The organism is Aeromonas sp. S2(2024) (genome assembly GCF_041402505.1).
Taxonomy (GTDB): domain Bacteria; phylum Pseudomonadota; class Gammaproteobacteria; order Enterobacterales; family Aeromonadaceae; genus Aeromonas; species Aeromonas media.
The window spans coordinates 56,176-113,846 of the sequence record NZ_JBGLRL010000001.1 but is presented as its reverse complement, the minus strand read 5'-3'; the positions used below and the strand labels follow the sequence as shown (position 1 = coordinate 113,846).

Below are 57,671 nucleotides of genomic sequence, written 5' to 3'. Positions count from 1 at the left end.
TCATTGTTATGCTCCAGCTTGTGGTGTGGCGCCACTCTACGTATCCCCTCCTCTGCTGTCGGTTAGCAGACCTGCAAAGCCATATAAAAACATTGAAACCTTAAGCACCATTCAGCCCCTCAGTGCCCCCCTCCCCCGCCGAAAACTGAACGTGACCTGCATCACACTATTTACTTAGCCTGCGAAATAAATATAATGCTTAGCAAGCTAAGTAAATAAGGAACCCGTCATGGGAAAGGATCTGGAAATGCTGCGCGAGCTCTCCCTCGCCGAACAACTGGGGCGACTGCACCGGTTGTGGCGCACCGTGGCCGACCTCGAGCTGGCCCCCCTGGGACTCACCCACCCCCGCTGGACCGCGCTGTGGAAGCTGAGCCGCCTCGGTGGCCACCTCAGCCAGAAGACCCTGGCTGAGGCGCTGGAGATAGAGCTGCCCTCCCTGATGCGCACACTGGGCCAGCTGGAAGAGCAAGGCCTTATCGAACGCCACTGCTGCAGTCAGGACAAACGCGCCCGCATCGTCACCCTGACCCCGGCCGGCAAGGCGCTGCTCGACAAGATCGAGGATCGCATCATCGCCGTGCGCCGGGAGTTGCTCGCTGGCATCAGCCAGCAGGAGCTGACGCAGTTTGAAGAGATAGTGCACCGCATATCCGCCAACGCCCTCGGCAAGATCGGTGCCCAGCATGAAGAGAGAGAATGAGATGACCCCGGATCAACAATTCAAGCGCTGGATCAAATGGGCCATCGCCTGCTTCACTCTGGTGTTTGGCTACTTCCTGCTGGCCGACATCAAGATGCCCCTCACCCCCCAGGCCATGGCCACCCGGGTCGTCACCAGGATGGCGCCCCAGGTCAGCGGCAAGGTGACCGAGGTCGCGGTAGCGAACAACCAGCATGTCAAGCAGGGGGATCTGCTGTTCGTGCTGGATCCGGCCCCCTTCGAGCTCGCGGTCGAGCAGGCCAGACTCGCCCTTGATCAGGCCGAGCAACAGAATCGCCAGCTGGATGCGACCCTCAATGCCTATGAGGCTGAGTACAGCTCCCTGCAGACCCAGGCGGCCCAGAAGCAGCGGGAAGCCGAGCGCATCGACGCCCTCTATCGCCGCCACATGGTGTCGGAGCAGCAGAAAGACGACGCCGACAGCGCCGCCCGCACCGCCCGTGCCAATCTGCTGGCCAGCCAGGCCCGGGTGGAGCAGGCTCGCGTCAACCGGGGCCTGCCCGGTGACGACAACCTGCTGCTGCGCCAGGCGCGCAACCGCCTGGCCCAGGCCGAGCTCAACCTCACCTATAGCCAGATCCATGCAAGCCAGGATGGCATCATCACCAACCTGCAGCTCAAGCCGGGCAGCGTGGCCACGGCAGGCTCTCCCCTGCTGGCCCTGGTCTCCGAGCAGGTGGACGTGATCGCCGATTTTCGCGAGAAGAGCCTGCGCCACATCACCCCGGAAAGCCGGGCGCTGGTCGCCTTCGATGGCGAGCCAGGCCGCCTCTACCCGGCCCGGGTCGCCAGCCTGGATGCCGGGGTCAGTGCCGGCCAGTTCGATGCCAACGGTCTCCTGGCCAATCCCGTCGAATCCGATCGCTGGGTGCGCGATGCCCAACGGCTGCGCCTGCACCTGACCCTGGAGCAACTGCCCGCCCATCTGCCGGCCGGGGCTCGCGCCACCGTCCAGCTGCTGCCGGACAACGCCCTGACCGGGCTGCTGGCCCGCGGCCAGATCCGCCTGCTCAGCCTGCTGCACTACATCTATTGAGATGACGACCATGAACCTGTGGCACAGACCCCTTACCGCCAACGAGCTGCGCCAGTGCCTGCGCATCGCCTTTGGCTGCACCCTGGGATTTGTGCTGTGCAAGATCTTCGGCTGGAGCAACGGGGTCTTCTTCACCGTCACCCCGGTGCTGCTGCTGGGGATGATCCCCGTGATGAACGGCCACGCCGCACGCCAGCTCATCGCCTCCGCCGCCATGTGCGGGCTGGAAGTCGGGCTGCTTGGCGGCCTGTTCGGCGGTCATCCCGGCCTGATGCTGCCCATCGTCTTCCTGCTGTTTCTCTACCGCTTTGCCGCCATGTCCCGGGGCAGCCTCTTCCTGTTCGGCGCCAATGGCGTGCTCAGCCTCAGCATCATGCTGCACTTTGCCAGCTATCCCGAGACCGATCTGAACGATCTCATCTTCAGCAACCTCTGGGCCAGCGTCCTGTCGGTGCTCATCGCCTACCTGATGACGGCGCTGATCCCGGATGTGGAGGCGCGGCCCGCCCCCACCCCCTCTCCCAAGGCACCGCACCGGATGCGTCACGAGGCGCTGCTCGGCGCCAGCATTGCCACCCTGTCGTTCCTGGTGTTCCAGCTGTTCGATCTGCGGGACTCCATGTCCGCCCAGGCAACCACCCTGCTGGTGCTCTTCCCCATGCACTGGGACGGGGCCCTGAGCTACGCCCGCAAGCGCGCCATGGGCACCCTGCTGGGGGTAAGTTTCGGCATACTGGGGCAACTGGTGCTCTATGACTGGTCCGGCTTGCTCTTGCTGGTGACCCCGCTGCTCTGGTTGGGAGCCATGCTGTTCAGCCATGCCCATGTGAAGGAGGCGAGCGGCTCCGGCGTTGGCTTCGGTGCCCTCACCACCCTCGGCATCCTGTTTGGCCAGTACCTGACGCCCGGCAACGATCTGGTGTTCAGCGCCCTGTACCGGGTCAGCAGCATACTGTTTGCCATCGTCGCCACCCTGCTGGCCTGCTACCTCATCCACCGCCTGCTCAACCGCTTCGAGGCGACCCGCTTCGGCCATTGATATCTCTTTTCTGTAGCCCAAGGACGGCACCCTTTCGCCCCGCTCGCCTGGCGGGGCGTTTTTTTGCCCGCTGACTGTGCAGGGTGACGGACGCATCCCGACGCAAGAGGGGGACACCGAGGTTGCAGTTGCCTCTCAGCCTGTTAGGCTCAAGGCCATATGACACCGATCAAAGGATGCGACATGAAACAGGCCAAGCTCTTTCTACTGGGGATAGGCACCCTGACCCTGCTCGGCGGCTGCGATCTGGGGGCCGGCAAGCTGGGGGTGACAGGGGGCGATCCCGTCACCTACCTGTGCGAACAGAACCAGAAGGTGCAGGTGCGCTACTTCTCCCTCTCGGACGAGAGCCTGAACTTCGTCAAGCTTGCCCTGCCCGATGGCAAGGATTACACCCTGCCCCAGGCGGTCTCCGCCTCCGGCGCCCGCTACACCGACGATCACGAGGTGGTCTGGTGGAACAAGGGGAAGGAAGGCTTCGTGGAGATGCGCGATGACGCCGGGGAGTGGCAGAGCCGCTACAACGACTGCAAGGAACAATAAGCCCCGCAGGCAACAGCGCCCGCGCACAGTGACAAAGACCCCGGCCAAGGCCGGGGTCTTTGTCATCTCACTTCGACGTCATATCTGACCACCACCCGCACCGGGATGGCTTGTGGATTCTGCTCGGACACCCGATAACGCACCTGCGCCAGTCCAGAGATGGCGATGAGATCCAGCACGCCGGGTGGCTCGGATGACAGGACCTCGGGACTGAACAGATCGCCATTGGAATCGATGAGGTAGCGAAGCGTCACACAACCCTTCACCGGCCTCTCTTTGGGCAGTCCACCGACCGGATTGAAGTCGCCTATCTGCTCCACCTGAACCCAGTATCTGGGCAGGTCTTCCCAAACGATATCCACCGGAGGCTGATTCAGCTTCGCGGTGGGGCTGGCACATCCCCCCAACAGGGCCAGGGTGGCCCACAGCAACAACAGTTTCAAACGCACTGACACTCCCTCTTCGTCAAACCGCTCGGCTCCTTGAACGGCCAGCCAGTGTCAGACAGTGTCAGACAGTGAGGCTCATTCGGGAAGTCCCCATCTGGCGAGACACTCTCGCGGGCAATAAAAAGGCCAACCCTGGGGTTGGCCTTGTTCGCACGGGGATGGCTCAGGCGCGCTTGTCGCTGACCACCAGCCAGAGCGCGTGGACCATGCCGGGCAGGCCGCCGAGCAGGGTCAGCACTATGTTGATGAAGAAGTGCAGGCTTAAGCCCACCTGGATAAAGGCACAGACCGGCGGCAGGAAGATGGCCAGCAGGATCTTGAGCAAATTGTTCATCTCATGGTTCCTCATGAAAGATGTCTCGTGATTCGGATGGGCTAACCATAAACATCCCTGGCCTCAACTGCAAACCACAGCGGACAGCTTCCGCGCCTTTCTCGCCCGGGATTGAGCCAGGGTTCAGCTGACGAAGGCCCGCGTCCCCACGTCATCCTGGGATCTACGGGTTGTGGCGATGATCATGCCAGCCGTTGGCAAGGGATCAGTCCCTTGTGCTCCCGCTCCCGCCAGGCGTTGAGATCGTGAATGATCTGGTTGCTGCTGCCGCGCCAGAGCAGGCCGGGATCTGCCAGCTCTTTTTCAAACTTGCCATCCACCAGCACATCCAGCAGGGCGATCAGCTCGCGCTGGGCCGGGCTGAGCTCGCCGAGCAGGTAGCCGGTCCAGCACCAGATGTCCTTGCCCGGGCACTCGGCACGCACCCGCCGTACCAGCGCCAGCACCTGAGGTACGTTGGCGGGGTGGAGCGGATCGCCGCCCGAGAGCGACAGCCCCCGGCGCTTGATGCGGCTGTCATTGAGATCCTGGATGATGCGATCGCTCATCGCCGCATCGAACGGCTTGCCGCCATCGAGCCGCCAGGTGCTCTGGTTGTAGCAACCCGGGCACTGGTGCTCGCAACCCGACACGAACAGGGTGGCGCGGGTACCGGGGCCGTTTATGACATCGACCGGATAGTATTGGTGATAATGCATCGCTTGTTTCCTGCCTCCTTCATAGGGGTGCAAACGGTCGCCATCCCATGAAAATGGCCCCTTGCAACAGGGGCCAGCGCTTCATCGTTACCGCACTTACATATGCTTGACGCGACGTTTCACCTCTTCCTGCTTGCCCGCATTGAAGGGGCGCGCATCCGGGCTGCCGAGGTAGCCGCACACCCGGCGGGTCACTGACACCTTGGCGGGATCGTGGTTGCCGCAGCGCGGGCAGGTGAAGCCCTTGGAGGTACATTCGAACTCGCCGGTGAAGCCGCAGTCGTAGCACTCGTCGATGGGGGTGTTGGTGCCGTAGTAGGGCACCTTGTCATAGCTGTAGTCCCAGACGTTTTCGAGCGCTTCCAGGTTGTGCTGGATGTTGGGGTACTCGCCATAGCAGATGAAGCCGCCGCTGGCGATGGGCGGATAGGGCGCCTCGAAGTCCAGCTTGTCATAGGGGTTCACCTGCTTCTCCACGTCCAGGTGGAAGCTGTTGGTGTAGTACCCCTTGTCGGTCACCCCGGCCACCACGCCAAACTCCTTGGCATCGATGCGGCAGAAACGGGTGCAGAGGTTCTCGCTCGGAGTGGAGTAGAGGCTGAAGCCGTAACCTGTCTCCTCCTTCCACTCGTCGGTGGCCGCCTTGAGCCGCGCGATGATGGCGATGGCCTTCTGGCGCAGCACCTCGCTGTCAAACAGATGGGCATCGGTGCCGAACAGGGCGTTGATGGTCTCGTGCACCCCGATGTAACCCAGGGAAATGGAGGCACGGCCATGTTTGAAGATCTCGCTGACGTTGTCGTCCGCCTTGAGGCGCACCCCGCAGGCTCCTTCCATGTAGAGGATGGGGGCGACCCGCGCCTTGACGCCATCCAGTCGCTCGATGCGGTACATCAGCGCCGTCTTGGCCACCCGCAGGGCGGCATCCAGCTTGTCCCAGAAGTCCGCCTCGTCGCGGGATCTCAGGGCGATGCGCGGCAGGTTGAGGCTCACGACCCCCAGGTTGTTACGCCCTTCATGGATCAGTTCACCATTCTCTTCATAAGCGCCGAGGAAGGAACGACAGCCCATGGGAGTCTTGAAGGAGCCGGTCACCTTCACGACCTGGTCATGGTTGAGGATGTCCGGGTACATCCGCTTGGAGGCGCACTCCAGGGCCAGCTGCTTGATGTCGTAGTTGGGATCCCCCGGCTTGTGATTGAGGCCATCCTTGATGGCGAACACCAGTTTCGGGAACACGGCGGTCTTCTTGTTCTTGCCAAGGCCAGCGATGCGGTTGCCGAGGATGGCACGTTGGATCATTCGCGACTCCCAGCTATCCCCCAGGCCAAAGCCGAAGGTGACGAAGGGGGTCTGACCGTTGGCGGTGTGCAGGGTGTTCACCTCGTACTCCAGGGACTGGAAGGCGTCGTGACACTCCTTCTCGGTGCGGGCCATGGCGTAGGCATCCACGTCGCCGATGCCCCACTCCTCGGCCACTTCCCGATGCTTGTGCCAGCTGATGGTCACATAGGGAGCCAGCACCTCATCGATGCGGTTGATGGTGGTGCCGCCATAGATGTGGCTCGCCACCTGGGCAATGATCTGGGCGGTGACCGCAGTGGCGGTGCTGATGGATTTGGGGGTGTCGATCTCCGCATTGCCCATCTTGAAGCCATGGGTCAGCATCCCCTGCAGATCGATCAGCATGCAGTTGAACATGGGGAAGAAAGGGGAGTAGTCGAGATCGTGGAAGTGCAGATCGCCGCTCTCGTGGGCCTGCACCACCTCGCGGGGCAGCATGTGGCTGATGGCGTAGTGCTTGGCGACGATACCCGCCAGCAGGTCGCGCTGGGTCGGGATCACCTTGGAGTCCTTGTTGGCGTTCTCGTTGAGCAGGGCCGCATTGGTCTGCTCCACCAGGCCCCGGATCTCCTGGGCCAGTCGGCCACGGGCCTCGCGGGCCTGATCCCGGTCGTGACGGTACTCGATGTAGGCGCGGGCGATGGCCTTGTCGTCGGACGCCATCAGGTGGTTCTCGACCCGGTTCTGGATCTCGTGGATGTCCACCTCGCCTCGCCCCTCCAGCTCCTGGCTGACGGCACCGGCGATGCGCTCGGCCAGCATAGGGTTGGCCTGATTGACCGCTTCCGCCGCCCGGCTTACCGCCTCGGCAATCAGCTGGCCATTGAATGGTGCACGACATCCATCGCGTTTGATCACTACCGGTTTCATCGATTTTCCCCGCGTTAAAGGCCTGGCTCTCGCCCTCGGCTCACCCTTGTTGAGTCCCCTTCACCGCACCAGTCCCCGGCGCAAATAAATTCAGCCGAGGCGTGAGAAACCCGGGCTGACACTGAGAGGGTGACGACTTATGCACAGCTTGATAACACTATATATGGGTGTTTTTTTTATGATAACCCCTATATGTGGGGTGTATTAGGCACCAAAGCGGTACCTCGTTTCTTGATCCAGAACAGGTTTTGGGAGGGGTGGTGCAGTTCACAACCAGCGCCAAAAGAGGCTTATTCAACGCATCCCAGACGGGGAGCGGGCTGGCGCACCATACGACCGGCTGGAAAAAGATTTCCCCTCCGACAGTAATTGACCGGGACAGGCCTGCACCAAGATGGACATAATGAGTGACGACTCTTTTCTTGTCCGATGGGAATCGACATGAACAAGCCTGTATTGCGGTGGCTGCTACTGCTGCTGTGTACCCTGCCGCTGCGGCTGTGGGGGGCCGAGATCCTGGTGATCAGCAGCTATCACCCCGACTACCTGTGGGATCGGAGCTACAACGCCAGCCTGGAGGCCCATTTGGGCAGCAACCACCGCATCAGCCACTTCTACATGGATACCAAGCGTCGCTCTCCCGATGACTTCGACCAGATTGCCGAGCAGACGCTCGCTTTCTACCGGCAGACCAAGCCGGATCTGGTGGTGCTCGGCGACGACAATGCCATCAATTACCTGGCCAGAGAGATCGCCACCCTCGGCACCTCGGTGGTGTTTCTCGGCATGAACGAGAATCCGCGCCACAAGGGGCTGGTCGGCCATCCCAAGATCACCGGCGTGCTGGAACGCCCCCTGCTCAAACGCAACATCAACGAGATGAGCCAACTGATGGGGGGGCTCGACAAGGCGCTGGTACTGTTTGATTCCAGCAACGTGTCGCTCACCGCCATCGAGGACGAGTTCAAGACCCAGACCGAGTTCCGCGTCGGCCAGACCCTGGTCAACAGCCAGTTGATCGGCGACTACGGCCTGTGGCAGGAGGCCGTGCTCAACGCCAAACAGAATGGCTATCAGGCCATCTTCATCGGCCTCTACCACACCCTCATCGACGAGCAGGGCAGGCATGTGGACGAACAGCAGGTACTGGCGTGGGCCAGTGCCCACAGCCCGGTGCCGCTGTTCTGCTTCTGGGAGTTTTCGGTGGGCAAGGGCCGCGCCATCGGTGGTCTGGTGCTCGATGGCCGCGATCAGGGGGCCAAGGCGGCCGAACTGGTCAATGCCATACTGGCGGGGGCCCAACCCAAGACCCTGGCTCCGCGTGCCGCCCTGCGCGGAGAGTATGTCTTCAGCGAAAGCGAGTTGGCCCGCTGGCGGCTCACCCTGCCCGACAAGTGGCGCTACAGGACCCTTTGGCGCGACTGACCCAGTCAGGCCCTCATAACAAAGAACCCGGCCATGCCGGGTTCTTTGTTTCTCGTTCTGTGTTGGCGACTCAGCCCTGCAACGCCTGTTGCAGCTCTTCTTCACTCCAGACTGTGATACCGAGCTCCTGCGCCTTGGCGAGCTTGGAGCCTGCCGCCTCCCCCGCTACCAGCACATCGGTCTTGGCCGACACCGAGCCCGCCACCTTGGCCCCCAGGGCCTGCAGCGCCGCCTTGGCATCGTTGCGGGACAGGGTGGTGAGGGTACCGGTCAGCACGAAGGTCTTGCCGGCGAAGGGCTGATCGCTTGCCTCCTTCTTCTCGATGGCCGGCCAGTGGATGCCGGCGGCCAGCAGGGCCTCCAGCACCTCGATGTTGTGGGGCTGGCGCAGGAAGTAGTAGACGTGCTTGGCCACTATGTCCCCCACATCGGCCACTTCTAGCAACTGCTCCACCGAGGCGGCGCGCAGGGCATCCAGAGTGAGGAAATGGTTGGCGAGGTTCAGCGCCGTCGCCTCCCCCACCTCGCGAATGCCCAAGGCAAACAGGAAGCGCGGCAAGGTGGTGCTGCGGGCCTTGTCGATGGCGGACACCAGATTGAGGGCGGATTTTTGCCCCATCCGCTCGAGACCGGCCAGCTGGATGGCGTTGAGGCTGAACAGATCCGCCGGGGTCTTCACCAGCCCCTTGTCCACCAGCTGCTCCACTATCTTGTCACCCAGGCCGTCCACATCCATGGCGCGGCGAGCGGCGAAGTGCTTGATCGCCTCCTTGCGCTGAGCCTCGCAGAAGAGGCCGCCGGAGCAGCGGGTCACCGCCTCCCCTTCCAGTCGCTCCACCGCAGAGCCGCACACAGGGCACTGGGTGGGGAAGAGGATCTCGCGGGCATCAGCGGGGCGCTGCGCCTCCACCACGGCCACTATCTGCGGGATCACATCCCCCGCCCGGCGCACTATCACGGTGTCGCCGATCATGACGCCAAGGCGCGCTATCTCGTCCGCATTGTGCAGAGTGGCGTTGGAGACGGTGACGCCGCCGACGAACACCGGTTTGAGCTTGGCCACCGGGGTGACGGCGCCGGTACGGCCGACCTGGAACTCGACGTTCTCGAGCAGGGTCATCTCCTCCTCGGCCGGGAACTTGTGGGCCGTGGCCCAGCGCGGGGCCCGGGCCACGAAACCGAGCTCCTGTTGCAGTGCTATGTCGTCCACCTTGTAGACCACGCCGTCGATCTCGTAGGGCAGCTCGCTGCGGCGGGCCAGGATGTCGTCGTGGAAGGCCTGACAACCGGCAGCGCCCTCCTTGAGCTTCACCTCGGGGCTGAGCGGCAGCCCCCAGGCTTTGAGCTGGTTGAGGCGAGCGAAGTGGGAGTTCCCCAGCTCGTCGCCGCCTATGCCAACCCCGTAGGCGTAGAAGCTCAGGGGACGGCTGGCGGTGATGCGGGAATCGAGCTGGCGCAGACTGCCGGCAGCGGCGTTGCGCGGGTTGACGAACACCTTCTCCCCTGCCGCCTGCGCCTTGGTATTCATCGCCTCGAAACCGGCCTTGGGCATGAAGACCTCCCCCCTCACCTCTAAACGGGCGGGCCAGCCCGAGCCCCGCAGGACGAGCGGAATGGCCTTGATGGTGCGTACATTCTCGGTGATCTCCTCCCCCGTGGCGCCATCGCCCCGGGTGGCCGCCTGCACCAGCTGACCGTCCACATAGAGCAGGCTGACCGCCAGACCATCCAGCTTGGGCTCACAGCAGAAGGTGAAGTTCAGCTCGCGCTTGAGGCGATCGCGCATGCGCTGCTCGAAGGCCTGCAGCTCTTCGTCACTGAAGACGTTGTCCAGGCTCAGCATGGGGATCTCGTGGCGCACCTGGCTGAAGGCCGAGAGTGGCTGGCCGCCGACCCGCACGCTCGGGGAGGCCGGGGTTTTCAGCTCGGGGTGGTCGACCTCGAGCGCAATCAACTCGCGCATCAGGCGATCGTATTCGGCGTCCGGCACCGTGGGGTTATCCAGCACATAGTACTGATGGCCGTATTCAACCAGCAGCTCACACAATTGACGGTGGCGGGAGAGGATGTCGCTCATGAAGAAGTCTCGAAGTGTGATGGAACAATCAGTCTGGGGCAGAAATGAAAATGCGGCACCGGGGTACCGCACTTTTCATGGCTGAGGCCAAATGGCGCATCAGTCGCGGCTGGCCTCGTAGGCCGCCAGCTCATGGCGATAACGGGCAATGTCGTCGTCGCTGAGCGGGCTGCGCGAGGCATCGGTCAGCATGGCATCGAGATCGCTCGCCAGCTGATCCGCCGCCTGCAGCATGTGCTCGAACGCAAAGGCCGCATTGCTGCGCAGGGGCAGCTGCATGAAGAGGGACACACCCGGAGTGCTGAACTGCTCCATGCGATAGGGATTGAAGGTACCCGGCTTGACCATGTTGATCATGGAGAAGAGCACTTCACCCTTGCCGTTGAGATCCTCGTGACGGTGGAAAATATCCATCTCGCCAAACTTGAAGCCCAGCGCCAGCAGGGAGGAGAGCAGGGTCGCCCCTTGCAGATCGTGACCAGGACGGGCCATCAGGTTGATGACATAGACATCCTGCCAGATCTTCTCGACCGGCGGCTGCTCCTGGACGGGCTCTGCCACCTGGACCGGCTCTTCGTAGGCGGGCTCGTCATCATAATCGGGCTCTTCATACGCAGGCGCGGGCTGGGCATAGCGGGCTTGCTGCTGCGGCGCGGGCTCGCGGGCACCGAAGGTCGGCGCCTGGGCGTAGGCCGGCTCCACCAGCGGCTCGTCGTCCAGTGGCTGCATCATGGGTTCGCGCTGGGGGCGGGAGCGGTGCACCGGGGTGCGGCGGATCACCTGGGCAGGCTTGCGTACCGGCGCGGCAGGCACCTCTTCGACAGGCTCGGCGCTCGGCTCCTCATACTCGTCTTCTTCTTCATAGACGGGGGGCGGCGTCACCGGACGGGGGGCTGGCTTGCGCACCACGGGCGGCGGCAGATCGTCATCCTCGTCCTCATCGAAGGCGGGCACGGTGGCGGCACGGCGGGGTTCCGGCTGATGGGCCTCGTCGCTGCGCAGCTTGGGCTCGGCACGACGGCCACCGCTGACCACGCGCACCTGACCGATGCCATCGCTGTCAAACGCATCGCTGTCACGATCCCGTGACTTGGATTCCATCCGACCCAGGGGTTTTTCCTTGATCGGTGCCTGACGGTTCTTTCTGTTGCTCCACAACCCGTGAATGAGCAATGCCGCGATGGCAATACCGCCCAGGGCAACCAAGATGTAACGCAATTCCTGCATTAGCTGCTTCTCTTTCTAGTTTTGCTCAGCCAAAGCGACGGCTTCACCGATGTCAACCGACACGATGCGAGAAACCCCGGGCTCTTGCATCGTGACGCCTATCAGCTGCTCGGCCATCTCCATGGAGACCTTATTATGACTGATGTAAACGAACTGTACTGTGCTCGACATCTCTTTGACAAGAGAACAGAAGCGACCCACGTTCACTTCATCGAGCGGTGCATCCACCTCATCCAGCAGACAGAAGGGAGCTGGATTGAGTCTGAAGATGGCAAAAACCAGCGCAAGGGCGGTTAGCGCCTTCTCCCCCCCGGAAAGCAGGGCAATGGTAGCATTCTTCTTGCCCGGAGGTCTTGCCATGATGCTCACCCCGGCTTCCAAAAGATCGTCCGAGGTCAGCTCAAGCCAGGCACTGCCCCCCCCGAACACTTTCGGGAACAGGGATTTTAAATCTTCATTGACCTTATCGAAAGTGTCGCGGAAGCGTATTTGTGTTTCTTTATCAATTCTTTTAATGGCTTGGCTCAGGGTTTCGAGCGCCTGCTCCAGATCCTGGCACTGATTTTCCAGGTAGCTTGCCCGGGTTTTCGCCTCTTCATACTCCTCCAGCGCCGCCAGGTTGATGGCGCCAAGTGCCTCCACTTGTGTCTCCAGTGTCTGGATCTCCTGGCGTAGCTTGCCGCGATCGGCGGCGATGAGCACGGCCTGATCGAGATCCACCAGACGCACGCCCAGCTCTTCGAACTGCTCGTGCAGCCCTTGTCGCCGGGTGAGGTTGCGCTCCCGCTCCAGTCTGAGCTGGGCGAGCTTCTCCTGCAGGGTCACCAACTGTTTGTGGTCGGCGCTTCTGGCCTGCTCCAGCTCGGCCAACTGACGCTCCAGCTCGGCGAGCCGCTGATGACAGGCCAGCTGCTGCGCCTCCAGGTTGCGTTGCTCCGCCAGCAGGGGCGAGATGTCCTGCGCCGCCTGAGCGTCCGGCCCTTTGAGCTCGGCCAGTTCCAGCCCGAGCCGGGCCAGCTCCTGCTCGCGCAGGGCGATGAGCTGCGCCAGATTTTGCTGCGCCAGTTGCCAGCGCTGGCAGCTTGCCTGTTGCTGCTCCCGGCGCGCACGCGCCTCCTCCAACGCCCGCTCGGCACTGGCGACTCTTTCCTGGGCCAGCAAGAGTGCCTCCGCAAGCGGCTCCCCCTGCTCCTGCAGCTCGGCAAGGTGCGCCTCTTCCAGCTCGAGCTGCTGCTGGGCCGCGGCCAGCCGCTGCGCCTCCTCGGCCTGTTCCTTGTCCAGCCGGATCAGCTCTTCCCCAAGCTGGCCTAGACGCAGCAGCCGCTCCTGACGCTGGCCCTGCTGCAGGCTCCAGGCTTCCCGCAGTTGCTGCCATCGCAGCTCCTGCTCGCGCAGGGTGCGCTGGTTCGCCTCAAGGGCGCTGTGCAAATGGGCGCGGTCGGCATCTGCGGCCTTCAACTGGGCATCCAGCTGAACCAGGGCCTGCTCCCCAGCGGCCAGTTCGGTGTGTAACCGCTCACGTTCACCGAGCAGCGCCAGGGTGCCGAGGGCGCCGCCCTGGCCGAGATCGGCCCAGTTCGGGCCAAACCAGTCCCCCGCCGGGGTCAGCACAGACTCACCGGCCAGGAGGGATGACTGGCGGGCCAGGGCCGCCTCCCTGTCATCGGCCAGCCAGATGACGTTGAGGAAGGCGGGGATGTGATCCCCCTCGATCCGGGCCGCCAGGGTACCGGGCACCGCAGGGTGAGCCGGGCCAATCCAGAGTCCGCCCTGCTCGAGGTTGCACTGGTCCCCCGGCTCGGCGGTGAGCCAGCGCCCGAGCACCTTGTCCAGCCCCTGGGCCCACTCGGGGGCGACCTGCAGCCGATCCGCCAGGGTGGCGCCCAGCATCTGCTCCCCCAGCATCTGATTAAGAGTGGTGAGGCGGGCCCCGAGCTCGCGTAGCAGGCCGCCCTGCCGATCTCGCCGTTCTTTGAGGGCCTCGTGGCTGGCCACGCCGGCCTGCCACGCCTGTTCCAACGCCTCGTGGCGGGCACGAGAGAGTGCCAGCTCATCCGACAGGGCATCCAGCGCGGGCTGCAGGCTCTCACCTTCCCCGCCGAGGGGACCGGCCTGTTCATCCTCCAGCTTGAGTCGCGCCAGCCGTGTCTTGGCTTGCAACTCCTGCAGGCCGCTTCGCTGGGCGCGGGTCTGGTTGAGCCTGCCCTGTGCCTGGCCGAGCTGCTGCTGCCACTGCTGCTGGCGTTGGCGGGCCAGCTCCAGCCGCTCACCTGCCGCGAGGCGAACAGCCTGCTGATCGGCAAGTAACTGCTCACACTGCTCGAGGCGCGCCGACTCCACCTCTCCCTGGAGGGTGCCCTCGGTCAGCTGCTCCTGCTGGCTCACCAGCTCCCCCCTGATGGTCTCGATGCGCTCGCCCAGGGCCTGACGCCGTGCCTGCCAGTCACGACCGAGTTCGGTCTGGTGAAGCTGCTGCTGTTCGAGGCGGGCGATGGCCTGGCCGCCAAGGAAGATCTGCTGCTGACGGCTCGCCTGCTCGGCCTGAGCCTCCTGACGGGCTACCGATAGTGTGACGTGGCGCCCTTCGTCCGCGGTGCGCTTGGCATCGAGCGCCGCCAGCGCCTGCTCTGCCTGGGTCAGCTCGCTCTTGGCCTCGCCGAGGCGAGTCTCCAGCGCCCACAGCTCGGAGCCGATGAGCTCGGCCCTTGCGGTACGACTGCGGCTCTTGAGCTGCTTGTAGCGCTCGGCGGTTTCGGCCTGGGATTTGAGGTGCTCGAGACGGGAACCCAGCTCGCCACGGATGTCGCCGAGGCGCTCCAGGTTCTCCTGGGTGTGGCGGATGCGCTGCTCTGTCTCCCGGCGCCGCTCCTTGTAGCGGGAGACGCCGGCAGCCTCCTCCATGAAGAGCTTGAGGTCCGCCGGGCGCGACTCCACCAGCCGGCTGACGGTGCCCTGCTCTATGATGGCGTAGCTGCGCGGGCCCAGGCCGGTGCCGAGGAAGAGATCGGTCACGTCCTTGCGACGGCACTTCTGGCCGTTGATCTGGTAGTGGTTGGAGCCGTCACGCAGCACCTCGCGGCGCACCGAGATCTCGGTATAACGGCCAAATTCACCGGGCACCCGGTTGTGGGGATTGTCGAACACCAGCTCCACCGAGGCGCGGCCATGGGGGCTGCGGTTGATGGAGCCGTTGAAGATGACATCCGTCATGTTCTCGCCGCGCAGGTGGCGGGCTGAGCTCTCCCCCAGCACCCAGCGCACGGCGTCGATGACGTTGGATTTGCCACAGCCGTTGGGGCCCACCACGGCGGTCATGTCGGCCGACAGTTCGATGCGGGTCGGCTCGACGAACGACTTGAAGCCGGCGAGTTTGATCAGTTTCAGACGCATGGCGACCCGTGTCAGTGGCGAAATGAAGAGGCGGCGGGCGGGCGCTCAGCCCACGAATATCATCCGACGTCCGGCCTGACTGGACGGGATATCGGGAATAGTTCGCGACTTTACCAGATCCGAACCCGGCCTTGTTGGGACTACGTAGGCAGCCAGCACACCCATATCATCCGACGTCCGGCCTGACCTGGCGGGATATCGGGAATAGTTCGCGACTTTACCAAATTGGAGGCTTGTTTGTAATATGCTGGCACCCTACCCATTCATTGATGGATCTCAGATGAGCCAATCCCCTCACATGGTCAAAGATTCGGTCAGCGGTGCAGACTACTTCCTGCGCGGCTTCTCCCTCATTCGCCAGCCGGGCATCCGCACTTTCGTGCTGATCCCCCTGCTGGTCAACTTCGTGCTGTTCGCCGGTGCCTTCTATGCCCTGCTGCTGCAACTCGACGGCCTGTTCGCCTGGCTGCATCAGCAGATCCCGAGCTGGCTCTCCTGGCTCGACTACCTGCTGTGGCCCATCGCCCTCATCACCATACTGGTGGTGTTCTCATTCATCTTCAGCTCGGTGATCAACTGGATAGCCGCCCCCTTCAACGGCCTGCTGGCGGAGAAGGTGGAGCAGATCCTCACCGGCGAGGCGGTGAGCGACACCGGCATGCTGGACGTGGTCAAGGACGTGCCGCGCACCTTCAGCCGCGAGTGGACCAAGCTGAAGTACTACCTGCCCAAGGCCATCGGCTGCCTGATCCTGTTCCTCATTCCGGTGGTGGGCCAGACCCTGGCACCTGTGCTCTGGTTCCTGTTCAGCGCCTGGATGATGGCGATCCAGTATGTGGACTACCCGTTCGACAACCACAAGATCGACTTCATCACCATGCGCGATGCCTTGAAGCAGCGCCGCGGCAAGTGCCTGAGCTTCGGTGCCCTGGTCACCCTCTTCTCCGCCATTCCCGTGGTCAATCTGTTCGTGATGCCGGTCGCCATCTGTGGCGCCACCGCCATGTGGGTGGATCAGTATCGCAACGAGCAGCTTCGCCGCTGAGCCGCGCAGACATAACCAAAAACGGGGGCACAGGCCCCCTTTTCATTACTTAATCTAATGCAAACATGAGAGTACTTGTCGTGCCAGACCAGGCTTGTTAGGATGCGGGCCTTTCTCGCACCCTGGGATAACTCATGTTACATGCACTCTTCTTGCTCGGCCTGGTGGCCGAAGGGATGACTGGCGCGCTGGCGGCGGGCCGGCGGCGGATGGATCTGTTTGGTGTCGTCATCATCGCCTCGGCGACGGCCATAGGGGGAGGTACCATCCGGGATGTGCTGCTGGGGCACTACCCCCTGCTCTGGGTGGAGCACCCCGAATATGTGCTGCTGGTGGCGGGGGCAGCCATGGCAGGCGTCATCTCGGCCCCGCTGATGCGTTATCTCGGCAAGCTGTTCCTGGCGCTCGATGCCCTGGGGCTGGTGGTGTTCTCCATCTTTGGCGCCGCCCGAGCGCTCGAGATGGGCCACGGGGCCGGCATCGCCTGCATCATGGCGGTGGTGACCGGGGTGTTTGGCGGCGTGCTGCGGGACTTGCTGTGCCAGCGCATCCCGCTGGTGTTCAAGCGCGAGCTCTACGCCGCCGTCTCCCTGGTGACAGCCGCTCTCTACTGCTTCGCACTGGATCAGGGCCTACCCAATGACTGGGCCGCCTTCGGGGCCATCGGCATCGGCTTCGTGCTGCGGCTGCTGGCGGTGCGCTTCAAGTGGGGACTCCCCACCTTCAATTACCAGTACGCCACCCACTGAGCGCGCCAGTTTCTGGCCAGATTGGCTGGATTGCACACAACAAAAAAGCGCCGGATGGCGCTTTTTTGTTGCTGATGGCAGTGAAAAAACTGACTCAGTTGATCCCTTCCGAACTGAAGAAGGTGGCCTTGTCGGCGATGAAACGGATCTTGATGTTCTTGCCCTCACCACCCCAGACGCAGCTGGTGGTGCCGAGCGCATCGCCGCAGCGCTCCGCCTTGCCAAGGATGGCGCTCGCCTCGGCATAGGTGATCCCCATCTTCAGCTTGTCGTAGTTTTCCCGGTTCAGCTTGCTGCACCCGGTCAGCAGCAGGGCGATCAGGCCCCCGATCAGAATCTGCTTCATCTGTCTCTCCTCTGGATAGAGCCCAGAGCCTAGCAGCTCGGAGCCCTCCTGTGCCAACCCGTTACCAGCTGCGCACCGGGCCGGTGTCGAGGTGGACGAAGTTGTCGGAGGGGTAGTAACCCACGCCGCCGACCTTGAGGTTCAGAGCCGCCTTACGCAAGTGCGCCAGCTGCACGCCGGGGATGCGCACATCCACCGCCTGCCCCAGGGTGTGGTAGCTGTGTTTGGCGACGCCACGGCTGCGCTGGCGCTTCTGGCGATTGGTGGCCGGGGAGCGATACCCCGAGATGAGCTGGATCTCCCCCTTGCGGCCCAGCTTGTGCTGCAGCAGGAAGAGCTGATCGAACAGCTTCCTGTCGATGTTGAACACCTCGTTGCGGCGATAGTCTCGGAAGATATGGTTGAGCTCCGCCAGACCATCGTTCAGATAACGGCCATTCTCCCAATAGCTGGCGTTGACCCGCTCTCCGGTATTGAGGTTGAAGAAGCTGAGTTCACGCCCTGTGGTACTGCGGCTCGCCACGGCCGGGAACGACAGCAGGCTGGCCCCCATCAGGCAACCGGCCCCCAGCAGCAGACGGCGTCGGCTTATCTCTTGTTCCAGCATCCGTTGTCCGTCCATTCCAGAGTGAAGTAACAGTGGTGAATGAATATGATACAGAGGCCGAAACTACCCGCCCGTAAAAGTCATGTCAAACCGCAAAGGCCCATGAAAAAGCCCGGCACTGGCCGGGCTTTTCACTCTGTGGCGGGGATCACAGCAAGCGGCTCTGAAAGCTCACTCGATCGAATCCGTAAATATCATTGCGCAGTTGCTGGCGCCCCTCTTCATCGATCCAGCTGCTCCAGTAGACGGTGAACACCGGGATAGGGGTAGTCAACGGCAACCACTTGGTCTGGGTCTCTTTCAGGATGCTGGCGACCTTGTCCGGCTGATAGCGGGAGTCCGCGAGCAGCAGCTCGGCCAGATCGTCCGCATGCTCGACCCGGATGCAACCGGAGCTGAAGGCACGTGCCCCCTGCTCGAACAGAGCCCTGCGCGGCGTCGAATGCAGGTAGATGGCATCGTTGTTCGGCAGGTAGAACTTGTAGCGCCCCAGGGCATTGTGATCCCCCGGCTTTTGCCGCAACCGATAAGGGAAGCCCGATGCCAGTGCATGGTGCCAGCCATCTTCGCTGAACTGCACCGGATTGCCCTCGCCGTCGATCACCTCGAACTGTTCGCGATCCAGATAGGCGGGATCCCGTCCCAGCTTGGGCAGAATGTCCTTGCTCAGAATGGAACGCGGCACATGCCAGGCGGGATTGAGCACGATGGAGCGGATCTCGCTGGCAAGGATGGGGGTGGCCCGCTGCTCCTTGCCGACGATGACCCGACTGGTAAAGACCTCGCTGCCGGACTCCACCACGCTCAGGCGGTAATCCGGGATGTTGACCAGCACGTAGCGGCCGGCGAGGTGATCCACCAGATCACGACGCCACAGGTTGCGCAGCAGCAGGCTGGCACGCACTTGCGGCCCGGTATTGAGCCAGGAGCGGGTCTGACGGCCGATGATGCCGTCGGCGGTCAGGCCATGGCGGCGCTGGAACTGCTTGATGGCCTGTTCTGTCTCGGCGTCATAGGTGGCATCCTGGTGGTTCGGGGCACCGTCCCCCAGCTCGTTGAGGATGGAGCGGATCTGGCCAAGCTCGGTAGCGCTCTCCCCGGCTCGCAGGGTCGGCATGTCCAGGGTCGGCCAATGCTTGGCCATGGGCATGGCCAGCAGCTTGCGCACTTCATCGCGTACGGCCTCATATTCGGCGACCTGGGGCCTGAGCTGTTTGACCTGATCCAGCAGGTTGTCACCCAGGGGCTCATGGGCCAGGGGCTTGGTCAGGTCCAACTTGAGGGTCTGCATCTGCTCGCGGGCGACCAGGTCCATGGCGCGCCAGGCTTGCTGGAAACGCGCCAGCTTGCCGAAGGCTTCGTCGTAGAGGGCGCCGCGCCGATCGGCCGGGGTCTTCTGCAACTGCTGCCAGAGCCGATAGAAATCCGGGTGCAACTGGGCAAGCACCGCCTCCTGCAGTTGCAGCTCCAGCTCATGGCGTGCCTGTTCTGCGGTACTGTTCTGATACCAGTCATGCTGGATGCTGGGACTGGCCACCACCATCTGTTCTGTGCTGGCATGGACCATGCCAGCCGGCCAGCAGCCCAGCCAGATAAGGTTTGCCAATGCCAACCAATACTTCTTACCCATGCTTCTTACCACGCTTGCCTCAAATCGGTTCACTTCGGCCTGTCAGGCGCAACGGTCAGGTGCCCATGATGCGGGAATGGCGGCGACTTTGCTAGCGGGCGGAGGTGTAGCGTCGCCAGATGAGCGCATGCTCCCCGCTCTTGCCAACGGCCATGATCGCCTGATTGAATCGCTGCACGAATTCGCTCGATATCGTCTTTTTGCTCAACATGAAAGAGGTCGGCGTCTCGTAGATCCCCATCACATGGGGGACCACCTCCTCCGACAGCCCCTCTTTCTTCAGACCCCAGGGAGTGGCCAAACTATCCCCGAGAAATCCGTCTATCCGACCCAGCACCAGTTTGCGGTAATTCTGCACGTCATTGACTGCGCTCACCTGATCAGGGTAACGGCGCAGCAGTTCGGAGATCTCGGCGCCATAGTAGTAGTCCCGGGTGATCCCCAGCCGGTGGCCCTGAGCCAGCCAGCTCCCCAGATCCGTTTCATCGTCGGTACCGGCCTTGCGCACCCAGAGCGCCGTCCTCCCCGGATTGTAGGCGGTGGAGAACCAGGCATAGCGCGCCCTGTCCTCAGTGAAGTAGGCCTCCATGGCGATGTCCTGCCGCCCCAGTTCCAGCTCGTGCAGCCCCCGCTTCCAGGGACGCTCTACATAGATGAGACGGCATCCCAGCCGGGCCGAGACGGCGTTGAGATAGTCGACCGCGAAGCCGCGCAGCCGCTGTTTGTCGCCATCCTGCTGGTAATAGTGGTAAGGGGGCCAGTCATCGAAACCGACGCGCAGCGGGGAAGGACAGAGCGGTTGAGCCAACAGCGAGTGAAGGGGCAAACAACAGAGCACACACAGGAAGAGCAGTCTCATGGGTCATCCTTGACGGCGGGACGGGTCATCTTAATTCTGTCAAACGAAAATGGCGACAGATCCTGCCACAGCGATGCACTATATCAGCCATTTGCCTGATAAGGCCATGGGCAGGACAGGGCGCAGGTCGCACTGGATGCCCGCCACAAAAGCCGGATGCGCACGACACCAAAGCCCCTTGGTACGCAGGGGGATTGGGGGTTAATATGTGAGCAAATTTATTTTTGTGATCCACTATGCTTTTTTTGCAATTGGATTAGCATATGCGCGAATCCAGCCTACCTATCCGTCGGGCATCGAGTGAGTAATATGACCTACAAAAAGTTCGGTTTTCTGGCTGCCATCCTGGCATTGAGCGGTTTTTACCTTTACACCCTCTACCTGGCCGCTCACCCCAACGTGAGCCTGGCTTACAAACTCTATTACCTGGAAGGCAAGACCCGCTTCTGGGAACACAACTCCAGCATGACTTACCAGCCGGGCAACGAACTCAACCTGACCAAACCGAGCCGCTTCCTCTCGAGCGAAGGCTGGGCCAAGAAGCCGAGCGAGCAAGGCACCGAGCTGAGCGGTCAGGGTGGACTCTATTTCGTGCTGCCCAAGCAGCAGGCTCAACCTGAGCAGCTCACCATCCAGGCCAGGATCAACAGTCCACAAGCCGGCACCCTGCTCAAGGTGGCGCTCGGCCATGATTTCACCACCACGGTCAAGCTGGCCAAGGCGGGCATCAACGAGATCCGGCTCAACCTGCCGGGCGACTCCCTGACGGCCGATCCCAAGCATCCCAACTTCCTTGCGCTCTCCGCTCCGACACCGCTCAACGTCCAGTCGGTACGCCTGACCGTCGCGCAGTGAAGCTGAAGATCCCAGCATCAGTAGTCTTATAAAATAATTCTTTCAATAAGGAAGTTCCCATGTCGCATGCCGATTTTCGACTCTCTCTGGTCGTGCCCGTTTACAACGAGGAAGAGAGCATAGACGCCTTCATCAGCGCGATAGATGCCGAACTGGCTCCCCTCAAAGACCGGCTTGAAATCGTGTTCGTCAATGACGGCAGCCGCGACCGCACCCGTGAAGTGGTCGAACAGGCCATTACCCGCGATCCCCGCGTGACCCTGGTCAACCTGGCCCGCAACTTCGGCAAGGAAGCGGCCATGACCGCAGGCCTGCATCAGGCCAAGGGCGATGCCATGGTCCCCATGGACGTGGATCTGCAAGATCCCCCCGCCCTCATCCTGGAATTCGTCAAGCTGTGGCAGACCGGCGACTACGACACCGTCTACGGCATCCGGGTGGATCGCAGCGCCGACACCCCGATGAAACGCCTCACCGCCGGCGGCTTCTACCGCTTCTTCAACGCCCTATCCACCAGCACCAAGCTGCCGGAGAACGCCGGTGACTTCCGACTCATCGATCGCAAGGTGGTCGAGGCTCTCAAGCAACTGCCCGAGCGCAACCGCTTCATGAAGGGGCTGTTCGCCTGGGCCGGTTTCCGTGCCGTCGGCGTGCCCTACGAGCGCCCCGCCCGCCACGCCGGCGAGACCAAGTTCAACTACTGGAAGCTGTGGAACTTCGCCCTCGACGGCCTGATGAGCTTCTCCAGCTGGCCGCTGCGGGTGTGGAGCTACGTCGGGGTCGGCGTCTCCTTCATCGCCTTCCTCTATATCCTCAAGATCATCACCCAGGTGCTGTTCTTCGGCATCGACGTGCCGGGTTACGCCTCCCTGATGTCGGTGATGCTGTTCCTCGGCGGCATTCAGCTGCTGTCGCTCGGCATCATAGGCGAGTACATAGGCCGCATGTTCGTGGAAGTGAAGCAGCGCCCCGTCTACCTCATCGAGGGAGTCTACGGCCAGTATGCTCGGCAGGATGCGGGCAAGCAGCCGGATGCGGCGGCAACCCAGAGTGAAAAGGCGCAGGATGCGGACAAGCAGGAGCCGGCGTCCCAATGATCTCCCGTGAGGAATTCTGGCGGCTGGTTCGCTTCGGTTTTGTCGGCGGGGGGGCGACCCTCGTCGATCTGGGCACCTCCATCGCCCTGTTTCACACCTGGCCCGCCATCTCTGAGCACCTGGTCACGACCCTGGCCTTTGCCATCGCGTTCTGGTTCTCGTTTTTCGGCCATCGCTACATCACCTTCCAGAAGCAGGGTGCCGCCAGCAAGTTTCTGCTGGTGGCCCTCTTCTCCCTGGCGGTGCGTAACCTGATCCTGAGCGGCCTGCTGTTTGCGGGCCTCTCCGGACTGCTGCCGGTGGTGATTGCCACCCTGACCGTTACCGTACTCACCTACATACTCTCTCGCGTCTGGGTTTTTGCCTGATGAATGACATGACCAATACCCCTCCCCTCGCCGGGGATGCACTCCCCTATCGCCCGTCACTGCGCATCAGCAGCCGCGACTGGCTGATGATCATCGCCGCCTTCGTGCTGAGCCGGGTGGCCCTGTATGGCATGGGCTATTTCGGCGTCCAGCTCTACGGCGCCCCCGACATAGGTCCGCTGCAAGCCTATTGCCAGTTCGACTGTGTCTGGTTCCAGCGCATCATCGAGAACGGCTACGACCTCTACCCACGCTGGCTGAGCAAGGGCAACGCGGCGAACTGGGCCTTCATGCCGCTCTATCCCATGCTTGCTGGCGGACTCTCCAGCCTGCTCAACATCGAGAGCCTGATCGGCCTGATGCTGGTGGCCAACATCGCCTTCTTCATCAGCCTGCCGCTGATGCTGCTGGTGCTGCGCCAGCTCAAGCTGGGGGATGAGACCGCCCGTTTCGGGGTCTGGCTGCTGGCCTTCTCCCCCTTCTCCGCCTACTTCGTCTCCGGCTACACCGAGCCCATGTTCATGGCGCTGATGCTGGGGATGTTCCTGTTCGCCTACCGCGAGCAGTGGCTGATGGTGGCCTTCCTCGGGATATTCATCTCCGGGACCCGCAACCTGGGGGTCATGATGGTGTTCCCCGTGCTGATCCTGGCGCTGCAGGCCTATGGCTGGCGCGAATTCTTCCGCTTCACCGAGCGGGCTTTCAAGGTGGTGTTCACCCTCTGGCTCATCCCCCTCGGCCTCTTCTCCTACATGGTCTACCTCTATCACCTGACCGGGGATGCGCTCGCCTTCAAGCACATCCAGGTCGCCTGGGGTCGCTACATGGACAGCCCCCTGGACTGGTGGCTGAGCGGCTTCGAGCTGGGCGGTCGCAAGGCCTACCTCTCCATCATGGTGATCTTCGGCTGGTGCCTGAACGGCTACCTGTTCAGCCAGAAGCGCTGGGCCGAGGCGACCCTGATGTTCATCTGCTGCACCATACCGCTGATGACCGGGCTCAACGCCATGCCGCGCTACATGTTCGGCCTCTACCCGACCCTGCTGGCCATCATCTTGCTGGCCCATCGCTGGCCGTCCATCCGCCCTGCGGTGCTCTGCATCAGCGGCATGGTCGCCTCCTTCATCGCGGTGGCCTTCGTCAACTTCAAGTTCTTTACCGTCTGACGAACGATCCCCCGCAGGCGAACAGCCCCACCTGAACATGCCGGTCCATCGACCGGCATTTTTTATGGCGCCGCGCTCCGGGCAGCAGGGCGGCCATCACACTTTGCCGGGCTTGAAAACGTAACCATTTGAACTGACCTCACAAATCGGCATTTTGCCGGTCCAAGCCCACCCGCTGGGCCCCTAGAATGAGTGCCTCAACGGAACCCGATCTCCTCACTCAGCTCAAGGAATGGCCTATGCGTCCCTCGCCTCGTTTCGATCTCCGCCCATCCTCCCTGTGGCTCGCCCTGCTGGCCACACCGCTGTTCGTCGGTCAGGCGCAGGCAGCCCCCGAGGTGCATCTCCACGTGGATGGCAAACCGGTGGCCGAGGCGCTGACGCTGGACAAGGGCACCGTCACCCTGACCCACAGGCTGGACAAGGGGAGCCACCAGATCCGCATCGCCGATGCGGGCAACAGCTGCGGCACCAGCTTCGGGCCGACCGAGGCCAGGCCGCTCCCCTTCGGCACAGCCCAACCCATGGACAAGTGCAGCAAGGGGGCGAGCTTCACCCTGAGGGTGATGCTGGCCGGGGACTACGAGTTCACCTTCAACCCCGATACCCCCAGCCTCAAGGTGCTGCGGGCGACCAAGAAGAGCGAGTTCAAGCGCCAACCCCCCGAAGAGCCCTGCATCCAGTGGGATGGCGGCCCTGTCACCGTATCGCTGCAAGGGGTCTGGCCCAATGGTACCCGGCTGCGGGATGCCTACTCGGGACAGGAAGCCGTGGTCAAGGGCGGCAAGCTGACCCTGACACCGAGCAAGGAGAGCGGCGGCCTGCTGCTGCTCGAGCCGGTCAAGACGGCCAAACCCGCGCCCTTCAGCTGGGAGCAGGCGAGCGTCTATTTCCTGCTGACCGACCGCTTCCACAACGGCGATCCCGCCAATGACCACAGCTTCGGCCGCCAGAAAGATGGTCAGGACGAGGTCGCCACCTGGCATGGCGGCGACTTCAAGGGGTTGACCGAGAAGCTCGACTACATCAAGTCCCTCGGCATGAACGCCATCTGGATCACCCCCATGGTGGAGCAGGTGCACGGCTTCATCGGCGGTGGCGAACAGGGCAACTTCCCCTTCTACGCCTACCACGGCTACTGGGCGCTGGACTTCACCAAGATTGACCCCAACTACGGCGACGAGGAGAGCCTGAAGACCCTGGTGGACGAGGCCCACAAACGCGGCATGCGGATCATCCTGGACGTGGTGATGAACCACGCCGGCTACGCCACCCTGGCGGATCTGCAGGATCTGGGGCTCACCGATCTCACCCAGAACACCGGCAAATTGCCGACCCGCTGGAACGAGTGGCGCCCGAACGGTGGCCTCAACTGGCATGGCTACAACCAGTTTATCGACTATCAATCAAGCGATTGGAGCAGCAAATGGTGGGGCCCTGACTGGGTGCGCGCCGGTCTGCCCGGCTACCCGCAGCCCGGCACCGACGATGTCACCGGCTCGGTGGCGGGGCTGCCGGACTTCCTGACCGAGTCAACCAAGCCGGTGGGGCTGCCGCCGCTGCTGGCGGCGAAAAAAGACACCAAAGCCAGGGCCCTGCCCAACGCCACCGTGAGCGACTACCTCATCGCCTGGCACACCGATTGGGTGCGCCGTTTTGGCATCGACGGCTTCCGGGCCGACACCGTCAAGCATCTGGAGCCCGCGGTCTGGGCCAAGCTCAAGCAGGCGGGCACCACCGCGCTCAAGGAGTGGAAGGCCGCCAACCCGGACAAGGCGCTCGACGATCTGCCCTTCTACATGGTGGGTGAGGTGTGGGATCACGGAGTCGCCAAGGATTTCTGGTATCAGAACGGCTTCGATTCCCTGATCAACTTCGACTATCAGCGGGAGTTCGCCCTGCCACAGGCCCAGTGCATGGCAGGCGCCGAGCCCACCTATGCCAGCTACGCCAGCCGCATCAACCAGGATCCCGAGTTCAACGTGCTGAGCTACATCAGCTCCCACGACACCAAGCTGTTCTTCGGCGACTACCAGGACGTGCCGTTGCAGCGCAGAGTCGCCAACAGCTTTATGCTGCTGCCGGGGGGCATCCAGCTCTACTACGGCGATGAGTCCGGCCGGGGGCTCGCCAAGGATGGCGGCGTGTTCGATCAGAGCGTGCGATCCGACATGAACTGGCAGGAGATCGGGAGCGGCGATAAGGCCGATCTGGTCAAGCACTGGCAGCAACTCGGCCAGTTCCGTGCAGCCCACCCGGCGGTGGCAGCAGGCAGCCACAAGAAGCTGTCCGATGCGCCCTACGCCTTCGTGCGGGAGAAGGGGGAGGACAAGGTGGTGGTGGTGTTCGCCGGCCGACAGCCATAACCGGGCACGAATCGGACAAACGAAGAGGGGAGCCAGTGGCTCCCCTCTCTCATTGCACAGGCACACTTCATGCCGACTGCCGGGCGATGGCCGGCCACTGCAGCCGTGCCTTGACCAGGGTCTCCTGCCACAGGGGCCAGGCCAGCAAGGCTTGCTGATAGGCGCCCGCCTGACCGGGCAGCGAAATGCCGTAGCTCGCCAACCGATAGGCCATCACCGCATAGAAGGCATCCAGGATCCCTGCCTCCCCAAAGTAGAAGTGCCCTCTCGCCTGGGACCAGATGGTCTGCAAGCGAGCCAGCTCGCCGATGGTCTCTACCGGCGGCTCGCTCTGGGTCGGCGCTCCCAAAAAGAAGGGCAGACGACTGCGGATCTGGCCAAAGCCCGCGTGCAGCTCGGCGCAGAGGCTGCGGGCCTTAGCCCGCTCGGCCCGGTCCGTCGGATAGAGGTGGCGCGCCGGGCACAGCTCGTGGAGATACTCGGCGATGGCGAGGGAGTCGTGGATGCGCAGCTCGCCGTCATCCAGCCAGGGCACCAGCCCGGCCGGTGCCGTACGCTTGAGCCGTTGCAACGCCTTGGCATCCTCCAGATCGAACACCTGCTCCTGCCACTCCAGCCCGCTCATGGCGAGCACCAGCGACGCCCGCATTGCCCAGGTGGAACCTGTGCCTACCGTCAATACCAAGGATCCCATCAATTGCCTCCTGCGTTGGGGTTGTTCATGACCATCCCGTCGGCCCCGCGGGCACGACATCTCATGGTCGCCTCACATTTGCACACCAGCGAGTTTGACCCCCTTGGGGAGCAGTGCTAGTTTGATTTTTCAAAACAATCAGTTAGCAAAAATGTGAGCAATGGACAGCCAATTTACCATCGTCATCGCAGATGACCACCCCCTGTTTCGGGGCGCACTCTATCAAGCGGTGCACATGGCCATCGACGAGGCCAGGCTGCTGGAGGCCGACTCCATCGACAGCCTGACCCACCTGCTCGCGGAGCACCCCGAAGTCGATCTGCTGCTGCTCGATCTCAAGATGCCGGGGGCCAATGGCTTCGAGGGGCTGGCCTATTTGCGCGGCCAGTACCCGGATCTCCCCATCGTGGTGGTCTCTGCTTCGGAAGATGCCGCCATCATCCAGCAGGTGCTGCGCCTCGGGGCCTTGGGCTTCATTCCCAAGTCGGTTCCCATGAAGGAGCTGGTCAGCGCCCTCAATACGGTGATCGGGGGGGATAACTGGGTGCCGGAAGGGATCTCCCTGCACCCCGAGTCCGAGGATGGCCCCGACTTTGCCAGCAAGCTGGCCAGCCTCACCCCCCAGCAGTACAAGGTACTGATCATGCTGCGGGACGGCAGCCTCAACAAGCAGATCGCCTGGGAGCTCAACGTCTCCGAGGCCACCATCAAGGCCCATATCACCGCCATATTCAGAAAGCTCGGGGTCAAGAACCGCACCCAGGCGGTCATCGCCCTGCAGCAAATGGACATCAAGGACAGCTGAGCCCCTTGTCACCCTCAGGACCCATATCACGCCCATCCTTCAGAAAGATCGGGGTCAAGAACCGCATCGCTCTCCAGCAGATGGACATCAAGGACAGCTGAGTCAGCACCTTGCCTCCACCACTATGGCGGTTTGTGGCTCGACAATTAGCACAATCGTACTTTATGCTGCAGAACCCAGAGAGGAGAGTGCGATGAGCAAGGGCCGTCTGACCCGCGACAACATTCTGCAGACCGCCTTCGAGCAGGCGAGCCAGCAAGGACTGGAGAGCCTGACCATAGGCTCGCTGGCCAGTGCATGCGAGATGTCCAAGAGCGGCCTGTTTGCCCATTTCCAGTCTCGCGACAACCTGCAGATCGCCGTGCTCTCCTACTCCGCCGAGGTGTTCCGGGAGCGGGTGATCCAGCCGGTGCGCCAGCAACGGCACGGCACCCAGCAGGAGAAACTGCTGGCCCTGCTGCAGGCCTGGCTGGCCTGGAACCAGAGCTTTGCCGGACGCTGCATGTTCCTCGATGCCTGGACTTCGGCCCAGGAGGGGGAGGTGCAGCAGGCGGCCCGCCAGCTGGTGCGTTTCTGGCTCGACTATCTGGCTCGCCAGGTGGTGCAGGGCCAGGAGAAGGGAGAGTGGCGCAGGGATCTGGATCCTTGGCGCGCCGTCTACCGGCTATATGGCCTCTATCTGGGAGATCAGGTGTTCAATGCGCTGGACTTGTGTCAGGATCCGGCCCGCCACTTCTGGCCCGAGGTGGAAGATCTGCTGACCAGCTGGCGCTGAGGTTCTGGCTATTCTTTTTAAAAACAGACAAAAAAGCACGACCGTTCGCACATAAAAACCACAGGATGACCATGAGCAGCAAGATCTATTTCAACACCCGCCGCGTCAGCCCGAGCAAGTTGCTGCTGGGGCTTGGCACCCGGTTGCACCACGCACTGGCACCGGCCCACGCCAAGCGCACCGCCAGCAAGTTGCTGCTGACCCCGCAGCGCCCAACCCGGGAGGTCGCCGCCCCCACCGGGCTGGTGCAGCAGGCCATCCACACCGGTGAGGGCACCCTGATGAGCTACCTGCTTGGCCAGGGCCCGGTCTGGCTGCTGATGCACGGCTGGTCCGGCAGTGCCAGCCAGTTCTACCCGCTGATGAACCATATCGCCGCCCAGGGCTTCACCGCGCTGGCCTATGATCACCCCGCCCACGGTCAGAGCGAGGGCAGCACGGGGCACCTGCCCCGCTTCGTGCGCGCCTTCGACGAGATCCTAGCGCGCGTCGGCCCAGTTCAGGGGGTCATCACCCACAGCATGGGGGGCGCCGTCACCCTCAGCAGCCGCCACCCCGCCCTCGACACGCTGCCGCTGCTGCTCATCTCACCCGTGCTCGACTATGTGCCCCAGCTCTATGGCATGGTGGCCCGCTCCGGCTACTCCATCCGGCTGTTCGATGCGGTGGTCAAAGAGATCGAGCACGAATACCAGCATCCCTTGAGCACTGTCGATCCCCTGGGTCGTCTCGCCCGCCGCCAGGGGGCGGCCCTCATCGTTCACGACGAGGAAGACAGGTTCGCCCCCCATAAAGACTCGTTGCGGGCGGTAGAGGATGGCCGCACCCGACTGGTCAGCACCCGTGGACTCGGCCATGGTCGCATCCTGGCAAGCCCCCCCGTGTTCGCCGCCTTCGATCAGCTGACCCAGCCCAGAGGCACGGCCTGATCCCGCCGTACCGGTCGCCTCAAAAAATGATGAGGCGGCCCATTTTTATCAGGGATACAACGTCTTATAGTTAAATTGCGCGGTGGCACCCCGCCCTTGCAATCACAATAAGGCGCAGCAGCATGGCCAGACCCAATACAGCTCTCCTGTTGACCGGTGGTGGTGCTCGCGCCGCCTATCAGGTCGGCGTCCTCAAGGCAGTGGCCGAGCTCTATCCCCGCAACCTCGGCATCCCCTTCCCCATACTGTGTGGCACCTCGGCGGGAGCCCTCAACATCACGGCGCTGGCGTGCTACGCCTCCTGTTTTCACCTGGGGGTGCGCAAGTTGGAGTGGGTATGGCGCCGTTTCGAGACCCATCACATCTTCGACTTTCATCCCTGCCAGCTGCTGTGGCGCACCCTGTATCAGGGCTCGGCCGGTCTCATCAGCCCCCAGAGCAACCACGCCTTCCACCTGTTCGACAATGCCCCCCTGCGCCGCCTGCTGGATCAGCTCATCGACTATCACCGTATCGATGACAACATCCTCTACGGCAGCCTGGAGGCCATCGCCATCACGGCTTCCGACTATGACGACGGCCTCTCCACCACCTTCTTCCAGGGGCGGGCCGAGCATCAGCCCTGGGAGCGGGCCAGGCGGCGCGGCCTGCGCACCCTGCTCACCTCGGATCACCTGCTGGCCTCGGCAGCACTGCCCTTCGTCTTTCCCGCCACCCCCATAGGCGATCGTTTCTACGGTGACGGCTCCATCCACCAGCTGAGCCCCCTGAGCCCCGCCATTCACCTGGGCGCAGAGCGGATCCTGCTGGTGACGCTGGATTCACCCCATCAGGGGGGCGCGTCCCCGTACCAGAGCCGCCTGACAAGCTCCAACATCGCCAGCCACCTGCTCAACACCGTCTTCTCCGACACCCTGAATTCGGATCTGGAGCGACTGGGACGCATCAACCAGACCCTGTCGCTCATCCCGCTGCGGGAGCGCAACCGACTGAAGCTGCGCCAGGTGGAGACCTGTGTCATCAGGCCAAGCCAGGATCTCGACCTCATCGCCCTCGATTATCTGCCCAAGCTGCCGACCCAGTTGCGCCGCCTGCTGCGGGTACTGGGGGTGAACGGCCAGGAGAGCAGCAGTCTGGCCAGCTTCCTGATGTTTCACCCGGGTTACTGTCAGCAGTTGATAAGGTTGGGGTATCAGGATGCAATGGCGCAACGTCAGCACATCGAGTCTTTCCTGGACATCGAAGAGCGGATCCGCGAGGAGGCCTGAACAGGCTGCGTCACCAGGGGAGTCGTCGCCAGGATAAGGGCCTAATGCCCCTCCAGCAGGCGCTGCTCCGCCTGCTCCATGGCCACGGCCGTACCAAACAGCACCAGCCGATCTCCCGCGAGCAGCCTCAGATCGGCCCTCGGCTCCAGGCTCCGCTCTCCGCGATGGACCGCCTTGATGCGCACCTCCCCCAGGGGCAATTCCCGCACCCGACGCCCAACCGCCCAGGCCTGATCGTGCAGCAACACGGGGTGCAGCCGCTCCAGCAACTGATCCGTCTCCAGATTGCCCGCACTCTGGTCCCCCCAGTAGAAGCCGTGCAGGAAGCGATACTGGCTGCTGCGCTCATGCTCCATGCGCCGGATCACCCGGCCGATGGGAATGTCGCAGTTGACCAGCAGGTGGGACACCAGCATCAGGGCCCCCTCCTGGGACTCCGGGATCACCTCGAAGGCCCCGGCCTGCTTGTAGTGCTCGAGGAAGCTGTCGTCCCGGGTTCGCACCAGCACCTTGAGATCCCCCGCCAACGCCCGGATCTGCGTCAGCATGGCATCGACCCGCTTGCGGTCGTCGAAGGTGATGATCACCAGGCGAGCCCGCATCAGACCGGCCGCCAGCAGGATGTCGCGCCGGCTGGCATCGCCAAACGCCACCTGCTCCCCCGCCAGCTTGGCCTCGCTCACCCGCTCGGGATCGAGATCCAGCGCGAGAAAGGGGATCTCCTCGAGCTTGAGAAAGCGGGCACAGGTCTGCCCGGTACGCCCGAAGCCGGCGATGATGACATGCTGATGCTTGCTGAGCCCCGACTGGGCGACCCCGGCGCGCGAGAGCAGGGCCCCGTCGGTGAGGGAGTGGGCGAGCCCTAGCGCCCGCTGCACCAACCAGGGGGTGAGAGAAAGGGTGATGACGCCGACGCCGATGAGCAGGGAGACCATCTCGTGACCGAGCAGGCCATGGTGGCTCGCCAGCGCCAGCAGCACGAAGCCGAACTCGCCGACCTGGCTCAGCATGATGCCGGCCGCCATGGCATCGCGTTTGCGCTCCCCCATCAACCGGCCCGCCAGCAGCACCAACAGCGACTTGCACAGGATGAGCCCGAGCACGCAGAGCAGCACCTGCCACCAGGCGTTCGCCACCAGCGTCCACTCCATGGTCATGCCGATGGTGATGAAGAAGAGCCCCAGCAAGACGTCCCGAAACGGCTTGATGTCCACCTCCAGCTGATGACGGTAGTGGGACTCCCCCAGCATCATGCCAGCCAGGAAGGCCCCGAGCGCCATGGAGAGCCCCATCCACTGGGTCAGAGAGGCCGCCAGCAAGGCCACCAGCAGGGTACTGAGCACGAACAGCTCATCGGATCGCGCCCGCGCCACCTCGTGAAACACCATGGGCAGCAGCCATTTTCCCACCGCGAGCAAGACTGACAGAGCAAACAGCCCCTTGAGCGAGGCCCAGGCGACTTCCGCCAACAAGGCGCTGCCCTGCACCTCGGGCCTGGCCAGGATGGGGATCATCACCAGCAGCGGCACCACCGCCAGATCCTGAAACAGCAAGACGCTCACCCCGAGCTGGGCCCGCCGGGTATGGAGTTGCTGCAACTCCCCGAGCTGCTTGATCACCACGGCGGTGGAGGAGAGGGCCAGGGTGCCCGACACCACCAGCGCCTGGGGCAGGCTCAAACCCCACCACCAGCCGAGCCAGAAGAACAGCAATGAGGTGAGCAGCACCTGCAGGCCGCCGACCCCCAGCACCAGCTTGCGCATGGCGAGCAGGCGCGGCAGCGAGAATTCGAGCCCGAGGGAGAACATCAGGAAGACGATGCCGAGTTCCCCTATGGTCTGCATCATGGCCTGCCCGGTGACGATGGCCGCGCCATGGGGGCCGAGCAACATGCCGACGAACAGGTAGGCGAGGATCACCGGCTGACCGAGGCGTCGGAAGATAGCCACCAGCAGGACGGCGGAGAGCAGCAGGATCAACACATCGGCGTACACACATCCCTCTCTTTTATCTGTCCCCATGGCATGATGAGACTGTGCATCGGGCTCCTCGCACCGTCCGGTCATCTTCGGGGCTACGGGACAGGATCCCGCCCCTTCCGGGAGCTCGCGACAAGCGGCACACCGGGGTTATTTACCCTCCCATTTCATCTCGTTAAGCCTAGCCAGCACCTTTGTTTTCCATCGAACATATTTTGGGCACGAGGATTGCAGTAACCCGCCTAATGAGTGGAGAGGTGCAAGGCTGCAACGTGGAAAACACATCGTCATTGAACGGCTTCGGACACGGCATAGAGCAGTGGGTGCAGCAGATGGAGCGGCTCACGCCGCTGACCGGACAGGATCCTTATCAGCAACTTCAGGAGCTGCTGAGGCAACGGGATCTTGACGCCCTGCTGGCAATCTTTGCCGAGCGGGTGGCAAAGATTGTCCGGATCCACACGCTCCACCTCGACTGCGGCCAGCCTCACAGCCTCATCGCTCACCCACCCCAGGCCAGACAGGTGCTGCATGGCTATCGCTTCGAGTTGCGCGGCCAGCATGAACAGTTGCTCGGCCAGTTGCAGTACGAGCTGGATCAGCCCATGAGCGACGGCCAGCGACGGCTGCTGGAGCAATATCACCAACTGTTCTGCCTGCCTCTGCCGCTCTATCTTCGGTTGAGCCGGCTGGAACAGCAGGTGCGGCTCGATCATCTGACCGGGCTTGGCAACCGCGCCTATTTCGATGAGGCCATCGGCCGGGCGGTGGAGCAACACTGCCGGGAACCCCACGGTCTGGTGCTGGTGCTGCTGGATCTCGATCGTTTCAAACAGGTCAACGATACCTGGGGTCATCCGGTGGGGGATCTGGTGCTGAGCCGCTTCGCCCAACTGCTGCAAGGCTGCATTCGCGGCACGGATCAGGCGTTTCGCCTCGGCGGGGATGAGTTTGCCCTCTTGCTGCAACCCGCGGACCCCGAGGCCTGGCGCCCGGTCTGGCTGCGGCTGCAACATGTACTGCACAGCCACAAGGAGCTCAGCGCCTTCTCGGTGGGGTGCAGCCTGGGAGCCGCCAGCTGGCACTCTGGCATGGACGTGGAGCGGCTCTATGCCACGGCGGATGCCCACCTCTACGCCCGCAAGAAGGCCGGCGAAGCGGGCATCCTCGAATAGGGTGCCGTTTATCCCGTGCCGTCAGCCAGCGCTCAGGGTGACGGCACGCCGCCACTCCCAGACCATGCCACCCTCGGGCGCCAGAAATCCGTCGCAGACGAAGAGCCCGGCCACCAGCGCCACCTGCTCCCCGTAGTAGAGGATGGGGATGCGTCCCCGTTGCCAGGAAGGCACCCCGTATTCTTGCAACAACTTCTTCAGGCGTCGGCTGCCAACCCGCCCCACCGGCTTGAGCATGACGCCTGGCGCCACCTGAAAACGTACCGACAGGGGCTCGTCCTCCCGTGGCGGGCGCAGCCCTTCTCCCCCATCCGATGACAGCAGCCTGAAGGTCCCCAGTCCGTCCGGCAGGCGGAGCGTCTCCCCCGCCCGGGTGGGCAACACCTCCTCACGGGGGGCAAGGCCGGGCGGCACCAGATGGAGTCGCCCCTGAAAGCGGCGGCACTCCAGCCCCTGCAGACTCAGCCTGGGGTTCGCGTCTTCGCGCGCCAGCGCCACCTCCTGCCACAGCAGCCCCAGCAGCTCCCGGGACGGCATCTCCCCCCCCTGACGGCGGATCCAGTGGCGCAGCAGGTTGTTGCGCCGCACCGGGGAGAGCGGCTGCAGCGCCTCGATGCACAGCGTATCGCCCTCACCTGCCACCTGCCAGTCCGCCTCCGCCAGCTCGCTGATCAGCGCCTCCTGCTCGGCGCACAGCGCCATGCTGCGCGCCGCCGTCTGGGCCATGGCAGGCCAGCGGGCCTTGAGCTGGGGGATGAGCTGCTGGCGCAGGAAGTTGCGGTCATAGCTCACATCCTCGTTGCTCTCATCCTCCACCCAGCCATAAGGAAGTGACTGCGCGGCTTCCGCCAGCTCGGCCCGACTGACCTCGAGCAAGGGGCGCAGCAGCAGCCCATCCACAAAGGGTTGGCTCGGCACCATGCCCGCCAGCCCACGCAGGCCAGCGCCACGCTTGAGCGCCAGCAGCAGGGTCTCCAGCTGATCGTCCTGATGGTGGGCGGTGAGCAGCCACTCACCCTCCTCCAGCTGAGCGGCAAGGGCCTGATACCGTGCCTCCCGCGCCTGAGCCTCCAGGCTGTCGCCATTGCCTCGGGAGAGCCGCACCCGCTCCACCACGAGCGGCACCGCCAGTTGCTGACACACCGCTTCGCAGTGGGTCACCCAGTCGTCGGCGTGAAGGCTCAGGCCGTGATGGACGTGCAGGGCGCGCAGGGTGAGGCCGTGGGCGTGAGCAAAACGGGCCGCCAGCACCAGCAGCACGGTGGAATCGAGCCCGCCACTGAAGGCCACCAACAGGCCCCGGGAACCTTCCGGTGCGGGCAGAGTCTGACAAAAACGAGAATAAATACGAGAAATCATAGGCTTCCCCAATACGACCAGGCCGATCTTAGCAGAGTCGGGCTTATCAAGCGCTAACCCGACTGCTAGAGTGAGTTTCCTCCCGACCTGGGCAGGGACGCTGAGTAACCCGAATTGGAATCAGAAAAATGAACAATAAGAAAAGCATACTGGCCGGCCTCATCGGGCTGGCCCTGCTGGCCGGCTGCAGTCAGGGACCGGACCAGACAGACAAGCACTCCGGCCTCGCGCTGGCCAACATGGACACCCGGGTCAAACCCGGTGACGACTTCTTCCGCTACGTGAACGGCCACTGGCTCGGTACCGCCAAGATCCCGGACGACAGGCCCGCCGACGGCGCCTTCTACATGCTGCGGGACAAGTCCCTGGCGGACGTGCGGGTGCTGGTGGAAGGGCTGGACGGCAAGGCCGCCGCCGGCACCCAGGCCCAGCAGATCCGGGATCTTTACCAGAGCTATCTGGATCAGAATACCCGCAACGCCAAGGGCACTGCGCCGCTGTTGCCCATGCTGAGCGAGATAGAGCAGATCCGAACCCCTCAGGACCTCGCCCGCGCATTCGCCCAGAGCGGCCGCATCGGTGGCAACGCCCCGTTCGGCTTCTGGATAGACGCGGACGCCAAGGCACCGGACAGCTATGCGGTCTACCTCTATCAATCCGGACTCAGCCTGCCGGACAGGGATTACTATCTCAAGACGGATGCCGCCAGCCAGGCGCTGCTGCAAAAATACGAGCAGCACATCGCCGCCATGCTGAGCCGCTTCGGCGAGGCGGATGCGGGGGCCAAGGCCAAGCGTATCCTGGCCCTCGAGACCCGGCTCGCCCAGATCCAGTGGGACAACGTGGCCCTGCGGGACAGGGAGAAGAACTACAACAAGGGGCCGGTGAGCGAGCTCAAGCGCCTCGCCCCCACCATCGACTGGGACGCCTATCTCGGCCAGGCCGGCCTTGCGGGGCAGCAGAGCCTGGTCATCGGCCAGCCGAGCTACCTTGCGGCCCTGAACGAGGTGATGCAGCAGACCCCGGTCAATGACTGGCAGGCCTACCTCAAGTGGCAGCTCATCACGGACTTCGCCCCCTACCTCGACAGCCAGACCGATGCCCAGAACTTCGCCTTCTTCGGCACCACGTTAAGCGGCACGCCCAAGCAGCGCGCCCCCTGGGAGCGAGCGCTCGGGGTGCTGGACAACAACCTTGGCGAGGCAGTGGGCAAGCTCTACGTGGAGCGCTACTTCCCGCCAGAGGCCAAGGCCCGCATGGAGCAGCTGGTGGAGAACCTGCGCACCGCCTACGGCCAGAGCATCCAGGAGCTGGACTGGATGTCGCCAGCCACCAAGACCCAGGCCCTGGCCAAGCTCGCCAAGTTCAGACCCAAGATCGGCTACCCGGACAAGTGGAAGGATTACAGCGCCATCGCGATCCGTGCCGATGATCTGGTGGGCAACCTGCAGCGGGCCCGCGCCTTCGAATACGCCGACAACCTGGCACGCCTCGGCAAGCCGGTAGACAGAGACGAGTGGCACATGTCGCCGCAGACGGTGAATGCCTACTACAACCCGAGCAACAACGAGATCGTCTTCCCGGCCGCCATCCTGCAGCCCCCCTTCTTCGACATGCAGGCGGATGACGCGGTCAACTACGGCGCCATCGGCGGGGTGATCGGCCACGAGATGGGTCACGGTTTTGATGATCAGGGCGCCAAATCCGACGGTGACGGCGTGATGCGCGACTGGTGGACGCCCCAGGATCTCAAGGAGTTTCGCTTCCGCACCAGCCGGCTGGTGGCTCAGTACAACCGCTTCGAGCCCATCAAGGGGCAGTACGTCAACGGCCAGTTCACCCTGGGGGAGAACATCGGCGATCTCGGCGGCCTTACCATCGCCCACAAGGCCTACCTGCTGTCGCTGGATGGCAAGGAGGCCCCGGTGCTGGACGGCTTCACCGGCGAGCAGCGCTTCTTCCTCGGCTGGGCCCAGGTATGGAAGGGCATGTATCGCCCCGAGCTGATGCAGATGCTGCTCGCCTCGGATCCCCACTCGCCGCCGGAGTACCGGGTCAACGGCGTGGTGCCGAACATCCCCGCCTTCTACGAGGCGTTCAACATCCAGCCGGGTGACAAGCTCTATCTTGATCCGGCCAAACGGGTCAAGATCTGGTAAACACAGGGTCGACAGGGGCTGGCCGACAACCGGCCCCGGGTCGACCACAGACAGGGCGGGGCCAGGCCCCTGCCCACTGACACCGCAAGACAAGCAGCAACAAGGGTCACATCCATGAAAGCCTTATTCCTTACTCTCGGCCTGCTCACCCTGCCCCTAGCCAGCCAGGCGGCGGACGGGTTCTTCAAACAGCTGACGCTCCCTTCAGGCCAGGTAGTGACCGTCAGCGAAGGGCGCGGCGAACCTGCCTCCACCGGCAGCTACGACGTGCGCCTCTACTCCGGCGCCAACCCCCAGTTCCCGCTGGATCAGTTCATCGACGGCAAGGTGCTGCCGCGCGATGGCAGCATCAAGGAGCTCAAGCTGCTGGATCTCAATGGCGACAAGCAGCCCGAGCTCATCGTCGTGGTCGAAAGCGCCGGCAGCGGCAGCTACCTGAGCGCCGACGCCTTCACCATCAATCCACAGGAGGGGCTGGACAGCTTCAACCATGTGGAGGGACTGGCCCCCAATGAAGATGTGATCCAGGCGCTCAAGACCCCCCGCGACTGACACACCCATCACCACGCCCCGCCCAGCGGGGCGTTTTTTTGCCCCGCATCTGACGATGTTCCTTCCCACCTCCCCCGCAGGGCGTCGCCGTGAATAGACGGTTATTTTTTCTGCGCTTATAATCGCCGCACCGTGCCATAACGAAACACAAGGAGGTAAAACATGGTTATCCAAGCGTGCCCGATCATTTCGGCCCGCCTGTTCGGCACATTTGCCTGCTCTTGCCTGCATACCATCGCGCTGCGATAGCGGGTTCGAGCAAAGCCGACTCCTTCCACACCGAGACCTTTCTCGACCGTTGTCGCCAGCGCTCCTGATGACAGGGATTTCTGATCCCGCGATTTAAGAGAGCAAGAGCATGACGACCCTGATGAGTACCCACTCCCTGCAGATGACTGCGGGACACCTCCCCCTGTTTGACCACATCAATCTCGGCATCCAGAGCGGCGATCGCCTGGGCCTGATTGGCGCCAATGGCTGCGGCAAGAGCACCCTGCTCGCCCTGCTGGCCGGTGAGTTGCAACCCCATGACGGACGGGTGCAGCAGGCCGCCCCCTGCCGCTGCGAGTTCGTGGCCCAGCACCTGCCCCCAAGGCTGCAAGGGCTCGGCACCCGCGTAGTGCTACAGGATGCCCTGGGGGGTGACCCCGCCGCCGACTGGCAGGTGGACAAGATGCTGACCGAGCTGCAACTCGAAGAGCAGGCCGAATTACCCGCCAGCGCCCTGAGCGGCGGCCAGCACACCCGGTTACAGATAGGCCGCGCCCTGTTGCGCCAGCCCAACCTGCTGCTGCTCGATGAACCCAGCAACCATCTGGACTTGCCCGCCCTGCTCTGGCTGGAGCAGTTCCTCCTTGGCTGGCGGGGCGCCCTGGTGCTGGTCTCCCACGATGCCCGCCTGCTCGATCGGGTGACCCGCGAGACCCTGATCCTGCGAGATGGCCAACTGCACCGCTTCGCCCTGCCCTGCAATCAGGCCAGGGTGGCGCTGGCCGAAGAGGACGAGCAGGCCCGCCTGCGCCGGGCCGACGAACAAAAGGAGATAGACCGCCTGAGTGCCAGCAGCAAGCGCCTCGCCATCTGGGGGCGCGAGTATGACAACGAGAAGCTGGTGCGCCAGGCCAAGTCCATGGAAAAACGCATCATCCGTCTGCAGGAGGAGCAGAGCCAGGTCGCTGCGCCGGCCCCCTGGCGCCTCGAGCTGCACGGGCAGGCACTGCCCACCGATGCACTGATGCGACTGGAAGCCCTCGAGGTGCGCCCCGCCCCCGGCTTGCCGCCCCTGCTGCGGGCTGAGGATCTCTGGTTGCGGGCTGGCGACAGGGTCGCCCTGCTCGGCGCCAATGGCACCGGCAAGTCCTCTCTGCTGCGCCAATGCTGGCGTGAGCTGGCTTCGCAGGTGGCGGGGGAAGGCTGGTACTGCCACCCCGGCGCCAGCATCGCTTACTACGATCAGTCCCTGCAGCAGCTGGACGACAACGCCACCCTGAGCGACGCCCTCTATCCCCTGGCGCCCTTGCCGGAGGTGACACGGCGCCAGGCGCTGATCCGCGCAGGCTTCCCCTACTCCCGCCATGGCCAACGGGTGCACGCCTTGAGCGGGGGCGAGCGGGCCAGGCTGCTGTTTCTTGCCCTATCGCTCGGCAGCCACCATCTGCTCTGGCTCGATGAACCCACCAACCACCTGGATCTGGCGGGCAAGGAGGAGTTGGCCGAGGCCTTGAACGCCTTCCCCGGGGGCGTCTTGCTGGTCTCCCACGACCGGGATCTGATCGAGCGCAGTTGCAACCGCTTCTGGCTGATCAGAGACGGACGCATCCAGGAGGCCCACAGTGCCGAGCGGGCCTATGCCGAGCTGATCGACCAGCAGCAGAGGCCACTAGCTGGCGGGCCATCCGGGCACGACGCCCGCCAGGCCACTGCCAGTGCGGAGGATGACGAAGAGGCCCTGCTGGCCCGCTGGTATGAGCTCGATGCCCTGCTGGCCGCCGATCTCGCCCGCAAGCCCAGGCACCAGACCCCGCGGCTGCAGCAAGAGTGGCGCCATGAGCTGGCAAGGCTGGCCGGCCTGCTCGGGCTTGTCGAATCATGAGCACAGCCATAAACCACCTTGGCCATCCCCCCCTGTTTGACTCAACACAAGCGGCCAGCCACGGCTGGCCGCAAGGAGCCACCATGACTTCAACTACACCGCCAGAAATAAGGCTGAATCCCGTCACCGAGGCCGACCTGCCCCACATCTATCGCGGCCTCTCCGATCCGCGAGTCATCGCCTACTACGGCGTCAGCTACGACAGCCTGACGGCATGCCAGGCCCAGATGGATTGGTACGTCGAGCTGACCCGCACGGGTCGCGGCGCCTGGCACCTCGTTCGTGACCGGCACACGGGCGAACCGCTGGGGGCCATCGGCTACAACGACGCCGACCCTGAGCACCGGCGAGCCGAGCTGGGCTACTGGCTCTATCCCGAACACTGGGGCAAGGGGGTGATGAGCGCGGCGCTGCGACTGTGGCTCCCGCTGACTTACCGCACCACAGCGCTGCATCGGCTGCTGGCGGTGGTGGAAGAGCCCAACCTCCCCTCCGCCCGCCTGCTGGAGCGGGCCGGCTTTCATTACGAAGGTACGGCGCGGGAGTGCGAACGCAAGGGGATGGCTTCATCTCCCTGCGCCACTACGCCATCTTGCGCAGCGACCTGCCCACCAACCTGTGACCTGCAACAAAAAGCCCCGCACTGCGGGGCTTTTTTTGGGTTACTTGATGGCGCAGACACCTTCATCGGATGCCGTGCGACGGCGCCTGCGCCGCCACAGGGAGAAACAGGCGTACCCCAGACTGAGCACGACGGCGTAGAGCACCTGGGAGGCGAGCGCCACCAGCACGGCTGCGCAGAGCAAGACACTCACCCCCGCCAGCCCCTTGCCCGTGCCGCCAAGCAGGCGCCAGCCCGCCGCCATGCAGAGCAGATAGACCAGCACAAAGTTGCCGTTGGCGTAGCGGATGAGTTCATCGAGCGGCAGCCTGAGCCAGAGGATCAATGTGATGGAGACGAGGCAGATGGCGAGCACCCAGCACAGGGCGTTGAGGGGCGCGCCCCGGGCCGACAGCCGGGCCAGGGAGACGGGCAGCTTGCCCTCTCGCGCCATGCTCCAGATTAAGCGCGCAAACCCTTGCAGGTAGATGTTGATGCTGGCGAAGCAGGAGAGATAGCCGAGCACCGCCACCAGCCACTTGGCGGTGGGGCCGAACAGCAGGGAGAGCAGGGCCGGGATGGCGGTAGCGTTGGTCGACTCGTCCCCATAGAGGCCGTATTTGAGCACCACCAGGGAATGGACCCAGTAGATGAGACCCGCCAGCAAGACGCCGCCGAGCAGGGCCAGGGGATAGTCCCGCTCCGGTCGCTTGAACTCCTCCCCCATGTGGGCGAAGGCTTCCAGCCCCACGAAGCACCAGAACATCACCGCCAGCGCCGTGCCCATGGCGGGCCACTCGGCGGCCGTCGGCAGCGGCCGGGCGGCGTCGCGCCAGCTCAGATCCCCCTTGAACCAGATGAGCAGGGTCAGCCCCAATATGGCCAGGGCAATCAACAGTTGCAGGTTGCCGGAGGAGCGCGCCCCCCGCAGCCCCAGCAGGAAGACCCCGAGCAGGGTCAGCAGCTGGATGGCCCACAGGGTCCACTCCCCCATGTCGAACAAGGCGTGCCAGAAACCGGCGGCTATGGTGAGGGCGGCAGGCAGCCCCACCGGCAGCACCGCCAGAAACAGGAAGGCGGAGAAGCGCTCGGCGCCGTTGCCAAAGGCGAGCCCGATGAGGTGCGGCGCCCCGCCCGCATGGGGATAGCGGCGCCCGAGGCGGGCGAAGGTGAAGGCGATGGGCAGCACCAGTACGATGAGCAGCACCCAGGCCCAGAGCGACGCCCCTCCCGCCAGCGACGCCGCTGTCGCCGGTACCACGAAGATCCCGGTGCCGAGCAATGAGGTGGCGAGCAACCCCATCCCCTGCCAGAGCCCGAGATCCTTTTTCAACCCAGACATATCCTTTTGTCCCGTCTAGAAAAACATCCTGCCATGTTAGGCCGCTGCCACGGCTTTGTTAAGCACTCTGCGCCGCAAACAAGAAAGCCGCCTCTTGGGAGGCGGCTTCTTCATTCAACAGCGTAACCGGAATTATCAGGCAATCAGCTTGTAGATGATGCCGGACATGGCGATCAGGCCAATCAGGGTCACGAAGCCGTTGCTGAGGTTGCCGGCGTATTTGCGCATGGCCGGGATCTTGGCGACGGCGTACATCGGCATCAGGAACAGCAGCATGGCGATGATGGGGCCGCCCAGGTCTTCGATCATGCCGAGGATGCTCGGGTTGATGGTGGCGATGGCCCAGGTGGTCAGGATCATGAAGACAGCGGTCACCTTGTTCAGCTGCTTGATCTCGACCTTCTTGCCCTTCTCGCGCAGCGCCTTGGCCATCAGGCCGTTCATGCCTTCTTGCGCACCCAGGTAGTGACCCAGGAAGGATTTACTGATGGCAACCAGGGCGATCAGCGGCGCTACTGTGGCGATCACCGGGTTGTCGAAGTGGTTGGCCAGGTAGGAGAGGATGGAGATGTTCTGTTCCTTGGCAGCCGCCAGGTCAGCCGGGGAGAGGCTCAGTACGCAGCTGAATACGAAGAACATCACTGTCATCACCATCATGACGTGGGCACCCAGCAGGATGTTGCTGCACTTCTTCTCCGCCTTCTCGCCGTAGCGGCCTTTGTTGTCCACCGCGAAGGAGGAGATGATCGGGGAGTGGTTGAAGGAGAACACCATGACAGGGATGGCCAGCCACAGGGTCTTGATGAAGTCACCGTTGAAGGCCTCGGACAGCGCAGGCGCTTCGGTCACAATGGCACCGTTCCAGTGCGGGATCAGGTAGAGTGCCAGGCCCATCAGGGTGATCACGAAGGGGAACACCAGCACGCTCATCGCCTTGACGATCACTTGGCCGCCGAGGCGAACGATCGCCATCAGACCCAGGATCAGCACCAGCGACAGGATGGCACGGGGAGGCGCCGTCATGCCCAGCTGGTGAACCATCAGGCTCTCGACGGTGTTGGTGATGGCCACCGAGTACATCAGCAGGATGGGGTAGATGGCAAAGAAGTAGAGCAGGGTGATGAACTTGCCTGCAGTCTTGCCGAAATGCTCTTCCACTACTTCGGTGATGTCACCATCACGGGTGGAGCCGGACAGCACGAAGCGGGTCAGGCCACGGTGGGCAAAGAAGGTCAGCGGCAGGGCCAGCACCAGCATGGCCACCAGTGGCCAGAGGCCACCGACGCCGGCATTGATCGGCAGGAAGAGGACACCGGCACCGATGGCGGTACCGTACAGACCCAGCATCCAGACCAGATCGGCCTTGTTGATGCCACGGGAGGAGGCTTTGCTCAAGCTGCCTTCAACTGCAATATTCATGTCAGACATAGGGATGTTCCTGTCATCAAGGAAAGTGGATTCTTACTAGTCGGTGGGCATGGGCCCGGTTCCCTCTCCCTGGAACACCTGCTGTTCGTCCTTTTTTTATTCTCAGGCCCCGGCCATTTGGCCATCACTCCATGTGACAACCAAATCGCAACAAACGAAGGCATGAGATCATGATGCTGAGGGTGTCGCTCGCGCCATTTAACAAATTGGCAACGGCCACCTCATCCGATGAGCTGACTCTAGTTAAAAGGCCCTATTAATCACAGCGTTTTTTTGAATTAATCAACCAAAGTTTGATTCCAGTCGCTTTTCAAACGAGCAAGATCACATTACATACGCCATGTTGCGAAATTTTTTTAACAAATCAAAAATAGGTGGTGGTTTAAAACACCCCTGAAAAGAGCAACAAAGCAGTTACAACCCCCGCAACAGCGGGCCGATTGTCTCCCGCCCTCCCTTGGCGTACCCTTGGTTTTCCCCCTCTGCCGCTTGCTGAACATGACCATCACCCGCACCGATCTTGCCGAACTGGCGGTATTTGCCGCCGTCGCCCGCCACCGCAGTTTCAGCAGGGCCGCCCTCGAACTCGGGGTCTCGGCCTCGGCCCTGAGCCATTCCCTCAAGGGCTTGGAGAGTCGTCTGGGGATCAGGTTGCTCAATCGCAGCACCCGGGCCGTGGTGCCGACCGATGCGGGGGAACGCTTGCTGACGCAGTTGCTGCCGACCCTGGGTCAGCTGGAGGAGGCGCTGGAAGAGCTGACTCGCCATGGCGATGAACCGGTCGGCAGGTTGAAGATCTGTGCGCCCAGGGCCGCCATTCAGGAGGTGCTGGCCCCTGTGCTTATCGACTATCTGGTGCGCTATCCGCGCATGCAGGTGGAGGTGGTGGAGCTGGAGCTGATACCGCGCCTCATCGAGGATGGCTATGATGCCGCCCTCTTCTATGGGGACATACTGCCCAAGGAGATGATCGCCGTGCCCCTGGGTCCGTTGCAGCGCTACCTGGTGGTGGGCTCCCCCGACTACCTGGCAAGGCGCGGCATCCCTCGCCACCCCTCGGATCTTCGTCAGCACGACTGCATCGGTTATCGCCTCACCCCCCATCACCACTATCGCTGGGCCTTTGCCGCCGATGGCGAGCTGCTGGAGATCGAGGTGAGCGGGCCGCTGACCACCAGCACCCCCGCCCTCTACCTGGGGGCGGCCGAGGCCGGCCTGGGGCTGGCCTACTGCTACGAGGAGGAGGTGAGCGATGCCCTGGCAGCGGGGCGACTGGTGACGGTGTTGGCCGAATGGAGCCCCACCTTTGCCGGCTTCCATCTCTACTATCCCAGCCGCCACCAGCTGGGCCAAGGCCTGCGGGCCCTGATAGACATGTTGAAGGCCCATCATAGCCCGCAATACTGATGAGTAGTATTCATCAATCCATCAAATAAAGACCGGATTATCAATAGAAAGATAAGAATCTACACTGTGCCTTCGATCCCCCAACCCGCAGAAGCACAGCTATGTCAGCCTATTTCATTCGCCGCCAGCGGGCCATGACCCGTCGTTTCTGGGGCTATGCCCTCCCCTCCATCATGGCCATGCTGGTCTCCGGTGCCTATTACCTGGTGGATGGCATCTTCGTCGGCCACTATGTGGGCGCCGCCGGTCTCGCCGGGATCAACCTGGTCTATCCGGTCATCATGGTGCTGATCGGCCTCGCCGCCATGATCGCCATGGGGGCGGCGACCGCCATCTCCCTCCAGCAGGGTGCCAGAAACCTCGCCCTGGCTCGCCAGGCACTGGTCAATGCATTCTGGCTGCTGGGGCTGTTGGGGGCCCTGGCGCCGCTGCTGCTGCACCACTGGCACATCGACATCCTGCTGACCCTGGGCATTGACCAGGATAGCGACGCCTGGCAGCAGGCCAGTGACTACCTCACCTGGATCGGTGGCGGCACCCTGCTGCTGGCCAGCAACCTGGCGGTGCCCTATCTGCTGCGCAACGACGGCCGACCTCGCCTCGCCATGGTGCTGGTGAGCGGCGGTGCCCTGCTCAACATACTGCTCAACTACATCATGGTCGGCCGCCTGGGGCTGGGACTGGTGGGTACGGCCCAGGCCACCCTCATCTCGGAAGGGGTGGTCAGTCTGCTTGGCCTCGGCTATTTCTTTACCTCCCGCGCCAGGTTGCGGCTGGAATGGCGCCAGCTGGTGCCCTGCTTCCCGGCCATGCCCAAGCTGCTGTTCACCGGGCTGCCGAGCCTGATCGCCCAGTTCAACCTGGGACTGTTGTTGCTGCTGCACAACAGCCAGCTGATGGTGCACGGCTCGGTCAAGGATCTGGCGGGCTTCACCGTGGCGGGTTACACCGAGGCGGTGTTCATCGTGATCCTGCAGGGGCTGGCCTTCGGCATTCAGCCGTTGATCAGCCAGGCCACCGGAGCCGGACGCCAGCGGGATCTCAGATTCCTGGTGGTCATGGGGCTCAAGATCACTCTCATCTACGGTCTGGCGGTCTGGCTGCTTATCCAGCTGCTGCCCCGTCAGGTCGCCATGCTCTATACCGGGGAACAGGATGCCGAGCTGCTGGCCGCCGCCGTCAGCAGCCTGACTCTCAACCTCGCCGCCATACCGCTGGAGGGGATCATCATGTTCGGCATAGTGCTGCTGCAATCCATGGCTCGCACCCGCCAGGCCCTGGTCATCTCGGCCGCCAAGACGACACTGCTGCTGCCCCTCATCTTCCTGCTGCCGCTCTGGTGGGGCCGCGACGGTGTGCTGCTGGCCCAGCCCGCAACCGTACTGCTGCTGACCCCGCCCCTGTGCTGGCTGCTGTGGCGGGAGTGGCGTCGCCTCACGCAGGCCAAAGCCCCCCGCCACCCGCGCCGCCCCCTGGTACAGGTGAGGGAAGAGGTGATGACGAGATGAGATCTCAGGTTTTCTGTCGCCCATAAAAAAGTCCCCGCAATGCGGGGACTTTTCACAACAGATGCAGAGGGGCGTTAGCAGTAGCCGTAACCCAGCAGACGCTGGTAGCGCTGCTCCAGCAACTGGTCGCTGTCCAGCGGGCGCAAGGCCGCCAAGTCTTGCTTGATGCGATCCTTCAGACGCTGGGCCATCAGCTCCACGTTGCGGTGGGCGCCGCCGAGGGGCTCTTCGACGATGCTGTCGATGAGCTTCAGCTCCTTCAGGCGCTGGGCCGTGATGCCCATGGCATCGGCGGCCACCGGGGCCTTGTCGGCGCTCTTCCACAGGATGGAGGCGCACCCTTCCGGCGAGATGACGGAGTAGGTGGAGTACTGCAGCATGTTGACGCGATCGCCGACGCCGATGGCGAGCGCGCCGCCGGAGCCGCCTTCACCGATCACGGTGCAGACCACCGGCACGGTCAGGCCGGCCATCACTTTCAGGTTGCGGGCGATGGCCTCGGACTGGCCACGCTCCTCGGCACCCACGCCGGGATAGGCACCCGGGGTGTCGATGAAGGTGATGATCGGCATCTTGAAGCGCTCGGCCATCTCCATCAGGCGCAGAGCCTTGCGATATCCTTCCGGGCGCGGCATGCCGAAGTTGCGACGGATCTTCTCCTTGGTCTCGCGACCCTTCTGCTGACCAATCACCATGACGGGCTCACCGTCCAGGCGGGCGATGCCGCCGACGATGGCCTTGTCATCGGCGTAGGCGCGATCGCCGGCCAGCTCGTCGAAGTCGGTAAAGATCTGCTCGATGTAGTCGAGGGTGTAGGGGCGCTGGGGATGACGCGCCATCTGGGACACCTGCCAGGCACCCAGATCGCCGAAGATCTTCTTGGTCAGCTCTTCGTTTTTCTTCTCCAGCCGACGGATATCTTCGCTGAGATCCACGGCACTGTTGTGCTCGCTCACATGGCGAAGTTCATCGATCTGTGCCTGCAATTCGGCGATCGGCTGTTCAAAATCCAGAAAAAGACTCATAGGGACAATAGATCCTCTAATCAAAAACCAATTCAACCCGCTCTCGTCCAAGCAGGACTCGCAAGTCATCTATCAGTTGATCGGTGGGCGTCACCCGCCACTCGGTACCGAGCGTCAATCGCGCCCGGGAGCCGGGCCGACGATAGTTTACCTGAACCGGACAGACTCCGGCACGGGCGGGCTCCAAAATCTCGCACAAACGCGGGAAAAAGCGTTCGTCAATGCGTTGTTCATCGAGGGAAATGCGGATCGCCCTGGCGAAACGCTCCCTCGCATCGTTGATATCCAGCAATTCGCGGGCCGACATTTTAAGGCCACCGGAGAAGTCATCAAAGCTGACCTGTCCAGAAACCACTAAAATACGGTCTTTTTGCATCAATTCTTCGTATTTTTCCAGCGCTTCACTGAAGAGGGTCACATCCAGACGGCCGGATCTGTCGTCCAGGGTGAAGATCCCCATCTTGTTGCCGCGCTTGGTCACCATGCTGCGGGCCGCGATCACCAGCCCCGCCGCCGTGGTCACTGTGTCCCGGGAGGTGGGATGCAGATCGCACAAACGGCCCGAGGTATAGCGACGCAGCTCGCTGCTGTACTGGTTGATGGGGTGTCCGGTCAGGTAGAGCCCGAGGGTCTCGCGCTCCCCTTCCAGCCACACCTTGTCGGGCCAGTGCGGCACGTTGGCGAACGCCTTCTTGACGTCGTCGATCTCCTCGGTGAGCACCCCGAACATGTCGACCTGCCCCACCGCCTGGGCCTTGGCGTGCTGTTCGGCGGCGCGCATCGCCTCCTCCAGCGTCGCCATCAGGGCGGCGCGGTGCGGCCCGAGCCGGTCCATGGCACCGGAGAGGATGAGTTTTTCCATCACCCGCTTGTTGAGCTTCTTGATGTCGACCCGGTTGCAGAAATCGAACAGGTCGCGGAACGGGCCATCCTGATCCCGCGCGCTAAGAATCGCATCTATGGGGCCCTCACCGACCCCCTTCACCGCACCGATACCGTAGACGATATGGCCATCTTCGTTGACCGAGAAGCGATAGCGGCCGGTGTTCACGTCAGGGGGTATGACGGTGAGCCCCATGCGCTGACACTCGTCCACCAGGGTCACTATCTTGTCGGTGTTGTCCATGTCGGCGGTCATGACCGCCGCCATGAACTCGGCCGGGAAGTGGGTCTTGAGCCAGAGCGTCTGGTAGGAGACCAGCGCGTAGGCGGCGGAGTGCGACTTGTTGAAGCCGTAACCCGCAAACTTCTCCACCAGATCGAAGATCTTGATCGCCAGTTCGCCGTCGACGCCGTTCTTGACCGCCCCTTCCTCGAAGCCGGAACGCTGCTTGGCCATCTCGGCGGGGTTCTTCTTGCCCATGGCCCGACGCAGCATGTCCGCGCCGCCCAGGGTATAACCCGCCAGCACCTGGGCTATCTGCATCACCTGCTCCTGGTAGAGGATGATGCCGTAGGTGGGCTCCAGTATGGGTTTGAGGCTCTCGTGCTGCCACTTCTCGTCCGGGTAGGAGATGGCCTCCTTGCCGTGCTTGCGCTCGATGAAGTTGTCCACCATGCCGGACTGCAGCGGGCCGGGTCGGAACAGGGCCACCAGGGCGATCATGTCTTCGAAGCAGTCGGGCTGCAGCCGCTTGATGAGATCCTTCATGCCGCGAGATTCAAGCTGGAATACCGCCGTGGTCTCGAAGCGCTGCAAGAGGGCGAACGACTTCTTGTCATCGATGGGGATGGCGGCGATGTCGACCGGCGGCTTGCCCTCCTTGGCCAGGCGCGGGTTGATCATGCCGAGCGCCCAGTCGATGATGGTGAGGGTCCGCAGCCCCAGGAAGTCGAACTTCACCAGGCCCGCGTACTCCACGTCGTTCTTGTCGAACTGGGTCACCGGGTGGTGGCCGGAATCGTCGCAGTAGAGCGGCGCGAAGTCGGTGATCTTGGTGGGGGCTATCACCACGCCACCGGCGTGTTTGCCGGCATTGCGCACCACACCTTCCAGCCGGCGCGCCATGTCGATGAGGTCCTTGACCTCCTCGTCCTGCTCGTAGAGCTCCGGCAACTTGGGCTCGGCCTCGAACGCCTTGGCCAGCGTCATGCCCGGATCCGGCGGGATCAGCTTAGAGATGCGATCCACGAACCCATAGGGGTGGCCCAGCACACGGCCCACATCGCGCACCACAGCCTTTGCCGCCATGCTGCCGAAGGTGATGATCTGGGACACCGCCTCCCGGCCATACATCTCGGAGACGTGCTCGATCACCTCGTCCCGTCTGTCCATGCAGAAGTCGACGTCGAAGTCCGGCATGGAAACCCGCTCGGGGTTCAAGAAACGTTCGAACAGCAGATCAAACTCGAGGGGATCCAGATCGGTGATCTTGAGGGCATAGGCCACGAGCGATCCCGCCCCCGATCCCCGACCCGGGCCAACGGGGATGCCGTTGTCCTTGGACCACTGGATAAACTCCATCACGATGAGGAAGTAACCCGGGAAGCCCATCTGGTTGATCACCTTGAGCTCGATGTCGAGGCGCTCGTCGTATTCGCCACGCTTGGCGGCGCGTACCTCGGGATCCGGGAACAGGAAGGCCAGGCGGTCTTCCAACCCTTCCTTGGACTTCATCACCAGGAAGTCTTCGGTGGTCATGTCGCCGGTCGGGAAGTTCGGCAGGAAATACTCCCCCAGACGCACCGTCACGTTGCAACGCTTGGCGATCTCCACCGTGTTTTCCAGCGCCTCCGGGATGTCGGCAAACAACTCGCACATTTCTTCCTGACTGCGCAGGTACTGCTGCGGGCTGTAGCGGCGCGGACGGCGCTTGTCCATCAGGGTGTAGCCGTCGTGGATGGCGACCCGGATCTCGTGGGCATCGAAGTCGTCGGCCCCGAGGAATACCACCTCGTTGGTGGCCACCACGGGCAGATCGAACTCGGCGGCGATGGCCACCGCCATGTGCAGGTAGACCTCTTCGTCGGGTCGGCCGGTGCGCAGCAGCTCCAGGTAGTAGGCATCCGGGAAGTGGGTCCGGTAGAAGGCGAGACTCTGCTCCACCATCTGGCGGTTGCCCTTGAGCAGGAACTTGCCGAGATCCCCCTCGCGCCCGCCACAGAGCACTATCACCCCCTTGGCGTGTTCGACCAGCCAGCCCTTGTCGATGACGGGTTGCCCCTGCACGTGGCCGCGCTGGTAGCCGCGGGAGATGAGCAGGGTGATGTTCTGGTAGCCGTCGTTGTCCATGGCGAGCAGGGTGAGGCGGAACTGCTCGTCGCCGAGCTCATCGCTCTGCACCCAGAAATCCGCACCGACGATGGGCTTGATCCCCTTGCCGTGGGCGGAGCCATAGAAGCGCACCAGACCGCACATGTTCATCTGGTCGGTCAGGGCCAGCGCCGGCATGTTGTTGGCCGCGGCCGCCGAGACGATGGGGCCAATCTTTTGCAGGCCATCGACCATGGAGAAGTCGGAGTGGACCCGCAGGTGGACGAAGCGAGGATCGGCCATGGTTATTCGATCCCCAGCGCCCGGCGCACCGGTTTGAAGCTCTGCCGATATTCGGGCAGGGGGCCGCGCTCGGCCAATATGGCGAGGTGTTCGGCAGTGGGATAACCCTTGTGGCGGGCGAAGCCGTACTCGGGATGGCGGCTATCCAGCTCGGTCATCTCGGCATCCCGGGTCACCTTGGCAAGGATGGAGGCGGCGCTGATGGCGGCCACCAGGCTGTCGCCCTTGACCACGGCGCGCGCCTCCATCGGCAGAGCCGGACAGCGGTTGCCGTCGATAAAGACCAGTTCTGGTGTCATGGAGAGGCCCGCCACTGCGCGCTGCATGGCCAGCATGGTAGCGTGCAGTATGTTGAGCTCGTCGATCTCCTGCGGGGTGGCGCGGCCTATGGACCAGGCCAGGGCCTTTGCCTTGATCTCGCCGTACAGGGCGAGGCGCTTCTTCTCGGAGAGCTTCTTGGAGTCGGCGAGGCCTTCAACGGGATTGGCGGGGTCCAGGATCACCGCGGCGGTGACCACGTCACCCACCAGAGGGCCGCGACCCACCTCGTCAACCCCGGCAACCAGCTTGTCTTGTGGAATATCGATCGTCATATCACAGGCCTTGAATCAAAACCGGCCCCGCAGGGCCAGTATCAGCACAACATAACGCCAAAAGCGCGCCGCCAGCCATCCTATCTGTCGAGTAGCTCGGCCACCGCCTCGGCGGCCTGCACATCGGCGTTGCAGCGGATCTTCTGGTGCAACTTGGTGAAGGTGGCGATGAGCTCGCTGTTGTCGTGCTCCAGCAACTTGCTGACCTCTTCCACCAGGTTGGCGGGAGTGCACTCATGCTGGATGAGTTCGGGCACCAGCATCCTGTCCGCCAGCAGATTCGGCAGGGAGACATACTCCGTCTTCACCAGCCACTGGGCCAGCCAGTAGCTGAGCGGCTTGAGCTTGTAACCCACCACCATGGGCCGCTTCACCAGCATGGCCTCCAGCGCGGCGGTGCCGGACGCCAGCATCACCACGTCGGCGGCGATCATGGCCTCACGGCCCTGACCGTCCAGCAGCACCATGTCGAGATCCGGCGCCACCTCGGCCTTGATGGCGAGGAACTGCTCGCGCCGCGTTTCGTTCACCAGCGGCACGATGAAGCCGAGATCCGGGCAGTGCACCGTCAGGTGCTTGCACGCCTCGAGGAAGACCGGCGCCATGAAGGCTACTTCCGCATGCCGGCTACCAGGCAGCACCGCCAGCCAGCGACGGGCGGGATCGATGCCGAGCTCCTTGCGCACGGCGGCCTGATCCGGTACCAGGGGGATGTCGTCCGCCATGGTGTGCCCCACGAACCGGCAGGGGGCATCGAAACGGTCGTAGAAGGCTTTCTCGAACGGCAGGAAGGCGAGCACCATGTCGGTGGCGGCCTTGATCTTGTGAATGCGGCCCTGACGCCAGGCCCAGACCGAGGGGCTGACATAGTGGACCGTCTTGATACCGGCGCGGCGCAGTTTCAGCTCCACCCCGATATTGAAATCCGGTGCATCCACCCCGACGAAGATATCCGGGGGATTGGCAATGAAGTGGCGCAGCAGCTCGCGGCGAACCTGGAGGATCCGGGGCAGACGTCCCAGCACCTCGCTGATGCCCATGACGGAGAGCTCGTCCATCTCGAACAGGGCCTTGACGCCCAGGGCCTGCATGCGCGGCCCGGCTATCCCCTCGAACTGCGCATCCGGATAGCGGCGCTGCAGCTCGCGCACCAGCCCTGCGGCCAGGATGTCGCCGGAGGTCTCTCCGGCGACGATGCCGATGCGGATGGGCTTAGGCACGGATGATCCCGCGCTCGTTGTCCTTGAGGAAATCCACATAGAGCTGGACGGCCGGCTCGGTGGCCGCCATCTCGCTCAGTACCGGCAGCACCTCTTCGATGGTCTTGCCGGAGCGGAAGATCTCCTTGTAGGCACGCTTGACGGCCGAGATGGCCTCAGGCGTGAAGCCGCGACGACGCAGCCCCTCGGAGTTGACCCCGAACGGCTTGGCGTAGTTGCCGGCAGCCATCACGTAGGGCGGCACGTCCTTGTTCAGGGCGGCGCAGCCACCGACGAAGGCGTGGGAGCCGACGCGGCCGAACTGGTGAATGGCAGACAGACCGCCGAAAATCACGAAGTCACCGATGTGAACGTGGCCCGCCAGGGTCGCGTTGTTGGCGAAGATGCAGTTGTCACCGATCATGCAGTCATGGGCCACGTGCACGTTGACCATGAACAAGTTACCGCTGCCGACCCGAGTCAGGCTCTGATCCTGGGTGGTGCCGCGGTGCACTGTGCAGTTCTCACGAAACACGTTGTTGTCGCCGATCTCGAGGAAGGTGCGCTCACCGGCGTACTTCTTGTCCTGGCAATCCTCACCGATGGAGGTGTGCTGGAAGATCTTGTTGCCACGACCTATCTTGGTCGGGCCCTTGATCACCACGTGGGAACCCACCCAGGTGTCGTCACCGATCTCCACCTCGGCACCGATGACGGTAAAGGGGCCGATTTCCACCCCTTTGCCAATCACGGCAGACTCATGGACGATGGCGGTATCGTGGATGATGGCAGTCTGGTCAATCACGGTTACACCTCGCGTTTGGCGCACATCAGTTCTGCGGTACAGACAATTTCACCATCGACGGTGGCAACGCCGGTAAACTTGGCGATGCCGCGACGTTCCTTCAGGAACTCCACGTCCAGCACCAGCTGATCACCAGGGCCGACCGGACGCTTGAAGCGGGCGTTGTCGATGGAGGCGAAGTAATAGAGCTCGTTGGGGGACGGCTTGCCCACCATGGTAAAGGCCAGGATACCGGTTGCCTGGGCCATGGCCTCCAGGATCAGCACGCCGGGGAACACCGGCTTCGCCGGGAAGTGCCCCTGGAAGATCGGCTCGTTGAACGAGACGTTCTTGATGGCACGCAGAGTCTTGCGTTCATCGCTGATCTCGTAATTTTCCACCTTGTCCACCATCAGGAACGGATAACGGTGGGGCAGCAGGTCCATGATTTCCTGGATCCCCAGGCTTTTCTTTTCAGTAGTCAAAACAGTACCCTATACCAATCGTGATTATTCTTGATCCAGCTTTTTCTCAAGTCGGCTCAACCGCTTGTGCATCTCTTCGATACGCATCACCCGGGCGGCGGTCTTGCGCCACTCTTTATTGGTTTGCAGGGGGATGCCGGAAGAGTAGATACCGGGCTCGGTAATGGGTCGCATCACCATGGCCATACCGGTGACGGTGGCCTGGTCGCAGATCTCCATGTGCCCGTTAAAGACGGAAGCGCCGCCAATGATACAGTATTTGCCGACCTTGAGACTACCGGCCATCACGGTCGAGCCCGCCACGGCGGTGCCGTAGCCAATCTCGACGTTGTGGGCGATCTGGCACTGGTTGTCGATGATGACGTTGTCCGCGATGCGGGTGTCTTCCAGGGCACCGCGGTCTATGGTGGTGCAGGCACCGATTTCCACCCGGTTGCCGATGGTCACGCCGCCAAGCTGGGGGATCTTGATCCACTCGCCACGCTCGTTGGCATAACCGAAACCGTCGGCCCCGATCACGGTGCCGGCTTGCACCAGACAGTCCGTGCCCAGGGTCACGTTGTGATACAGGGTGACGTTGGCCCACAACCGGGAGCGCGCTCCCAGTCGGGTGTTCTGGCCAACGAAACAGCCCGGGCCGATGCGCACATCATCACCCAGCACGACGCCGGATTCGATCACCGCATTGGCGCCGATGGCCACTCTCTCGCCCAGTTGCACATCCGCCGCGATGACGGCGCTCGGATGGATATCCGTGGCCGGCTGCGGGGTGGTGTCCAGCAGTTGCGCTACCCGGGCAAAGCCCACATAGGGGTCTTTGAGCACCAGGGCATTGGTGGGGCAAAACGGCAGGTCCGCCTCAGTGATGAGCACGGCAGTCGCCTTGCTCTGCTCCAGGAAATGCCGGTACTTCTTGTTGGACAGGAAGGCAATCTCCCCCTCCCCGGCTTTTTCCAGTGTCGCTACCTTGCGGATTTCCCGGGTCCCATCCCCATGGACCTCGGCCCCCAGTTGCTGGGCCAGCTGTGCGAGAGTGAATGCCATCAATTAGTTGCTCTTGCTTACCTGAGAGATAACCTGGCTGGAGATGTCCAGCTTGCTGGCGGCATAGGGAGCAGCATTGCGCTCCAGCACCAGATCATAACCATTGCTCTTGGCGATGGAATCGATGGCAGCTTGCACCTTGGTCAGGATCTTGTTGCGCTCTTCGGACTGACGACGGCCGTTGTCCTGCTCGAACGCCTGACGCTTCTGGTTGAACTCCATCTGCAGTTTGGCCAGTTTTTCCTGATTCTGCTTCTTCTGTTCGTTGCTCATGAAGGCTTCGTCCTTCTTGAACTTCTCGACCAGAGCCTGACCGTCGGATTCCAGTTTCTGCAGCTCGCGCATACGCGGCTCGAACTCGCCCTTCAGCTTCTTGGCCACGGCTTCACGCTGGGGCAGCTTTTGGAAGACTTCGCCCATGTCGACCACGGCGATCTTGGTCTCAGCCCAGGCGGAGCCCATACCGGCAGCCATCAGTGCAAAACTCAAACCAGCTACTTTCAACGCTTTATTCACACTTACTCCTTGGTCCCTCGGTCGAGGGCTACCTGATTTACCTGATTGTGCAAGCGATCTCTGGGACCGGCTTGTTACCTGGTGAGGCACGCACGCTGCGCGTCCCATCATTGAATACCCCCTGGTGGGGGCGGGCCCACCTTTAGAAGGTACGGCCGATGTTGAAGGAGAAGACTTCGGTATCGTCCCCTTCGTATTTCTTGAGCGGCTGCGCCAGCACGAACACCAGGGGCCCCATGGGAGAGAGCCACTGCAGTGACAGACCGGCCGACATCCGGATATTGCTGGGGTCGGAATAATCCATCAGATAGTTGCAACCACTGAAGCAACGGTTCTGGTACTGGCCATATTCGAAGGTGGTGTCCCACACGGTACCGGCATCGATGAAGAAGCTGGTCCGCAACTGCGGCTGATAGCTTTCAGACGCGAACGGCGTCGGCACTATCATCTCGAGGGACGCCACCGCCAGGGCATTGCCCCCCACAGAGCTGTCGGTACCCTGGATCACGTCGTTACCACCCAGGTTGTAGTAGTAGAGCGCCTTCGGACCGACAGTGTTGCTCTTGAAGCCACGCAGGGTGTCGAAGCCACCGGCGTAGTAGTTCTCGAAGAAGGGCAGCACGTGGTCGTAGTCACCGTTGCTGCCGTAGCCATTGCCGTAAGAGGCGCGGGCCTTGGCCAGCATGACCCACTGGTGGTCGGCATCAAACGGGAAGTAATGAGAGTCTTCGGCGTTGAGCTTGAAGTACTGCAGGTCCATGCCTGGCACAGTCACCTTGGCGTTCACCCGCTGACGGTCACCGGCGGTCGGGAACTGACCCTTGTTGAGGGTGGAGCGGGTCCAGCCTGCGGTGACGTCCACTGTGTTGAACACCATGCGGTTGTCGCCGTCCAGGTTGGCCTGGTAGACCTTCCAGAACTCATCCACCTGCACATAGGGGTTGGGCTGGGACAGCTTGTTGTTCTCGTAGCCGAGGCTGAAGTCGAGACGGTTGTTCTCGTTGACCGGGAAACCGCTGGAGAGGCGGAAACCTATGGTGGTGTTTTCGTAGTCAACGATGTTGGCATCGGCCGCGCTGAACTTGTTGTAGTAGAGGCGGCCACCCAGGCTGACGCCATCGACGGTGAAGTAGGGATCGTTGTAGCTGAGATCGATGTTCTTCGAGTAGTCGTTGGTGCTGGCATTGATGCCGATCTTCTTGCCGGTCCCCATGAAGTTGTCTTGCTGCAGGCCCGCCTGCAGGCTCAGACCAGACTCGGTACCGTAGCCGATGCCGGCGTTGATGGAACCCGCCGGTTGCTCCTTGACCTTGAAGTCCAGATCGACCTGGTCGTCGCTGCCCGCCACCCGCTTGGTGTCCACTTCCGCGGTCTCGAAGAAGCCGAGGCGGTTGAGACGGGTCTTGGACTGCTCGACGTTGTCGGAGGAGAGCCAGGTGCCTTCCATCTGACGCATCTCGCGACGCAGCACTTCGTCCTTGGTGGTGATGTTGCCGCTGAAGTTGATGTTGCGCACATAGACCCGGGGACCCGGCTCTATGTTGACGATCAGCTCCACTTCCTTGGTCTGGTCATTCACCTGGGGGAAGGTGACCACTTTGGGGTAGGCGTAGCCATAACGGCCGAGGAACTTGGAGAGTACTTCTTCGGTGTGGGTCACCTGGCTGGCGGAGTAGACGCTGCCTGCCTCGATGGGGATGAGCCCCTTCATATCGCCGCCACGGTCGATGAGATCGCCCTTGAGCTGCACGCCGGAGACCTTGTACTGATCCCCTTCCTTGATGTTCAGGGTGACGTAGACGCCCTTCTTGTCAGGGGTCATGGAGACCTGGGTGGACTCCTGAGCGAAACGGATGTAGCCGCGGTCCATGTAGTAGGAGCGCAGCACTTCGATGTCACCGGCCAGCTTCTGCTTCTGATAGCGCTGATCGCCGGTGAAGTTCCACCAGGGCACATCGTCCTTCAAGGAGAGCTGGGCCAGCAGTTTCTCTTCCGGGAACACCTGGTTGCCGACGATGTTGATCTGCTGGATCTTGGCCGCTTCCCCTTCCACGAAGGTGAACTTGAGGTCGACCCGGTTGCGGGGCAGCGGGGTGACGATGGCCTTGACCTTGGCGGAATACTTGCCCACGCCGTAGTAGAAATCTTCCAGTCCCTTCTCGAGGGAGCTCAGCACGGTGCGATCCAGGGGATCACCGACGCGGATGCCGGA

General features: G+C 62.9%; 48 protein-coding genes and 1 pseudogene (2 of these 49 only partly in view). 23 read left to right on the top strand and 26 right to left on the bottom strand.

Annotated features, from left to right (window positions below):
* Window positions 1-4: the 5' end (the start) of a 2-hydroxycarboxylate transporter family protein gene (locus ACB039_RS00525; protein WP_005324719.1), read on the bottom strand. It extends 1,307 nt beyond the left edge of the window; only the first 4 of its 1,311 coding nucleotides appear in the window; it begins with the start codon at window positions 2-4; the stop codon falls past the left edge of the window.
* A 225-nt stretch (window positions 5-229) separates the two neighbouring features.
* On the opposite strand from ACB039_RS00525, the gene slyA reads away from it, so the two are divergent.
* From slyA to ACB039_RS00505, 4 genes are all read left to right on the top strand, one after another.
* Window positions 230-703: a transcriptional regulator SlyA gene (gene slyA, locus ACB039_RS00520; RefSeq protein ID WP_005324722.1), complete on the top strand. Its 474-nt coding sequence runs from the start codon at window positions 230-232 to the stop codon at window positions 701-703.
* A 1-nt stretch (window position 704) separates the two neighbouring features.
* A complete protein-coding gene (locus ACB039_RS00515) occupies window positions 705-1,760 on the top strand; it encodes an HlyD family secretion protein (protein WP_041206231.1) in 1,056 nt (351 codons plus the stop codon).
* Window positions 1,761-1,770: 10 nt separating this feature from the next.
* Window positions 1,771-2,799, top strand: coding sequence for a DUF2955 domain-containing protein (locus tag ACB039_RS00510; protein WP_041207055.1), 1,029 nt, complete (start codon window positions 1,771-1,773; stop codon window positions 2,797-2,799).
* Window positions 2,800-2,982: 183 nt separating this feature from the next.
* Window positions 2,983-3,342, top strand: coding sequence for an MliC family protein (locus ACB039_RS00505; RefSeq protein ID WP_005324730.1), 360 nt, complete (start codon window positions 2,983-2,985; stop codon window positions 3,340-3,342).
* 62 nt (window positions 3,343-3,404) lie between these two features.
* On the opposite strand, the gene ACB039_RS00500 is transcribed toward ACB039_RS00505, so the two are convergent.
* The 4 genes from ACB039_RS00500 to nrdD form a co-directional block, all read right to left on the bottom strand.
* On the bottom strand, window positions 3,405-3,791 hold the full coding sequence (locus ACB039_RS00500) for an energy transducer TonB (RefSeq protein ID WP_041206232.1): 387 nt from the start codon (window positions 3,789-3,791) through the stop codon (window positions 3,405-3,407).
* Between the two features lie 163 nt (window positions 3,792-3,954).
* Window positions 3,955-4,125, bottom strand: coding sequence for a YqaE/Pmp3 family membrane protein (locus ACB039_RS00495; protein WP_025327864.1), 171 nt, complete (start codon window positions 4,123-4,125; stop codon window positions 3,955-3,957).
* Between the two features lie 182 nt (window positions 4,126-4,307).
* Window positions 4,308-4,823 (bottom strand): anaerobic ribonucleoside-triphosphate reductase-activating protein, encoded by a 516-nt coding sequence (gene nrdG, locus ACB039_RS00490; RefSeq protein ID WP_042649496.1) that lies wholly within the window; start codon window positions 4,821-4,823, stop codon window positions 4,308-4,310.
* A gap of 96 nt (window positions 4,824-4,919) precedes the next feature.
* Entirely contained in the window at window positions 4,920-7,037 is a 2,118-nt protein-coding gene (nrdD, locus tag ACB039_RS00485) for an anaerobic ribonucleoside-triphosphate reductase (protein ID WP_041206235.1), read from the bottom strand.
* Window positions 7,038-7,478: 441 nt separating this feature from the next.
* On the opposite strand from nrdD, the gene ACB039_RS00480 reads away from it, so the two are divergent.
* Window positions 7,479-8,462, top strand: a complete 984-nt coding sequence (locus tag ACB039_RS00480) for an ABC transporter substrate-binding protein (RefSeq protein ID WP_371164911.1) — start codon at window positions 7,479-7,481, stop codon at window positions 8,460-8,462.
* A gap of 70 nt (window positions 8,463-8,532) precedes the next feature.
* On the opposite strand, the gene ligA is transcribed toward ACB039_RS00480, so the two are convergent.
* From ligA to ACB039_RS00465, 3 genes are all read right to left on the bottom strand, one after another.
* Window positions 8,533-10,539 (bottom strand): NAD-dependent DNA ligase LigA, encoded by a 2,007-nt coding sequence (ligA, locus tag ACB039_RS00475; protein WP_371164910.1) that lies wholly within the window; start codon window positions 10,537-10,539, stop codon window positions 8,533-8,535.
* A 99-nt stretch (window positions 10,540-10,638) separates the two neighbouring features.
* On the bottom strand, window positions 10,639-11,766 hold the full coding sequence (gene zipA / locus ACB039_RS00470; protein ID WP_139751589.1) for a cell division protein ZipA: 1,128 nt from the start codon (window positions 11,764-11,766) through the stop codon (window positions 10,639-10,641).
* A 15-nt stretch (window positions 11,767-11,781) separates the two neighbouring features.
* Window positions 11,782-15,156 (bottom strand): AAA family ATPase, encoded by a 3,375-nt coding sequence (locus tag ACB039_RS00465; RefSeq protein WP_371164909.1) that lies wholly within the window; start codon window positions 15,154-15,156, stop codon window positions 11,782-11,784.
* 280 nt (window positions 15,157-15,436) lie between these two features.
* Between ACB039_RS00465 and cysZ the strand changes: the two genes are divergently transcribed.
* Both cysZ and ACB039_RS00455 read left to right on the top strand, forming a co-directional pair.
* Window positions 15,437-16,201, top strand: coding sequence for a sulfate transporter CysZ (gene cysZ, locus ACB039_RS00460; RefSeq protein ID WP_043131025.1), 765 nt, complete (start codon window positions 15,437-15,439; stop codon window positions 16,199-16,201).
* Between the two features lie 134 nt (window positions 16,202-16,335).
* Window positions 16,336-16,950 (top strand): trimeric intracellular cation channel family protein, encoded by a 615-nt coding sequence (locus ACB039_RS00455; protein WP_042649503.1) that lies wholly within the window; start codon window positions 16,336-16,338, stop codon window positions 16,948-16,950.
* 94 nt (window positions 16,951-17,044) lie between these two features.
* On the opposite strand, the gene ACB039_RS00450 is transcribed toward ACB039_RS00455, so the two are convergent.
* The 4 genes from ACB039_RS00450 to ACB039_RS00435 form a co-directional block, all read right to left on the bottom strand.
* Window positions 17,045-17,296, bottom strand: coding sequence for a DUF3862 domain-containing protein (locus ACB039_RS00450; RefSeq protein WP_371164908.1), 252 nt, complete (start codon window positions 17,294-17,296; stop codon window positions 17,045-17,047).
* Window positions 17,297-17,357: 61 nt separating this feature from the next.
* Window positions 17,358-17,903 (bottom strand): YcbK family protein, encoded by a 546-nt coding sequence (locus ACB039_RS00445; RefSeq protein WP_041206241.1) that lies wholly within the window; start codon window positions 17,901-17,903, stop codon window positions 17,358-17,360.
* Window positions 17,904-18,051: 148 nt separating this feature from the next.
* On the bottom strand, window positions 18,052-19,533 hold the full coding sequence (locus ACB039_RS00440; protein WP_041206242.1) for a murein L,D-transpeptidase: 1,482 nt from the start codon (window positions 19,531-19,533) through the stop codon (window positions 18,052-18,054).
* Window positions 19,534-19,624: 91 nt separating this feature from the next.
* Window positions 19,625-20,392 (bottom strand): ABC transporter substrate-binding protein, encoded by a 768-nt coding sequence (locus ACB039_RS00435; RefSeq protein WP_171272381.1) that lies wholly within the window; start codon window positions 20,390-20,392, stop codon window positions 19,625-19,627.
* 309 nt (window positions 20,393-20,701) lie between these two features.
* On the opposite strand from ACB039_RS00435, the gene ACB039_RS00430 reads away from it, so the two are divergent.
* The 5 genes from ACB039_RS00430 to ACB039_RS00410 all read left to right on the top strand — a co-directional run bounded on the left by ACB039_RS00430 (window position 20,702) and on the right by ACB039_RS00410 (window position 26,244).
* Window positions 20,702-21,247, top strand: a complete 546-nt coding sequence (locus tag ACB039_RS00430) for a hypothetical protein (RefSeq protein ID WP_042649507.1) — start codon at window positions 20,702-20,704, stop codon at window positions 21,245-21,247.
* Window positions 21,248-21,306: 59 nt separating this feature from the next.
* On the top strand, window positions 21,307-22,344 hold the full coding sequence (locus ACB039_RS00425) for a glycosyltransferase family 2 protein (RefSeq protein ID WP_371164907.1): 1,038 nt from the start codon (window positions 21,307-21,309) through the stop codon (window positions 22,342-22,344).
* A complete protein-coding gene (locus tag ACB039_RS00420; RefSeq protein WP_005324511.1) occupies window positions 22,341-22,712 on the top strand; it encodes a GtrA family protein in 372 nt (123 codons plus the stop codon). Before ACB039_RS00425 ends, ACB039_RS00420 begins: the two co-directional genes overlap by 4 nt.
* The gene (locus ACB039_RS00415) at window positions 22,712-23,878 is read left to right on the top strand and encodes a membrane protein (RefSeq protein ID WP_005324513.1); all 1,167 of its coding nucleotides are present in this window, start codon (window positions 22,712-22,714) and stop codon (window positions 23,876-23,878) included. The genes ACB039_RS00420 and ACB039_RS00415 overlap by 1 nt, the downstream gene beginning before the upstream one ends.
* Window positions 23,879-24,117: 239 nt before the next feature.
* On the top strand, window positions 24,118-26,244 hold the full coding sequence (locus tag ACB039_RS00410) for an alpha-amylase (protein WP_371164906.1): 2,127 nt from the start codon (window positions 24,118-24,120) through the stop codon (window positions 26,242-26,244).
* Window positions 26,245-26,311: 67 nt separating this feature from the next.
* On the opposite strand, the gene ACB039_RS00405 is transcribed toward ACB039_RS00410, so the two are convergent.
* Window positions 26,312-26,938, bottom strand: a complete 627-nt coding sequence (locus ACB039_RS00405) for a glutathione S-transferase N-terminal domain-containing protein (RefSeq protein WP_371164905.1) — start codon at window positions 26,936-26,938, stop codon at window positions 26,312-26,314.
* 160 nt (window positions 26,939-27,098) lie between these two features.
* On the opposite strand from ACB039_RS00405, the gene ACB039_RS00400 reads away from it, so the two are divergent.
* The 4 genes from ACB039_RS00400 to ACB039_RS00385 all read left to right on the top strand — a co-directional run bounded on the left by ACB039_RS00400 (window position 27,099) and on the right by ACB039_RS00385 (window position 30,715).
* Window positions 27,099-27,743: a response regulator transcription factor gene (locus ACB039_RS00400; protein ID WP_005324525.1), complete on the top strand. Its 645-nt coding sequence runs from the start codon at window positions 27,099-27,101 to the stop codon at window positions 27,741-27,743.
* Between the two features lie 193 nt (window positions 27,744-27,936).
* Window positions 27,937-28,518 carry a TetR/AcrR family transcriptional regulator gene (locus ACB039_RS00395; RefSeq protein WP_171276649.1) on the top strand — a complete coding sequence of 194 codons (582 nt, stop codon included), beginning with the start codon at window positions 27,937-27,939 and terminating at the stop codon, window positions 28,516-28,518.
* 71 nt (window positions 28,519-28,589) lie between these two features.
* A complete protein-coding gene (locus ACB039_RS00390; protein ID WP_371164904.1) occupies window positions 28,590-29,447 on the top strand; it encodes an alpha/beta hydrolase in 858 nt (285 codons plus the stop codon).
* A 122-nt stretch (window positions 29,448-29,569) separates the two neighbouring features.
* Window positions 29,570-30,715 carry a patatin-like phospholipase family protein gene (locus ACB039_RS00385; RefSeq protein ID WP_371164903.1) on the top strand — a complete coding sequence of 382 codons (1,146 nt, stop codon included), beginning with the start codon at window positions 29,570-29,572 and terminating at the stop codon, window positions 30,713-30,715.
* A 41-nt stretch (window positions 30,716-30,756) separates the two neighbouring features.
* Here ACB039_RS00385 and ACB039_RS00380 read toward each other — a convergent pair whose 3' ends face one another.
* The gene (locus tag ACB039_RS00380; RefSeq protein ID WP_371164902.1) at window positions 30,757-32,709 is read right to left on the bottom strand and encodes a cation:proton antiporter; all 1,953 of its coding nucleotides are present in this window, start codon (window positions 32,707-32,709) and stop codon (window positions 30,757-30,759) included.
* Window positions 32,710-32,939: 230 nt separating this feature from the next.
* Here ACB039_RS00380 and ACB039_RS00375 point away from each other — a divergent pair, with 230 nt between their 5' ends.
* Window positions 32,940-33,869, top strand: a complete 930-nt coding sequence (locus ACB039_RS00375) for a GGDEF domain-containing protein (protein ID WP_041206247.1) — start codon at window positions 32,940-32,942, stop codon at window positions 33,867-33,869.
* A gap of 21 nt (window positions 33,870-33,890) precedes the next feature.
* Here the strand turns inward: ACB039_RS00375 and tilS are convergent, their stop codons facing one another.
* The gene (tilS, locus tag ACB039_RS00370) at window positions 33,891-35,228 is read right to left on the bottom strand and encodes a tRNA lysidine(34) synthetase TilS (protein WP_371164901.1); all 1,338 of its coding nucleotides are present in this window, start codon (window positions 35,226-35,228) and stop codon (window positions 33,891-33,893) included.
* Between the two features lie 128 nt (window positions 35,229-35,356).
* On the opposite strand from tilS, the gene ACB039_RS00365 reads away from it, so the two are divergent.
* The 4 genes and pseudogenes from ACB039_RS00365 (at window position 35,357) to ACB039_RS00350 (ending at window position 40,653) form a co-directional block, all read left to right on the top strand.
* A complete protein-coding gene (locus tag ACB039_RS00365; protein ID WP_371164900.1) occupies window positions 35,357-37,387 on the top strand; it encodes a M13 family metallopeptidase in 2,031 nt (676 codons plus the stop codon).
* A gap of 114 nt (window positions 37,388-37,501) precedes the next feature.
* Window positions 37,502-37,939, top strand: a complete 438-nt coding sequence (locus ACB039_RS00360) for a PliI family lysozyme inhibitor of I-type lysozyme (RefSeq protein ID WP_005324536.1) — start codon at window positions 37,502-37,504, stop codon at window positions 37,937-37,939.
* 358 nt (window positions 37,940-38,297) lie between these two features.
* Window positions 38,298-40,031 carry an ABC-F family ATP-binding cassette domain-containing protein gene (locus tag ACB039_RS00355; protein ID WP_371164899.1) on the top strand — a complete coding sequence of 578 codons (1,734 nt, stop codon included), beginning with the start codon at window positions 38,298-38,300 and terminating at the stop codon, window positions 40,029-40,031.
* A gap of 83 nt (window positions 40,032-40,114) precedes the next feature.
* A pseudogene (locus tag ACB039_RS00350) lies at window positions 40,115-40,653 on the top strand (GNAT family N-acetyltransferase).
* A gap of 40 nt (window positions 40,654-40,693) precedes the next feature.
* Here the strand turns inward: ACB039_RS00350 and yjeH are convergent.
* Window positions 40,694-41,974: an L-methionine/branched-chain amino acid transporter gene (gene yjeH / locus ACB039_RS00345; RefSeq protein ID WP_371164898.1), complete on the bottom strand. Its 1,281-nt coding sequence runs from the start codon at window positions 41,972-41,974 to the stop codon at window positions 40,694-40,696.
* Between the two features lie 135 nt (window positions 41,975-42,109).
* Window positions 42,110-43,402 (bottom strand): HAAAP family serine/threonine permease, encoded by a 1,293-nt coding sequence (locus ACB039_RS00340; protein ID WP_041206253.1) that lies wholly within the window; start codon window positions 43,400-43,402, stop codon window positions 42,110-42,112.
* Between the two features lie 498 nt (window positions 43,403-43,900).
* Between ACB039_RS00340 and ACB039_RS00335 the strand changes: the two genes are divergently transcribed.
* Together ACB039_RS00335 and ACB039_RS00330 are read left to right on the top strand one after the other, a co-directional pair.
* Entirely contained in the window at window positions 43,901-44,809 is a 909-nt protein-coding gene (locus ACB039_RS00335) for a LysR family transcriptional regulator (protein WP_182310441.1), read from the top strand.
* Window positions 44,810-44,910: 101 nt separating this feature from the next.
* Window positions 44,911-46,317 carry an MATE family efflux transporter gene (locus ACB039_RS00330; RefSeq protein WP_182310440.1) on the top strand — a complete coding sequence of 469 codons (1,407 nt, stop codon included), beginning with the start codon at window positions 44,911-44,913 and terminating at the stop codon, window positions 46,315-46,317.
* A 74-nt stretch (window positions 46,318-46,391) separates the two neighbouring features.
* On the opposite strand, the gene accA is transcribed toward ACB039_RS00330, so the two are convergent.
* The 9 genes from accA to bamA all read right to left on the bottom strand — a co-directional run.
* A complete protein-coding gene (gene accA, locus ACB039_RS00325; RefSeq protein ID WP_005330832.1) occupies window positions 46,392-47,342 on the bottom strand; it encodes an acetyl-CoA carboxylase carboxyl transferase subunit alpha in 951 nt (316 codons plus the stop codon).
* Window positions 47,343-47,358: 16 nt separating this feature from the next.
* Entirely contained in the window at window positions 47,359-50,838 is a 3,480-nt protein-coding gene (dnaE, locus tag ACB039_RS00320; protein WP_171272394.1) for a DNA polymerase III subunit alpha, read from the bottom strand.
* Window positions 50,839-50,840: 2 nt separating this feature from the next.
* On the bottom strand, window positions 50,841-51,431 hold the full coding sequence (rnhB, locus tag ACB039_RS00315; RefSeq protein ID WP_042649522.1) for a ribonuclease HII: 591 nt from the start codon (window positions 51,429-51,431) through the stop codon (window positions 50,841-50,843).
* Window positions 51,432-51,511: 80 nt separating this feature from the next.
* Complete coding sequence (gene lpxB / locus ACB039_RS00310; RefSeq protein ID WP_005330826.1) at window positions 51,512-52,651, bottom strand: lipid-A-disaccharide synthase; 1,140 nt, start codon at window positions 52,649-52,651, stop codon at window positions 51,512-51,514.
* Entirely contained in the window at window positions 52,644-53,435 is a 792-nt protein-coding gene (gene lpxA, locus ACB039_RS00305; protein WP_161507452.1) for an acyl-ACP--UDP-N-acetylglucosamine O-acyltransferase, read from the bottom strand. Before lpxA ends, lpxB begins: the two co-directional genes overlap by 8 nt.
* A 2-nt stretch (window positions 53,436-53,437) precedes the next feature.
* A complete protein-coding gene (fabZ, locus tag ACB039_RS00300; RefSeq protein WP_041206255.1) occupies window positions 53,438-53,899 on the bottom strand; it encodes a 3-hydroxyacyl-ACP dehydratase FabZ in 462 nt (153 codons plus the stop codon).
* A gap of 24 nt (window positions 53,900-53,923) precedes the next feature.
* A complete protein-coding gene (gene lpxD / locus ACB039_RS00295) occupies window positions 53,924-54,943 on the bottom strand; it encodes a UDP-3-O-(3-hydroxymyristoyl)glucosamine N-acyltransferase (protein WP_041207058.1) in 1,020 nt (339 codons plus the stop codon).
* Between the two features lie 3 nt (window positions 54,944-54,946).
* Window positions 54,947-55,459, bottom strand: coding sequence for an OmpH family outer membrane protein (locus ACB039_RS00290; RefSeq protein ID WP_042649524.1), 513 nt, complete (start codon window positions 55,457-55,459; stop codon window positions 54,947-54,949).
* A gap of 142 nt (window positions 55,460-55,601) precedes the next feature.
* On the bottom strand, window positions 55,602-57,671 hold the 3' portion of the coding sequence (gene bamA, locus ACB039_RS00285; RefSeq protein WP_041206257.1) for an outer membrane protein assembly factor BamA. Its footprint extends 354 nt past the window's final position; 2,070 of the gene's 2,424 nt are visible here — the last part of the coding sequence; its start codon lies off the right edge, out of view; its stop codon occupies window positions 55,602-55,604.

Bases quoted from the DNA above. Each gene is read 5' to 3' on its own strand.
- ACB039_RS00465 (WP_371164909.1), bottom strand. From the start codon at position 15,156: ATGCGTCTGAAACTGATCAAACTCGCCGGCTTCAAGTCGTTCGTCGAG.
- ACB039_RS00515 (WP_041206231.1), top strand. From the start codon at position 705: ATGACCCCGGATCAACAATTCAAGCGCTGGATCAAATGGGCCATCGCC.
- ACB039_RS00455 (WP_042649503.1), top strand. From the start codon at position 16,336: ATGTTACATGCACTCTTCTTGCTCGGCCTGGTGGCCGAAGGGATGACT.
- ACB039_RS00385 (WP_371164903.1), top strand. From the start codon at position 29,570: ATGGCCAGACCCAATACAGCTCTCCTGTTGACCGGTGGTGGTGCTCGC.
- ACB039_RS00365 (WP_371164900.1), top strand. From the start codon at position 35,357: ATGAACAATAAGAAAAGCATACTGGCCGGCCTCATCGGGCTGGCCCTG.
- lpxD (WP_041207058.1), bottom strand. From the start codon at position 54,943: ATGGCATTCACTCTCGCACAGCTGGCCCAGCAACTGGGGGCCGAGGTC.
- ACB039_RS00360 (WP_005324536.1), top strand. From the start codon at position 37,502: ATGAAAGCCTTATTCCTTACTCTCGGCCTGCTCACCCTGCCCCTAGCC.
- ligA (WP_371164910.1), bottom strand. From the start codon at position 10,539: ATGAGCGACATCCTCTCCCGCCACCGTCAATTGTGTGAGCTGCTGGTT.
- nrdG (WP_042649496.1), bottom strand. From the start codon at position 4,823: ATGCATTATCACCAATACTATCCGGTCGATGTCATAAACGGCCCCGGT.
- ACB039_RS00510 (WP_041207055.1), top strand. From the start codon at position 1,771: ATGAACCTGTGGCACAGACCCCTTACCGCCAACGAGCTGCGCCAGTGC.
- ACB039_RS00440 (WP_041206242.1), bottom strand. From the start codon at position 19,533: ATGGGTAAGAAGTATTGGTTGGCATTGGCAAACCTTATCTGGCTGGGC.
- ACB039_RS00340 (WP_041206253.1), bottom strand. From the start codon at position 43,402: ATGTCTGACATGAATATTGCAGTTGAAGGCAGCTTGAGCAAAGCCTCC.
- zipA (WP_139751589.1), bottom strand. From the start codon at position 11,766: ATGCAGGAATTGCGTTACATCTTGGTTGCCCTGGGCGGTATTGCCATC.
- dnaE (WP_171272394.1), bottom strand. From the start codon at position 50,838: ATGGCCGATCCTCGCTTCGTCCACCTGCGGGTCCACTCCGACTTCTCC.
- cysZ (WP_043131025.1), top strand. From the start codon at position 15,437: ATGAGCCAATCCCCTCACATGGTCAAAGATTCGGTCAGCGGTGCAGAC.
- ACB039_RS00430 (WP_042649507.1), top strand. From the start codon at position 20,702: ATGACCTACAAAAAGTTCGGTTTTCTGGCTGCCATCCTGGCATTGAGC.
- accA (WP_005330832.1), bottom strand. From the start codon at position 47,342: ATGAGTCTTTTTCTGGATTTTGAACAGCCGATCGCCGAATTGCAGGCA.
- ACB039_RS00495 (WP_025327864.1), bottom strand. From the start codon at position 4,125: ATGAACAATTTGCTCAAGATCCTGCTGGCCATCTTCCTGCCGCCGGTC.
- ACB039_RS00400 (WP_005324525.1), top strand. From the start codon at position 27,099: ATGGACAGCCAATTTACCATCGTCATCGCAGATGACCACCCCCTGTTT.
- ACB039_RS00375 (WP_041206247.1), top strand. From the start codon at position 32,940: ATGAGTGGAGAGGTGCAAGGCTGCAACGTGGAAAACACATCGTCATTG.
- ACB039_RS00330 (WP_182310440.1), top strand. From the start codon at position 44,911: ATGTCAGCCTATTTCATTCGCCGCCAGCGGGCCATGACCCGTCGTTTC.
- ACB039_RS00450 (WP_371164908.1), bottom strand. From the start codon at position 17,296: ATGAAGCAGATTCTGATCGGGGGCCTGATCGCCCTGCTGCTGACCGGG.
- rnhB (WP_042649522.1), bottom strand. From the start codon at position 51,431: ATGACGATCGATATTCCACAAGACAAGCTGGTTGCCGGGGTTGACGAG.
- ACB039_RS00425 (WP_371164907.1), top strand. From the start codon at position 21,307: ATGTCGCATGCCGATTTTCGACTCTCTCTGGTCGTGCCCGTTTACAAC.
- ACB039_RS00445 (WP_041206241.1), bottom strand. From the start codon at position 17,903: ATGCTGGAACAAGAGATAAGCCGACGCCGTCTGCTGCTGGGGGCCGGT.
- ACB039_RS00420 (WP_005324511.1), top strand. From the start codon at position 22,341: ATGATCTCCCGTGAGGAATTCTGGCGGCTGGTTCGCTTCGGTTTTGTC.
- ACB039_RS00415 (WP_005324513.1), top strand. From the start codon at position 22,712: ATGAATGACATGACCAATACCCCTCCCCTCGCCGGGGATGCACTCCCC.
- ACB039_RS00505 (WP_005324730.1), top strand. From the start codon at position 2,983: ATGAAACAGGCCAAGCTCTTTCTACTGGGGATAGGCACCCTGACCCTG.
- ACB039_RS00410 (WP_371164906.1), top strand. From the start codon at position 24,118: ATGCGTCCCTCGCCTCGTTTCGATCTCCGCCCATCCTCCCTGTGGCTC.
- tilS (WP_371164901.1), bottom strand. From the start codon at position 35,228: ATGATTTCTCGTATTTATTCTCGTTTTTGTCAGACTCTGCCCGCACCG.
- ACB039_RS00390 (WP_371164904.1), top strand. From the start codon at position 28,590: ATGAGCAGCAAGATCTATTTCAACACCCGCCGCGTCAGCCCGAGCAAG.
- yjeH (WP_371164898.1), bottom strand. From the start codon at position 41,974: ATGTCTGGGTTGAAAAAGGATCTCGGGCTCTGGCAGGGGATGGGGTTG.
- ACB039_RS00405 (WP_371164905.1), bottom strand. From the start codon at position 26,938: ATGGGATCCTTGGTATTGACGGTAGGCACAGGTTCCACCTGGGCAATG.
- ACB039_RS00435 (WP_171272381.1), bottom strand. From the start codon at position 20,392: ATGAGACTGCTCTTCCTGTGTGTGCTCTGTTGTTTGCCCCTTCACTCG.
- ACB039_RS00355 (WP_371164899.1), top strand. From the start codon at position 38,298: ATGACGACCCTGATGAGTACCCACTCCCTGCAGATGACTGCGGGACAC.
- ACB039_RS00395 (WP_171276649.1), top strand. From the start codon at position 27,937: ATGAGCAAGGGCCGTCTGACCCGCGACAACATTCTGCAGACCGCCTTC.
- slyA (WP_005324722.1), top strand. From the start codon at position 230: ATGGGAAAGGATCTGGAAATGCTGCGCGAGCTCTCCCTCGCCGAACAA.
- ACB039_RS00335 (WP_182310441.1), top strand. From the start codon at position 43,901: ATGACCATCACCCGCACCGATCTTGCCGAACTGGCGGTATTTGCCGCC.
- ACB039_RS00480 (WP_371164911.1), top strand. From the start codon at position 7,479: ATGAACAAGCCTGTATTGCGGTGGCTGCTACTGCTGCTGTGTACCCTG.
- nrdD (WP_041206235.1), bottom strand. From the start codon at position 7,037: ATGAAACCGGTAGTGATCAAACGCGATGGATGTCGTGCACCATTCAAT.